Below are 49,580 nucleotides of genomic sequence, written 5' to 3'. Positions count from 1 at the left end.
TAGATTATATTATTGCTTAAAGATTAAGAAATAAAACCTAAAGAATAAAAAATAATCATATGCCGCACCATTATTCCTGCACTACGTTTGGAAAGGGTGCATGGCTAAAAAAAATCGACGCTCCACAGTCGCTTAGCGATTTTTTTATATATTATTTAATATTAAACATTATTATTATATTACAGTTAATAAATTTAAACTTAATTTTTTCACTTAACTCTTTAGCTCCTTAATCTCCTCAAATCTTATATACCCTTCTCATTTAGGAAATCCTTTAATAAATTAATACATACTCTTTTTCTATATTCTGCTGAAACTCTACCCCTTGTAGGAATAATTTTTTGTTTATATGCATTAATGAAATCTTCTTTTATCTTGCTTGCTTCTGGTAGTGTTTTACCTATCATCATTTTCTCTAATTCTTTAAACCTTAATACTGTACCTGATACTGCTCCAAAAGCAATTGCAATATCTTTTATTTTTTCTTCATCAATTTTTATTACTCCACCAAATGAAACACGAGATATAGCTAATGCATTTCTAGCTCCTACTTTTTTATAGTAATAATCTTCTAGTCCAATTTTAGGTAATAGAATTTCTATAATTAATTCATCTTTTTCTAAATCTAGCTCTTTTCTTCCCTTATAAAAATCCTCTATTTTAACTATTCTAGTTTTTGATGCAGATGCTAATACTAACTTTGCATCTGTAACATATTCAATTAATACAGAATCTGCCTTTGCTGAACCATTTCCTATATTACCCGCCATAGTTCCTGCATTTCTTATAGCAGGTGCAGCAATTTTTGAAACAGCTTGTTTCATAATTTCAGGAACAATATCAGATTCTAATACTTCAGTAAAAGTACATGAACCTCCTATTCTAATATACTCTTCATCTTCAACAATACATTTCATTTCAGGAACTTTATTTAAAAATAGATATTTAACATCTTTTTTTCCTTCAATCATTAAATCTGTTCCCCCACCATAAGGAACAACATCATAAGTAGAACGAATATCTAAAGCTTCTTTTAAAGATCCGGGCATAAAACCATTTACCATAACCCTTTTCCCTCCTCTGCTGAACTTTTAATTGCTTTTACAATAGCATTATATCCTGTACAACGACATAGATTTCCAGAAATCCCTTCCCTAATTTGTTCTAATGTAGGATTTGGATTCTTAGATAATATAGCTTCTGTTGCTAAGACCATTCCAGGAATACAATATCCACATTGTACTGCTGAAACATCTGCATAAGCTTTGTCAATTACTTTAAAACGCTCTGTTTCTCTAAAACCTTCTATAGTCGTAATTTCACTTCCTTCACATCGTCCCATGGCTACCATACAAGAATTAATTAGTTCACCATCCATAAGAATAGAACATGCTCCACATTCACCCTCTTTACAACCGCACTTTACACCTTTTAAGTGATAATAATCACGAAGCACATCTAATAATCTATCAGTAGCATTTCCATTATATACGACTTCTTTGCCGTTTAGTTTGAATGTTATCTTATTATTCATTTTACTTCTCCTCCATTAAAACTTTTATTGTATCCTCTGCTGTAAATGGTGCGTGATTAACTTTTGCTCCATGTCCAAGTGCCTGTTCAATAGCTTCAGCATAAGCCCCTGGTGCTCCAACTAAAGGTAACTCTCCTGCCCCCTTAGCTCCATAAGGTCCATAAGGATATTTTTCATCTACATACATATCTGCTTTAAGATTAGGTACATCAACTGCTGTTGGTATAATATAATCTGAGAAAGAATTGTTTCTGATACGACCCTTATCATCTGCTACCATATATTCTGTTGAAGCATATCCTATACCCTGTAAAAATCCACCTTCCATTTGACCAACAGCAATGTTATAGTCCATAGGTGTTCCTATATCAAAGCATCCATATGCTCCTAGTATCTTTGCAAGTCCTGTATAAGTATCAACTTCAACTTCTATTGCATTAACTGCCCAAGAATAAGTCGGATAAGCATCTCCTTGGAATTTATCAATATAAAATGGAATCATAAAATCTGGTTCCTTATAATGCTCTTCTATAATTTGATCTTCTCCTTCTATCCACTGATCACGAAGTTTTATAGCTGCACGACGTAAAAGTTCTCCAACAGTCATTAAACTACGAGAAGCAACTGTAGGACCTGAATCTGGCACTACATCAGTATCTGGATATTCATAAAATACCTTTTCTATAGGAAGATTTAGCTCTTTTGCTACTATTTTAGGAAAAGTTGTACGAAGTCCTTGTCCTATATCTGTATTTGAAGCAAGTATTTGAATTCTTCCATCAGGATATTTGTGCAATTTAGCTACTGCTTTAATAATGTCTCTTTCACCTGAGCCTGTAAAACCTGCTCCATGAAAATACATGGACATTCCTATACCCTTTCGATATCTTCCATTTTGATCTTTAGAATATTCTTTATGTTTTTTTCTAAAGTCGCAAGCTTTATCAACACGTTCAATCATATTTGGAATTGGTACTGGAAAATGATATTTACCAGAAGTTGATGTGCTATCTCCTTGTTTTACTAAATGCATTTCCTTAAATTCTAAAGAGTCTTTTCCTAAATCTTTTGCAATATGATTCATTATCATTTCCGCAGAGAAAAAAGTTTGTGGTGCTCCAAATCCTCTATATGCTCCACTAGGAGTTGTATTAGTTTTTACAGCTCTTCCACGTACTTTAAGATTTGGAATGTTATAAATTCCATTTGAGCATATTATTCCTCTTTGAAGAACAACAGCTGATAAAGTTGTATAAGCTCCTCCATTGAATTTTATATCTATATCCATAGCTGTAACTTTTCCATCCTTCACAGCTACTTTATAGGTATTTAACGAAGGATGTCTCTTTGATGTAAACTCTAAATCTTCTCTTCTATCAAAAATACATCGAACTTTTTTCCCAGCCTTTTTTGCAGCTACAGCAACTTGACAGGCTAAGATAGATGGAAATGCTTCTTTTCCTCCAAATCCTCCCCCTGTAGCATCTTGTGCTATTCTAACTTTATCTGGCCCAAGATTCATAGCTCGCATCACTGAACCTTTAACATAATATGGACATTGCATAGAACCATGTACGTAAACCTTTCCATTTTCTAGAACTTCAGCCATAAGTCCTTGAGTTTCTAAATATGTTTGATCTTGATAGCCTGTTTCAAATTCTTCTTCATATATTTTATCTGCTTCTGAAAATGCTTTTTCAACATCCCCTTTTCCAAAGCTATAATCAAAAAATACTGTATCAAAGTCTCTTATATTAATAATAGGTTTTAATTCTTCATAGATAACTTCAATTTCAGATAATATCTTATTCACAATTTCTTCATCTGGTCCACAAACCATACCTATAGGTTCCCCGATATATTCTACGGTATCTCTAGCATAAACAGGTGTATCATCCTTAACTATATTGACATTGTTATCACCTGGTACATCTGTTTTATCCACATAGCAATATCCATCTGGTAATTTAGGTACTTTTACATCAAGAATTTTTGCTTTTGCCTTTGTAGACCTTAGCATCTTACCCACTAAAATGTCATCGTTTTCATAGTCTCCTACATAAATAGCCTTTCCCGAAATTTTTGAATTATGGTCTCTTTTAACTACTGATTGACTAATCTTCTCCATATATACCTCTCCTTTGCCTTTTAATACCCTAACACCCTTGTCAATATATGTTAATTATATTGCAACAAAAAAATAGCATCAAATTCTTTTTCAAAAGAACTTGCTACTATTTCACAAAATGCTTATTTAAATTCTTCAAAAATATCATAAAAATGCTTAGAGGCATATTCTCTAATATCATCTTCATATCTTTGATATTTTTCCAAGAAGTTTTCTCCTTCTAAAGTTAAGTTTGTCTTTCCTCCTCTACTTCCTCCATGTCGTCTTTCCACAACATTATATCCTAGTGATTTCTCCATTCCATTTAACATATTCCAAGCCTTTCCATAAGAAAGTGCCATATGTTTACATGCTCTTTTTACCGAATGTGTTTCTTGAATCAAAAGCAACAACAACTTTGCTCTAGAATTAAAAAATAATGACTCTTTCTCAATACTAATACGTATAAAAGGATGCAATAATTTGTCATTGTAATATTGTAAAACTTCATCTAATTTTTCTATTTCATCCGCTTCCAAAATGATACCTTTATCTTCTACTTCTAAATATTCTTTTGTAATGCCTATGCTGTTAATAGCTCCGCGCATTCCCCTTTTTCCATTATATGAAACAAGCTTAGTAATTAAATCACTATTTATAAGTAATGGATGCCCCGCTCTTCCTTTGTAGGATGGAACTATTAATTGCTTATCTGTTTTTATAAGTTCACTCAAAGTATTTGAAGTATACATAGGAATTGTCGCTGATGTAAAAATAACCTGTTTACATTTATCTTTTAAAAAATTTAGTCCTATTTTAGCAGAATCAAATTTTTCAGTAGAATCATAATTATCATTCTTTAAAAATATAACTTCATAATCTGCTAAGTGCTGTTCAATCTCTAGTGACTGGTACCCTGTAATTACAACAATAGGAGATATTTTAGCTTGTTGAAATGTTAAAATAATGCGCTTTATAATCGAGATTGAACCTATTTGAAAAAGTGGAGATACTCCGCCATTATCATTTATTTTTCCTGCTGCCACAATGATTCCACCTGTATTATCCATCTTTCATCTTCCATCATCTCTTCTTTATATTTTATCTTTTCCAGTAGATAAAGTATCCTTCAATTAACCAACACCAAACCCACTTTATTTTTACTATTTTAACATAAAAAAGATACTTTTTTCAAATTTACCAATAATAATATTTTTATCATAAATATCTATTAATTAAAAAAAGACTAGCTTATCACTGCATATAAATAATATATTTTTATTAAATCTTAGTATTATTAATTCTAATTCAAAAAAATAATATGCTATAATTTTTAATATAATTATGTAGTCTATTTAAGATTTCACTGATGTACAAAAAGGATAGTAAATTAATTTTACTATCCTCTTTGTATTTATATATTTATTTTTATATCATTTTAACTTGCAACATATTAAAGTATATTTTTATATCATTTATACATTGATGACAAATTAAAATTTTGCCACCACACAATAAAACTTTATTGCATTATAAAGAAAACCTCTTTAAATTATTAAATACATTAAATAATGATTGTAACACCAGTATTATTGATCAATGACATAAATTCGGAATGTTAATAAAATTGAAACGAAATTATTTTGGAATTCTTGTCAAAATCGTACGATCAGTATTCCCTAAAAATAGTGGAATTTTTTCAACATAAACGTCACTAGTATCAAGCCCAAACCATTTTTCTGGTGAAACGGTAAATCTTTTTATAAATAATTTAGACCTAAGTATAAATGAATCCCAAAAACCTAGTCCTGATTCATATGAAAGTTCTTCTTGAGTTAAAATAAAACGAAAATCACCAACTTTTCGGTTAGGAATTGTAGTATAAGTTCTAGATTGAAGTTTTATTTCTCCGCTCTCAACTAATTCAGTTGAAATTTGACGCAAGAAAACATTTAATTTTTGTTCAACTCTGAAACCAAGTTTTAATCGAACTCTTACAATATTAGATGTTCCAAAAGTATCTACACTATACTCTGCTTGATAAGGTTCATCAGTAACAGAAATATGAACAAACCAGTAAACATCTGCTTTTTTAGGTCTTTTATCAAATATAGAGTACATTATCGATTTTTCAATTTGTTTAGGATCGTGAGTAGCAGTCAAACATACAAGGTTAGTTGTATATTTAGGACGATCAGGATCTTGGCATAATCTATTTAATTGATTTATATAATCTTCAATTTGAACATTATCTGTTAATTCCATTTTAATATTATAGCCTTTTATCCAAATATACATAATATATAATATTGCAAAAGCTATTAGGACAGCTATAAATCCTCCATGCATAAATTTAACAATATTTGCAATGAAGAAAGAAGATTCAAAAGTAGCAAAGAAAATAAGCATTATTAGAGCAACAATAAATGGAGTCTTTTGCTTTAATAAATAGTTAAATAACAGAATAGTTGTCATTAACATAGTAACTGTAATTGATAATCCGTAAGCTGCTTCCATATGTTCTGAATTTTTAAAGTAAAGAACAATTCCAATACAAACAATCCATAAAAATCTATTAACTGCTGGTATATAGAGTTGACCTTTAGAATAAGATGGATACATAGTATGTAATTTAGGAAATAAATTCAATTTAATTGCTTCAGATACAAGTGTAAAAGACCCTGAAATTAATGCCTGAGAAGCAATAATTGCAGCTAAAGTTGAAATTATTATACCAAATATCAAAAGACTATGTGGAATCATTTGAAAAAATGGGTTTAAGTCTTCCGAATTAACAAAGTTAGGATTGTTCTTGACTGCCAATATCCAAGCTCCTTGACCGAAATAATTTAATAATAAACATATTTTAACAAAGGGCCAACTGCCATAAATATTATTTTTACCAACGTGTCCAAGATCTGAATAAAGAGCTTCAGCACCTGTTGTTGATAAAAATATACTCCCAAGAATAAAAAATCCCAATTTATTTTCACCACTAAAAAGAATACTAATTCCATAGTGTGGAGATAATGCACGTAATAATGTCCAATCATGAGAGATATTAATAATTCCAAAGAATGCTAAACTACCAAACCAAATAAGCATAATTGGACCAAACATTTTCCCAATTAAATCAGTTCCAAAATGTTGAATAAAAAAGAGAGCACTTATAATTGCTATTACAATTGTAATAATACTATTTTGATGACTACCAAAAACAGTATTAAATTGTGGAATTAACTTTAACCCTTCAATTGCTGAAGTTACAGTTACAGCTGGTGTCAACATTCCATCAGCTAAAAGTGCAGATCCACCAATCATAGCAGGAATAATAAGCCACTTTGCACGATTACGAACTAAGGTAAAAAGAGAAAAAATACCACCTTCACCTTTATTGTCTGCTTTTAAAGTTATAAGAACATATTTTATTGTTGTTAAAATAGTAATTGTCCAAAAAACCAAAGATAAAGTTCCAAGAATAAAATTCTCTGATACATTTTCTAGACCACCATTACCATTCAGGACTGATTTCATAACATAAAGTGGTGAAGTTCCTATATCTCCATAAACTACACCTAATGTTACTAAAATCCCACCTAAGGTCAATTTAGAAATATTATTTTGTTTCATGTTTAATCTTCCTTTTCTGCATTTAAAATAGTAATATATAAGTTCTAATTGCACTTATATGTTTGAATTAATTTTCTTAAGTTACTCTTTAAACTTATCCTACATTGCAAGTGTGTATTATTAATTCAACATATCTAGTATTTGTCTATTGTTGAAATAATATTTATCATAGCACGCTAAAAAAATAAGTCAATCTATTTTTTTCACATTAATAAAATCAAATTATACATTAATTGGTATTAGTATAAATTTAAGGATAATACAAGTCGAACTAAGTAAAATAATGTTAATTAAAGAAGTATACATAATATCAATAATCATAAGAGATATACATGATAATAAAAAGATATGATCATAGATTTATTATATAATTCAGGAATGCTGGTAAAAAATCTATACAGCTAATATAATATTGTAAAATTAACTATGAATTTTTAGTTGATAAGAAAAAGTAAATAAAATATTTAAGCAAATTATTAAACAAATATATGATAAAAATAAAGATAGATATGGTTGATCAAAGATTCATTACTTAGATAAGCAAACAAAGTTGTATTTTAAGTAAAAAGAAGCTTATATAGTGATATTTACATGGAATCTGAAAGGAATGAAAAAATGCAAGCATTGCTACCAAATTATAATTTATAGTAGCAAATGCTTAAACATCTTAATATGAATAGAGACAGTAGATAATTTTGTTTTTTACACAAAATTATCTACTGTCCTGTTTCTTCTGCTGCTTTTACAATTAAATCTTCATCAATTAGTTAGATCTTATATCTTATTCTGCCAATGACTGAAACAATTCTTTCATTGCAGGATAAATCTTACGGAATTTCTTATACCGTTCATCATATTTTTTTACTAATATTGGTTCAGGTTTTACAGTATCAACTATCTTTACCAGTTTATCTGTGGCTTCTTCTACTGAAGAAAATTCACCACATCCAACTGCTGCAAGAATAGCACCCCCATAACCGGGACCTTCCTCACTTTTGACCACATCAACTGTTAAATTAAGCACATTTGCAATTATCTTTTTCCATAGTGGACTTTTTGCTCCACCACCACAAATTTTTGTACTTTCAATTTTAATCCCAAGACTTCTTGCCACTTCCAATGAATCTCGTAACCCAAATGCAACACCTTCTAATACTGCTTGTGTCATTTCCTCTCTATTAGTATCCATTGTCATTCCAACAAAAGTTGCCCTTGCATTTGAATCATTATGTGGTGAACGCTCTCCCATCAGATACGGCAAATAAAATACCTTATTTTCACCAAGTTTTAAAATCCTTTTCTGTTCTTCTTCATATTCCTTAGTATTAAGAATTTCATCCATCCACCATTTATTACAAGAAGCAGCACTCAGCATACATCCCATTAAATGATAATACCCATCAGCATTAACAAATGAATGTAGTGCATTATTATTATCCACACTAAAAGTTTTACTAGAAATAAAAATTGTTCCTGAAGTTCCTAATGAAACATTACACATGCCATCACCTACTGTTCCAGTTCCAACAGCAGCTGCTGCATTATCTCCAGCTCCTGCAATAATTTTTACATTTGATGAAAGCCCCAACTTTTCTGCAATATTATGTTTTAATTGTCCCACAACCTCATAGCTCTCATATAACTTAGGCAACTGATTTTCTGTCACACCACATATTTTCATCATTTCTTTTGACCAACATTTATTCTTCACATCAAGCAATAACATTCCAGAAGCATCTGAATAATCTGTACAATGAACACCACTTAGGCAATATGCTAGATAATCTTTTGGAAGCATAATTTTTGATATTCGTTCAAAATTTTCTGGCTCATGTTTCTTCATCCAAAGAATTTTTGGAGCAGTAAATCCTGCAAATGCAATATTTGCTGTATATTCAGAAAGTTTCTCCTTTCCTATAACTTTATTTAAATATTTTGTCTCACTTTGACTTCTTCCGTCATTCCATAAAATTGCGGGACAAATCACCTTATCATGCACATCTAAAACAACTAAACCATGCATTTGTCCTCCAAAGCTGATACCAGCAATTTCTTCCTTTTTACAATCCAAAATTAACTCTCTAATTCCTGCCAAAGTCTGTACATACCAATCCTCTGGATTCTGCTCTGACCAACCTGTATGTGGGAAATACAACGGATATTTCTTAGAAACAACATTATGTATTTTCCCTGTTTCATCCATTAATAATAATTTTACAGCTGATGTACCAAGATCAACTCCAATATATAACATATAATACCTCCAAAAATAAGAAACCAGGGATTTAGAATATAATTTCACTAAATTATTCTTAACCGATTTCCGTCTTTCTCTATAAAATTTCACTCCAAATCTTAATTTAGCAAGCACATTTACTAATTAATGTAAACTTTATATGTCTTTAATTTATATTATAATTCTATTTATAATCACAAATTAATTTACTTTTAGTTTACCGTAATCCTTTTCAAGAATTACCTCTGAAATTACCTCTGAAATCACCTCTGAAATTACCTCTGAAATTACCTCTGAAATTACCTCTGAAATTACCTCTGAAATTACCTCTGAAATTCTCATAAAGTCATTCCAAAGATGTTCTTAAAAAAATAAAATATTACTCCTACTCTCCTTCAGAAATACAAATAACTGCCTTTACAATATCCGATTTGTTATTTACACTATAATCCATTGCTTTTTTTGCTTCATCCAATGTGAATATATTTGTCACAATTCCTTTTAAATTTACTTTTCCAGCTGCAATTGCGTCAATTGCCATTGGATAAATATGACGATAACGGAATACAGTTTTAAATGTCAGTTCCTTATCCAATGCCAGACTCATTGGCAATGTCATTTCTCCTGTCTTACTATAACCTACAAGTACAATAGTCGCATCTTTCTTGGTCATGTGTATAGTCTGTATTGTTGTAGTCTGTGTTCCTGCTGTTTCAATTGCCAGATCACAACCTTTTCCATTAGTAAGTTTCATGATTTCTTCAACAGTATCCTTTTTACTTCCATTAATAATAGCATCGGCTCCTAATTCTAATGCTTTTTGAAGACGTTTTTCCATGATATCCACAACATATACCTTTGAAACTCCCATTGCCTTTAATGCCATCATTGTAACTAAACCTATACATCCAGCTCCCATAACTACCGCTATCTGTCCTGCTTTAGCATTTCCCTGCATAGCAGCATGGAATCCTACTGCCAAAGGTTCTATCAATGCACCTTCCATTGTGCTTACATTATCAGGTAACTTAAAACAAAGACTAGCATCATGAGCAACATATTCTTGAAAAACACCATCTATTGGTGGAGTAGCAAAGAATTCCACGTCTGGACAAAGATTATATCGTCCTGTTTTACAGAATTCACAATGTCCACATGTTTTTCCTGGTTCCAACGCTACCCTATCTCCAACCTTTAAATCCTTTACATTTTTTCCAATCTCTATCACAGTTCCACCTGGCTCATGTCCAAGAACAAATGGTGGTTTAACCACATAATCACCAATAGCACCAGTTTCATAATAATGCAAGTCACTTCCACAAATACCTACATATTCAAGTTTTACTAGAACCTCATTATCTTTTGCTTTAGGAATTTCACGTTCCTCAAATTTCATCTGACCAATTCCAGTCATAACTGCAACTTTCATTTTTCCTTCCATAACATTTCCCCCTGTTCTACTTTTTAAATCACTTTTTAAAACACTTTTATTATGTGTTTATATTTTATTATATACACACATATTTGTCAATATATAGAATTATAGAGGATTTTTTTATTATCCCACCTGACATACAGACACTTAATAAACTATTAAAATTTATTCTGAAAAATAAAAACTCAACTTTACAATATAACTTATTCTTAGTGAAAAGAAATTCTATACTTGGTCTAGACATAAAAAAAAGAGTTCTCTGTTACGAGACCCCTCTTTGAGCACATTTTAACATTATACCTGTTTAATAAATGCTTCTATTACTTTCAACGCAGCCCCAAAAGCTGCTGCACCAACTTTGTAATTACACGTTCTTACAAACATACCATCTTCTGAAAATGTATTTCTTTGTAACACTTTCTGTCTTATGTCATTAATATGATTTTCTAAATAACTTCCTACGTATCCTCCAAGAATAATATCACAATCTAAAACCATATGAATATTATTAATAGCTACTGATAGATAGGTGGTATACTTATCCCATATCTTAAGAATTCCTTTTTCTTCTCGTTCCAACGCTGTAAAGAAAAGTGACAATTTACCATCTGTAACATCAGATAGATTTTTTGCTGAGCAATATACATCTAAACAACCTAATTTTCCACAATAGCATGGTACTCCATCTGGAATAACCGTCATATGTCCAACCTCTCCACATCGGAAATTTTCCCCTTGGATTAGTTCATCACAATTAAAAATAGCGCCCCCTACTGTGTTGCTTAATGATAAATAAAAAAATCTTTTTTGAAATTCCTTATTAATCCCTTCAGCATATGCTCCTGCGTTAGCATCATTAAGAAAACAGCATGGATAAGAAAAGAATTGGCTTACTTCTGTGAATGATAATGCTTGTAACCCTAACATATGTGAATATGAAACAATCTCTTTCTCTAAGTTTACAATCCCAGGAAAAGAAATTCCAATTCCAAGAATTGTTTCCCTATCTCTAAGATTCTTCCCTAAAAACTCCTCTATCTTTTTGTCTATCTCACAATAATAGAGTTTTTCATTACTATATTGATAATCGAAACGTTCATATTTCAAAATTTCCCCTTTAAGATTTGTCAACAACAACCCAAAATGATTTTTTGTAATATCCAACCCAACTGCTAATCTAGAATCAGAAATAACAGAAAATGCTTTTGCTCTTCTTCCTCCAGTAGACTGAAACTCTCCTATTTCTTCAATCAAGCCACGCTCCATTAACTCTTTAGTATTCTGTGCTACTGTAGGCAAACTCATCTTAAGTTCATAAGCAATTTCAGAATTCGAAGTCTTATCACATTTACAAAGATATCGGAAGATACGATTTCTATTATTCTTTTTTACTTCCATATTATTAACTTGTTTTTTAATCATCACACACCTCTATACTTTATAAAAGTAGTTTCTTTAGTATAGCATTTCTGTCTTTAAAGTGCAATTTATATTAACTAATGTTCTTTTTTCCATATCATTTGAATTTTAAAGACTAAATAAACAATTTAAGAATTTTTTCCTGTAGTAATTTTCATCTCAATCTTGGCTATTCTTTTACACTTTAGACAAATCTATAGATGATCTTAGAATTTAGAATTTTTTAGAAAGATATTTTTTTACACTATTTATATCCTTGTTGTTTCCTGAATTATTTATTTCATTATCCAGATTAGTGTCAATAGCAAATGTTCCACCAAATTTTTGTAGGAAAACTGTAGCTATCTCTCCCCCATCACTACTTTCAACAATAACAATGACGTCTTTCAATGAGTCATTGTTAACATCCTCAAACGAAACAGCTTTAATATCCATTCCATATGGAAGAGTATTATCAAAGTAATAAAGAATATTTTCTTCATTATCAACTAAATAAAATTCAATAGGTATATGACTACCACCTATAAGTTTTCCTGATACAAATTTTACATTCCCCCATGAATTCAAACTCACTTTAAAAGATTGAGAATTAATAATGCTAAATCCTTTTACGTCATTAATAGTATATGGTTTATACTGAAAAGATCCCTCCTTAGGTCTTTCATCAGTATCTTGCAATTTGTCCGTAAGATTAATTGATACTTCAATTGCTTTATTTGATTTAAAAACTAATTTTATATTTCCTTTATTTCCGACATTATCACTAAACTGACATTCCGCTGTATCCTTATTAATTGTTCCATTAAACTGTCCAATTTCAAAACTTCCAGGTATAGTTATTGAATTTGAAGCAAATCTTCCTGTTATTTTTCCATCTGCAATTTTAGAAATACAGAAAGAAGCATTATTAGTACCATTTTTATCAACCCATGTTTTACTAACATATTGGCTATAATCAATTGAATCATTTGACTTATTTGTGTCTAAAGATTTTGAAGTGTTATTATCCTCTACATTCGATGATGACTGTTCACTTGATTTTCTTACATTACTTTGAGTTGCATTCCCACTACATCCACTCAAAAGAAGAAAAACTGTAATTACTGCTGAAAGAAATTTCTTATTCATTTTTACCTCCAAATTATTATATTTATATATACAGCATAAATATAATAGTGTAATTTTTTTACTCTCTAATTTTTACTTAAAACCTCTTAAAACTTCTTAAAGCCGTTTACCCTTGTATTTTTCTGTTGCGACTTAAATTGGCTTCCATCTATATTATTTTTCGATCCCACTTTATATACAAAGGTAATTTAGGTTGGGTCTTTGTTTCTATCTTCATCATAACCACCTACGATAACTTTTTCAACAATACTTTCAAAAACATAACGGTCAAATTCGGATAAGACTCCATTCTGCTCCAAAGTCTGTGTGTATTCATATTTATAACCAGAACATTCTATTTGTGAGTATAAACTATTTTTTAATGAGTAACAGAAATTAGGATATGAATGATAATAAAAAACGGACATGCCGATACCTCCTCGATATCGTCATGTCCTAAAAAATGTATGACTTTAATACATCCAATTAAATTTCCAATTTTAAAAAAGGGAAATAGCACTTTTAAATCAAGTCATATCATCCCGAAGCGCATCAATAATATTTTCTTTTTTTATCTTGCTAATGGCATACAGCATTGTAATGAACACGATAAAGAGCACACTAAACACACTGATTGCTATACTTCCCCACGGGAATACAAAATCGAAATTGTCTATCTTTTCTATGGTCACCAACCCTTTATAAATGATCCATGAAGAGATTGTGGCTATTGGAACCCCAACTAGCAACGTCCTCATGCCATAAAATGCACACTCAAAATTCATCATCTTTTGGAAATCACGTTCAGACATCCCAACAGAGCGGAGCATGGCAAGCTCCCGCCTGCGCAGTTTGATATTCGTGGAAATGGTGTTAAATACATTAGCAACTGCAATTAGCGAAATCATAATAACAAAAATATAGGTAAACACATCAATAACAAATGTCATACTGCGGTATTGTTCAACTGTTGCGTACACATTGTATAGTGTATACCCAGACGTAATTCCTGTGTCCTGAATAATTGTTTCCATTTTAGCCACAGATTGCGAAGGATTCTTTGATAGAAAGCTCATGCCTATACCTGCATGGGTATCAGGGGTTTCAAACTTATCTTTGAGAGAATAAGGGGCCACCACCATAAAAATGTATGAATTCTTTTTGGAAGATTGCTTTGAGAGCGGATCCACCGGATACGTATCGACAAACGTAATGTTTATGCTTTGCCCCTGTTCCATCTTCGGCTTGTCATTTATTTGAGGAGCCATACTAAAATTCATAGAACGACTTGCAAACATATCAAACACTTCGTTTGCCCCGTCTTTCTTGTCAATCCGCTGTTTGGCAACGGCAATCATTTTTGCGTCTTTACCAGTATATTCTTCTTCAGATAAACCCAATTTTTTGATAAAACACAGATATTCGCTGTCCTCAATAAACTGGATGTCCATTGGCAGATTAATTGTTTCGTCTGGTGCATTATAACCAGAATATTCCTGATAACGGTCTGAAAAATCACTTGCCTTAACTGGGCATGAATACGTGAAAATCGCCTGGTAGGAACTTTGGTAAATCCCATCTGCGGTTTTTAGTTTGTCATAAAGCGGAAATATTTCTCTGTCATCCATGTCTTGAGCGGTAAAAACGATATCATAGTCAAAGTCCATTATAGATTGTTCAGCAAGCCGTTTCAGAGTTGTTCCAAAAGCATTTCCTGATACAAACAGTACAATGCTTAATACAAGGGATAGCACAATGCTTCGATAGCGTTTTTTGTTTCTCTTAAAATTCTTTAGTGCAAGAGTTCCCTCCAAACCGTAAATACGCTGTGTGAGTTTTGACGTTTTCACAGCTTTTGATTCAATTTTGACCTCATTGGTCTGGCGAATATTTTCCATCACTGGAATCTTTGCTGCTTTCCTGGCCGGTATATAGGCTGAAATCAAAATGGTAATCAAACTGATCACAGCTGCGGCAACAATCGCAGGTATAGACACCGACAAAGTTAAAGGCACGGTGCTTGTGATAATGTTACTGAATTTCTCTGAAACAATAGGAATTATAAGCCCGATACTGCCTATACCGACTATAACTCCAATAGGTATGCCAATTGCACCAATGCAAAGTCCCTCAAACATCACTGAATTTCGCAGTTGCTTTGCTGTAGCTCCAATAGACGAAAGAATCCCAAACTGCCGTGTGCGTTCATTCAAAGATATGTTGAATGAGTTATAAATCAGAAAAATTGAGCCTATCATTATTATGGCAACCAAAATTCCTCCAACTGTGTACAGAAACGCATTGAACACTTTATTGTCTGAAACACCCATGAAGCGCAACACATTATCGTTAAAGATATAGGTATAGCTTCCAGCTGTGTTGCTTGCGTAAACCTGAACTCTGCTCGGTTTTTTAAGCGTGACAAATATGCTGAAGCTGTCAATGTGATCTTGAGTATCTGCTTTTGTTATCAAGGTATATCCTGGTGCGGAATGTTCCTCAAAACTGGGTCTTTCACAGATACCTACAACTGTGTAGGTTCTCTCGACTTTTGGCATAAAAGTTTCTTTAGCCGTCTCAGTCTCTCCACTGGAAATATAAGGGTCGTGTTGACCAAGATTTTTGTTTCCGTCCATTCGGCTTCCAACAGCAAGTGAAAGTGTGTCTCCTACCTTGAATCTAACGCCGCCTTTGCCTGCGACGTGGGATGGGACAAGAATCTCATTGCTATTTTCTGGCATTCTGCCTGAAATCAAAGTTATAGGTAAGGTATCAAAGGATTTCTCGTTAAATCCAGCAATAAAAAGATAAGGCTTTTCAGGGCTTTTCAGGCCGTCAAGCGTTGAATATCCGATATTTTCAAATGCTGCGGTGTTTGAAACTTCATTGTCGTGGGATCGCTCCTGCACAAAAGAGGAATCAACATCCAAAAACTCAACGTGCCAACCGCCGTATTTAACAATAGAACCGTTTACCAGAAAATTTAACAAAGAAGAACCTAAGGTAGCGACTGCTGTGATCATTGCGGCGGACAAGATAACTCCGATCACCGTTACAATTGTTCTGCTGCGGCTTTTTTTCATTCCTTGCAAGGCAACTTTGTTAAAAATGTTCATGAACATCTCACCTGCCTCTCATCACGCACTACTTTTCCATCTGCGATGCAGATAATACGGTCTGCCTGCAGGGCGATGTTTTCGTCATGTGTAACGATGATAAGAGTTTGGTGATATTTGTTATGACTTTCTTTCAGTAGTTGGATAATCTCATTTCCATTGCGGCTATCCAAACTACCAGTAGGTTCATCAGCGAGCATGACTGCTGGTGCATTCATCAATGCGCGACCTATTGCAACACGTTGCTGCTGGCCACCCGAAAGCTGATTGGGCAAATGTGTTCTTCGTTCTTTTAATCCAAGCAGCTCCAACAGGTCATTCAGTCTCTCCTTGTTGACCTTTCGCTTGTCCATCAATATAGGCAAAGTGATGTTTTCTACAACATTCAGAGTAGGAATGAGGTTGTGAAACTGGTAAATCAATCCTACCTGGCGTCTACGAAAAATAGCAAGTTTTTCATTACTCTGGGCATATACATCCTGACCCTCTAAGTATATCTTTCCACTCGTCGGCACGTCCACACCAGCTATGGCGTGCAACAGAGTTGATTTGCCAGAGCCAGATGAACCGATAATTGCGGTAAATTCACCCTTTTCGATTGTAAGTGAAACATGGTCAAGGGCAGTAACTTGGTTTTCACCCTTGCCGTAGACCTTACATAGATTTTCAATTTTTAAAAATTCCATTATGTAAGTCTCCTTTCTTATTGTTTATCTATATAATATAACCTTCAACTTACATCTGTGTGACTTTCAGGTGAGAGATTCGTCACTTTGGGAAACGAATGGAAAATATCGCACCACCATGCGGATGATTCTTTGCGGTAATCGTCCCGCCCTGTCGTGTTATAATCATCTTACAAAGAGCCAATCCAATCCCGTATCCTGTAGCATTTGAGACTTTCCCTCGATAAAATCTATCAAACAAGAAATGCAAATCTTCTTTTTCAAAACCCGCACCAGTGTCGTGGATGGCAATCTCAGTAAACAATGAATTGTCCGTGCACACAATCTCAATCTTCCCATTCTCTCCTACGCTTTCCATGCAATTTTTGAGAATGTTTTGAATTGCTTCCGAAAACCAAGCAAAATCGCCCTGAATAATTATCCTTTTTGGAACATCTATTTGCACAACAATATCGTGCAGCTCCATTCGGATTAAAAACGGACGAAGCGCGGCACTTATCAAGTTTTTTACATCTATCTGATCACTTTGGAACACCACAATGCCCGCATCCAGGCGAGATAATTTCAACAGTGAAGTAAGCAGCCAATCCATCTGCACAAACAATTCCTTTGTTTCCCGTATTAATGCTTTTCGTTCATTTTCGTCAGAGTTATTCTCTAACAATGACAGAATAAGGTTTACTGATGTAAGAGGAGTGCGAAGTTGATGAGCTATGTCAGCCAGCGAATCGGCAAGATGTTCTTTTTCTTTTTTCAGTGCGTCGTTTTGCTCCCGAATACGCATTGTCATTTTTGTTATCTCGCTTTGCAAAATAGAAAGTTCGCCCTCGTCTGATTCAGCAATATACAGATGGTCAGCGTTATGAAGCACAAGATCGATTTGATCTGAAATCTGTGCAATGCTTTTATATCTGGCTTTGGTAAAAGCAAAAAATACTGTTCCAAATGTAGTGGCAGAAACAATAGCAAGGATTCCAGCCTCCGTATTGATTTTAAATCCCAGCGTTACAGTGGTAGCAGCTATTAAAAAAAACAAAATGGCAAGATTTCGAAACTCTCTATTCCGAAGCATACCCGTCCCCCAATCTATATCCTGTCCCACGAACGGTTATAATGATTTGCGGGTTTGCTGGGTCATTCTCTATCTTCTCCCGCAAGCGTTTGATGTATACGGTCAATGTATTGTCATTGACAAACTCGCCCGCTGCGTCCCACAATTCGTCAAGCAGCCTGACCCTCGTGATAATACTTTTAGGGTTACTAATAAACACCAACAACAAACGATATTCTAAGGCTGAAAGAAAAACCTCGCTGCCGTCCTTTTTCACGACTCCACTTGCCATATTAACATGAAGCCCGCAAATTTCAAAAGCCGATGGAGAACGTCCGCTTTTTCGCAGGGCAGTTCTGATTCGTGCTATCAGTTCACGCGGACGAAAAGGCTTAGTGATATAGTCGTCTGCTCCAATGTTCAGCCCAGTAACAACACTTGATTCATCGCCGGAAGCTGTCAAAAAGATGACGGGGATATCTTGCTTTTCTTTGATTTCCGTACAAACTGTAAAGCCATTTCCATCAGGCAAAGAAATATCAATCAACGCCAAGTCAAATTTATTCCCAGCAAGCGTGGCAATGGCTTCACTACGCGTAGGGGCGTGAGTGACTATGAATCCCTCCGAGCGAAGCAGAAGCACAAGGTTTCTGGCAATTGCTTTATCGTCTTCAACTAAAAATATCCGTTTCATTTATTTTCACCATCCTTTACTTTACTAATCTTGTATCGTCCGTCAGCCGTTTTTTCAGCATCAATGGGAACAAGCCATGTATTTCCCATTTTTTTAGCTCCATTAATACCTCCAGCAGAGCAATGGTACATTACCATTCTGTCTGTGATTCCCCAATTTTTCGCTGCTTCTTTTGTCGTTATATAATCCGCGCATAACACCTCTATAATTTTATTATATTTCTTTCAATGGAAATATACAAACTGAGATATAAAAGACAGTATAAATTTATATTTTACACTTTCTATAAATACATATGATTTATAGATATTTAATTTATAAACAAACATTTTTTACCATAATTATTGTTTTTACAATTATTATGGTAATATGTATATTAATACAAAATAAAAAGGAGAACTCATTATGTTGGAAATTCAAAGTGACCCACATGGTGTTAGAGAACTATTGATAGATTTAGTTGAAAATTATAAATTTGAATTAAGTTTTTTAAGTAGGATTATAGGTGTTGATATAAATTCCTTAGAAAAGCTCTATACTGGTCAAACTGATTTGCTAGAATTAGCTTTACCTATTGAACAAATGTCTAAACTTACGAATACTATCTCAATGTTATCTACAGGCATATCAATGGTAGATGATAACGATAGAGTACAGGGAGTAATTAAATATCTAACAATTCAAGGACTTAATCTTAATTTAGAAACCATTGCTATTTACGCTGGAATTTCTATTGAAGATTTAGAAAGTTTCATGAAAGATACTAATTCAATTTCATATGAAAAAAGATATAAACTAGCGACCAAAAGTCTATTTCTACATTTTTTATTTAAGGAAGTATCTCAAGGTAAATAGCTTTTTATAACATAATAAATTATATGTTAACACCTAAAATTTAACTATAATCTTTGTGGCTACTGATAAAGTTTCAGTAGCTTATTTATTTGCTACATTCATAAAATGTACATATATTATCTGTATATCATTTATATACAATCTATACATAGCAATAAGCTATATAACGCAAGTTACCTTATGAATACAATACCAATAAATCAAGCTATTATGCCTTTAGCTCCAACTTAGAACATATAAGTCACTAGTGGTATATGCTCCATATCATCATCATATCAACTCTTAATTCTAGCCGCATTTTCTTGGAGAAATGGCTTTGTTGCCAACTTTTTTCTTAATCTTCAAGGCTTATTTGAATTGTATTAGATCCACTGCTAAATATTTCTTTCTTATCTCTCCAATCTTCCGGTTTTCTATTCTTTAACCAAAAGATCATTGATGTTGTATCTGCTGCCATTTCTTTAATTAGTTCTTTTGTTACTTCCTTATATTTATAGTCTAACGCCCTTTTTAAGAGTGCATTTTCTATCTCAAGATCAATTATTTTACTTCTTTCCCTCTCTTTAGGGCGTCTGAAAACTCTATATGTTCATTCTTGTATTTATAAATGGAAATAACCATTCCTAGGTTGACATTTATACTCTATTTCCTTCTTGTAATTTCAATTATTATAAGCAATTAACCCCCTTGAGTTTTCAAGGGGGTTAACTATATTATAATTAAAACAATCATTTTTTCAGCACTATTTTCCAAAATTAGGTCAACTTAAGAACTTACTGTTTCCTAACTCTGTTTTACGAAACATATATAATTTTTTCATTTGCTAAACCCAATAATTTCAACACATTAGCTATGTTTCCTTTGTAGCTTAACTACCGTCTCCACATGACTAGTTTGTGGAAACATATCTACAGGCTGTACTTCTACTGTTTTATAACCTTGTTGTTCCAAGATCTTCAAATCTCTAGCTAATGTACTTGGATCACATGATACATAAACTACTCTCTCAGGTTTTACTCTTCCTATTGATTGTAGTAATTTTATATCGCATCCTTTTCTAGGTGGGTCAACAACTATAACATCTGCCTTGATATTTTTATCTATAAGTTCAGGGATGATTTCTTCTGACTTACCCACAAAAAATTCTGCATTATCTACATTATTAAGTTTTGCATTTTCTCTTGCATTAATAATTGCTGGTTCTATTATTTCAACACCGTATACTTTTTTAGCTTTCTGAGATAAAAATAAAGTTATTGTTCCTGTTCCACAGTAAGCATCAAAAACAGTTTCACTTCCTGTTAAGTTTGCATATTCCAATGCCTTATTATAAAGTACTTCTGTTTGAATAGGATTAACTTGAAAAAATGATAATGGAGATATATTAAATTTAAAGTCTCCTATGTAATCTTGAATAGTATCTTCACCATATAATGTTATACACTTTTGTCCTAAAATCACATTTGTATTATTAGGATTTACATTTATTACTATACTTTTAATTCCAACAATATTTTCTAATATTATATTTTTAAACTCATCTAAATTAGGAATATTTGAAGTAGTAGCAACAAGTACCACCATTACTTCCCCTGTTTTAAATCCTCTTCTTATCATTAAATGTTTTAAAATTCCGTTAGAATTAAATTCACCATCAATTGTTGAAGGTTCAATGTTATTTCTCTTAATCCATTCTTTAGTAAGCTTTGCTACTTCATCTGCAACTTTATCTTGAATTAAACAATAATCTAAATCTATTATGTTATGGCTTCTTGGAGCATAAAATCCTAATACAATTTCTCCGTTTACTTTACCTATAGGAAGTTGAACTTTGTTTCTATACCTATATGGGTTAGATTCCATACCTATTGGATAATTCACTAATTCCTCTGATAAACCTCCAATTTTTGATATACAGTCCTTTACTCTCTCCCATTTAAACTCCAATTGTTTTTTATAATTCATATGTTGGATTGAGCATCCCCCACATCTCTTATAATTTGAACATTTAGGTTCAGCTCTCTCTTCAGACACATTTATTATTTCTTCAATTTTTCCATAAGCATAACTTTTTTTAACCTTTATAATTTTAGTTTTAACAGTTTCACCTTTTAAAGCACCTTGAATAAATATAGGATAACCATCTATTTTAGCTACGCCTTCACCTTCATATCCTTGTGATAATATATCTAAAACATATTCTTTATTCTTTTCTATCAACTTAAAATCCACCTTTTTTAATTATAACTTCTATAAATTATATCATAAATTTATTATGACAACATCAAGTGATTCTTATATTTAGACACATTTAAAACCTAAAATATTATCTTCATTATATATAATCTTAGGTGATTTTAACTATTAGAATTACATAAGTTCCAATAAAGTTTGTTCATTAATATAAATCTTAGAATGTTTATAAATAACATAATGCACCAATATAGTGAGGAACTTATATAGAAAATTTATAATATATATGTTTCTAACTATATATTGTTAATTAAAGATATAATTTTATATAAAAATTATACAAAAGGTTATAAATGTAATAACTTAATTAGAATATATATATTAAATATAGAAACTATTAAATTTTATTATTTTACAAAAGTTTTACATTTAGCTTTAAATGCTTCATTTGAATCTAAAGAAATTGAAATATTTCTTGCATGACAACTTCCATATAGATTATAAGAACAATTTGTTGCATGGCAATTAATTTCCGGATTCGTTCTTACTTCCTCCATCGAATAAAATGCCTGAGTTAAGCCACCTAAATAATTCATATTTCCCATTGATTCTGCCTGATTTTCTCCTGTATTTTGTAGATAATTTGCACAATAAGTTTGAGAAGTAGCTTGAGCTTCTTGACTTTCGATTAGAATATATCCTGCTTTACACATACCAGATTGATTATGTACACAATCCATAGCACTACAATTTAAGTTAGTCATAATTATCACCCTTTTCTATATTTTTCTTGAATATATTACTTATTCTGTTCAATATAGAAAAAAATTATACTTTAATAACAAAAGTGCTTGCACAACGTTTTAATTAATAATTTACATTTAAAAATAAAGAATTTTCATTATCATTTTATAAAAACTTCAAAATTAAGATTTATAAGATTTTACATTTAAAAGCCTCTATAATTTATTAATAATAAAAAAATCCATTTTGCAGACTATGAATTTTACTATACTATTAAGATTATTCACATATTGTCCAATAATATAATTTCCTAAAAAATAAAAAAAAGCACCCATTTGGGTGCAAATACAGAATCAGTTGCCAATTAATTCCTTATGTTAATTATTGTCCATTACAATAAATAATATACATTCTATCTTAACATAAGATATTTATTTTGTGAATTATTTATAAATAATTTATAAATTTAATTATTAACTTTATAATAACATGACATTTTTACATTATATTAAATAATTTCAATAAAATTTGTTTATTAAGATAAACTTTAATTTTTTTACAAATAGTATAACTTACCATTACAGTAAGGAACTTATATAGAAAGTTTATTATATATATTCTTTCAACTAGATATTGTTAATTAAAGTTATAATGTTCTATAAAAATTGTATTAAAGATTATAAATGCATTAACTTAATTAAAACATATATATAAAAAAACTCTCGATTAAAATCGAGAGTTTTTGTTAAGTACTATATTATTCGCCTACTACGCTTACTTTTAATAAGTTAGTTGTTCCAACTTTATCAACTGGAACTCCAGCAGCGATAACTACTGTATCACCATTTTCAACGTATTTATGTTCTTTAGCTATTTCAACTGATTTTACCATCATTTCATCTGTTGATGTCATTTTTTCAGCTACTATTGGGTATACTCCCCATGAGAATGCTAATTGTTTAGCTACTACTTCGCTTGGAGTAACAGCTATAATTGGACATTCTGGTCTGCATTGAGAAATTCTCTTAGCAGTTGCACCACTTTGAGTTGATGATATTATAGCAGCTGCATCTAATTCATTAGCTGCATTACAAGCTGCTCTTGAAATAACTCCTGACATTGCAGGTATGTGAGATTTTGCAGTTGAAACTGCTACTTTGTGAGTTAATTGCTTTTCAGTTTCTTCAGCAATTTTAGCCATAGTGCTTACAGCTTCTACTGGGTAAGTTCCGTTAGCACTTTCTCCTGATAACATTATTGCATCAGTACCATCTAAGATTGCATTAGCTACGTCTGAAACTTCTGCTCTAGTTGGTCTTGGGTTTCTTATCATTGAGTCTAACATTTGAGTTGCTGTAACAACTGGCTTTCCAGCAGCATTACATTTTTGAATAATCATTTTTTGAACTGCAGGTACTTGTTCTATTGGAATTTCAACACCTAGGTCTCCTCTAGCTACCATTATAGCATCTGAGATTTCTAAGATTGAATCGATGTTATCAACACCTTCTTGGTTTTCAATTTTAGGGCAGATTAAGATATTTTCTCCACCATTTTCATCAAGAACTTTTCTTATAGCTTTTACGTCTGCTGCTTTTCTTACGAATGAAGCTGCTATCATAGTAACACCCATTTTACATCCAAATACTAAGTCTGCTGTATCTTTTTCAGTTAAAGCTGGTAATTGAATTGCAACTCCTGGTACGTTAACTCCTTTATGAGTTCCAACTAATCCAGTGTTTTGAACTTCACATTTAACTGCGTTTCCTTCGATTGATTTAACAGTTAATCCTACTAAACCATCATCTATTAAGATTGTGTTTCCTGGCTTAACATCATTAGCTAATCCTTCGTAAGTAACTGCACATTTTGTAGTGTCTCCAACTACTGACATGTCTCCTGCATATACTGTAAATTCTGAACCTTTAACTAATTCAACTTTGTTTGGTTCGAATTTTCCTGTTCTGATTTCTGGTCCCTTTGTATCAAGAATAATAGCGATTTCTTTGTTAAGTTTCTTTGATAATTCTTTAACTTTTTCTATTCTTCCTCTATGTTCTTCGTGATCTCCATGTGAAAAATTATGTCTTGAAGCATTCATTCCTGCTAACATTACTTTTTCTAATATCTCTTTGTCTTCACTTGCTGGTCCAATAGTACAGATCATTTTAGTCTTTCTCATGCACTTAACACTCCTCTTTATTTTAATTGATTTATAAAAAATTTATATAAATAAAAAATTTATTAACGTGATAATATTTCTGCTACCTCATATAGCTTTGTGTCAAATTTACTTTCCATAGCTAAAGCTTCATCTATATCTTGATCTATAATCTTATTATCTCTGATTCCTATAACCTTTGAAGTTTCTCCTTCTAAAAGCACTTCTACAGCTCTTGAACCTAATCTTGAAGCTAAGACTCTATCTGAAGCTGATGGTGTTCCACCTCTTTGAATATGTCCTAATACAGTAGCTCTTGCTTCTATTCCTGTTAATTCTTGAACATATTTTGCTAAGTCAAAAGCTCCACCAATTCCTTCTGCAAGAATTACTATGCTATGCATTTTTCCATTGTTTTTTCCTTCTAATATTGTTCTGCAAAGAGCATCTTTATCGAAATCTCCCATTTCTGGAACTATAATAGCTTCTGCACCAGATGATAAACCTGCATGAAGAGCTAAATCTCCACAATCTCTTCCCATAACTTCTATTATTGAAACTCTTTCGTGTGAAGTTGATGTATCTCTAATTTTGTTTATTGCATCTACAATAGTATTTAATGCAGTATCAAATCCTATTGTAAAATCAGTATAAGCTAAATCATTATCAATAGTTCCTGGTAAACCTATTGTTTTAATTCCAAGTTTTGATAATAACTTTGCACCCATGAAAGATCCGTCTCCACCAATAACTACTAAAGCATCTACACCATAAGCATTTAATATTTTAGCAGCTCTTTTTCTAACTTCTTCTTCCTTGAATTCCGGACATCTGGCTGTTCTTAGTATTGTTCCACCTCTTTGAATTATATCTGATACTGAAGTTTTGTCCATTGCAAATAGTTCACCATTAAGTAGTCCACTATATCCTCTTTGAACTCCCATAACTTCAAGACCATTAGAAATTGCAGTTCTTACCACTGCTCTAATAGCAGCGTTCATTCCTGGTGCATCTCCACCGCTTGTTAAGACAGCTATTTTTTTCATAATATATTCCTCCTCAAACAACAACTAGGACACCAAAAGTCCTACTTGTGCAAAATTTATCCACATCTCATTAACCAATAATAATTGTACATAAAAATTTGATATTTATCAATCATATTTAGATAAGTTTTGATATTCCTCTATCAATATCATGAAAATTCATAAAATCTTTCTCAGGGTTTTAGACAATTTTCTAGTTAATATCTATATTTTTATAATTTATTATATAATAAATTATTTATGGTTTAATAGATATTAAATAATGCACAATATATATTATAACCAACTAACTTAAAAATCATATAAAGTTCTTATATTTTTATAATTTTAATTATTGTAATATTTTTCATTTACTTAATTAACATATAGTACTATGTATTCTTACAAAGATTATATGAAAATCTTAAATTTTCAACTTATAACTCAACTATTTTTACATTTTCATCTCCCAAATAATTTCTTAATATATTCATCACCTCACTTTCTAGTGATACCCACCTATCTCTAGGAACTCTAAATTGTTGCCTTTGTTCTGCAGCAAAAATATAGATTGGTGTATCTCCTTTATATTCCTTAACTAAACTTTTTAAATTATTGTTAAGTTCTCTAGCCTTGATTGTATTATCTACCTTTAGATATATTTTAGAACTATTTACTTTTTCTAAAGGTTCTATACTTTCACATATTAGTTTGGGCAATTCTTCAGCTTTTAAACTTATTCTTCCCTTAATTATAACTAAGCTATCTTCTATACATAAATTTCTAACTCTATCTAATGTTTTAGGAAATACTATTACTTCTATTGTTCCTGATAAGTCCTCCAACTTTAAAAATGCCATAATTGTATTATTTCTAGTTACTTTTTTATCCACTTGAGTAAGTATTCCACCTAAAATAACTCTATCATTATCTTTTATTCCTACTTCGTTATTTATTAAAATATCTTCATTCATATCTAGTTCAATTGGTGAATCTAAGCTTTCATGAATTGAGAATATTTTTCCAATTTCATTTGATGTTTGCATTTTAAGACTTTGAGCATAATCATCTAATGGATGACCTGATATATATAATCCTGTCATTTCTTTTTCCATTGTTAAAAGACTTCTTTTATCAAATTCATTTATATTGGGATATTGTATCTCTGGTTGTTTTAAATCATCTGATGCAAAAAGACTTATTTGTCCATCAATATTTCTCTTTCTATCATTTGAAACATTATCCATAACTTTTTCATATACTGCTAAAAGCTTTGATCTATAAATTTTGAAACTATCAAATGTGCCTGCTTTTATTAAGCTTTCTGTTGCACGTTTATTTATTGCTGATAAATCAATTTTATTTATAAAATCTACTAATGACTCAAACTTTCCTTTAGTTTCTCTTGTATTAACAACACTATTTATTAAGTTTACACCTACATTTTTTATAGCCGCTAATCCAAATCTTATAGTATTATCTTTAACAGTAAACTTTGAAAAACTCTCATTTATATCAGGTGGAAGTACTTGTATTCCTAATTCTTCTGCCTTAGAAATATAATATACAACTTTTTCACTAGTTCCCATGAATGAATTAAGCATTGCTGCAATCATTTCTACTGGATAATATCTCATTAAATACGCTGTTTGATATCCAACAACTGCATATGCTGCTGCATGTGATTTGTTAAATGCATAAGATGCAAAATCCATCATTGAGTCAAATATCTTATTTGCTGCCTCTTCACTTATTCCATTTCTTACGCAACCTGGTACTACTACCTCATCATTTTCAACAATTCCATAAATGAAATTTTTTCTTTCTTCTTCCATAACTTTATGTTTTTTCTTTGACATAGCTCTTCTAACTAAATCACTTCTACCCATAGAATATCCTGCTAGATCTCTAACTGTTTGCATAACTTGTTCTTGGTAAACTAAACAACCATAAGTTACTTTTAATATTGGTTCTAATTCCTTTGTAATATAAGTCACTTTTTCAGGATTTCTTTTTCCATCTATATATTTAGGTATTTCAGACATTGGGCCTGGTCTATATAAAGATATTCCTGCAATTATATCTTCTAATGAATCTGGCTTTAAATCCTTCATGAACGATACCATTCCTGGGGATTCTAATTGGAATACTCCTGCTGTCTTACCTTCACCGATCATCTTATAGACTTCTTTATCAGCAAAATCTATTTTATCTAAGTCTATATCTACGCCTCTATTTTCCTTGATTATCTTTATAGCTTCATTCATAACAGTTAATGTTCTAAGACCTAAGAAATCCATCTTAAGTAATCCAAGTTCTTCTAACTCTCCCATTACAAATTGTGTTACTATCATTTCATCATTTTTTTGAAGTGGCACATATTCAACCAATGGATTAGATGAAATAACGACTCCTGCTGCATGCGTTGAGGAATGCCTTGGAAGCCCTTCTAGATCCTTTGACATGTCTATTAATGCTTTTACCCTATCATCAGTATCATAGATCGCCTTAAGCTCTGGATTAAGCTCTAAAGCCTTTTCTATTGTAATGCCTAAAACTGTTGGTATCATTTTAGATATTTTATCAACTTCACTATAACTATAATTCATGGCTCTACCAACATCTCTTATACAAGCTCTAGCTGCCATCGTTCCAAATGTTATTATTTGAGATACATTATCTGCTCCATATTTTTCTACGACATAATCAATTACTTCTTGTCTTCTTTCATAGCAAAAATCACTATCAATATCAGGCATCGATACTCTTTCTGGATTTAAGAATCTTTCAAACAGTAAACTATATTTTATTGGATCTATTTTAGTAATTCCTAAAGTAAATGCAACTATTGAACCTGCTGCTGATCCTCTTCCTGGTCCTGTTGGTATTCCTTTTTCATTTGAAAATCTAATAAAATCCCAAACTATTAAGAAATAATCAACATATCCCATTTGCTTTATAATTTGTAATTCGTATTCTAATCTATCTACATAATTTTTTACATTTTCGTTTGATTCTTTTAAATTATTAAGTTTATCATAATCTAAAGGTTTTTCTCTAAACTCTTTAAACTCATCATATCTATCAATTAATCCTATATAACATGTGTCTCTAAGATATTCATATGGATCTTGACCTTCTTCTAATGGAAATTTAGGCAACTTAGACTTATGAAATTCATACTCATAATTACACTGATCTGCAATCTTTATAGTATTTTCTAACGCTTCTGGTATGTACGAGAACATATCCCACATTTCCTCAGGAGACTTTAAATAAAACTGATCTGATGGATATCTTCTCCTATTAGTATCATCTACAGTTTTTCCTGTTTGAATACACATTAATATATCATGAGATTTTGAATCCTCTTTTTTTATGTAATGAACATCATTTGTTGCAACTAATGGAATTCCAGTTTCTTGTGACATCTTTATATTCAGTTCATTTACTTTTCTTTGTTCATCCATTCCATGATTTTGAATTTCTAAATAAAAATTTTCCTTAAAGATATCTTTATATAATAATGCAACCTCTTTAGCTTTATCATAATTGCCTATAAGTTCATAATGTTGTACCTCTCCTCCAAGACAAGCACTTAAAGCAATTAAACCCTCGCTATGTTGTCTTAAATACTCATGATCAACTCTTGGCTTATAATAGAACCCTTCTATAGATGCTGCTGAGACAATTTTCATTAAATTTTCATATCCTGTTTCATTTTTAACTAATAAAACTAAATGATGTGTAGAATTATCTTTATCTGGTTGTTTTATTTTCATTGATTTAGCTGCAATATAAACCTCACAACCTAGTATTGGTTTTATATCATTTTCTACAGCCGCTTTATAAAAATCAACCAATCCATATAAAACTCCATGATCCGTGATTGCTATACTTTTCATGCCAAGTTCTTTTGCTTTTTTAATAATTTTTTCTACCTTACCAGAGCCATCTAGCAAACTATATTCAGTATGAAGATGAAGATGGCAAAATTCTTTTTTATTCAATGTGTCTCACCCCCCTAATCTAATTATAAGAATAGTGATAAAAATTCTTATAAAATTAAAAACCTAATTTTATAAATTATCCACAGAATTTTTAGGCACATTAAAGAAAATAACAAGTCCAAGATGCGATGTATATTTTGCGTCAGGCAAGGAAGCATAATGGTTTAATAGCGAGCTATTAGGCCATTATTCTGACGTAGCATGACACAAAATAGACTAGCATATTAATTTGTTATTTTTTTAAATGTGCCTTATCACCTCTAACATATGTGTTAATAATATGTGATTATAGCTTATATACTACTTCTAAATTTTTCTAAATAGTATTGATATTGACTTATTAAAAATCTAATGATTTACTACATTCTAAATATGGCGCTATAACTTTCTTAACCTTCTCTACATGAAATTCATTTACATCATATGCAAGACAATCTTCCTTTGAATCAAACCTTGTTATAATCCCAATATCAAAACTTCTTTCACTTCTTATTACATCTATTCCCACTTCTAATTCTTTTAATTCCGCTATGTTACCATTCATGCTTAATAAAGCTTGTTCTACAAATTTTATATTCTCATTTGTTGGTTCCTTAAGTTTAAAAAATACTATGTGTGTAAACATAATCCCATCTCCCTCTCTAGTTTCCTGTTCTTAATTCCTCTGCTATTTTTTCTATCTTTCTTAATCTATGATTTATCCCAGACTTTCCAACTGGAGGATCTAACATCTCACCTAATTCTTTTAAAGATTCTTCTGGATAATTAAGTCTTAATTCTGCAACCTCTCTAAGATTTTTAGGTAATCTTTGAAGTCCTATTTTATTTTGTATCAATCTTATACTTTCAACTTGTCTTACAGCTGCATTAACTGTTTTTGATAAATTAGCAGTTTCGCAATTAACAAGTCTATTCACATTATTTCTCATTTCTTTCATTATTCTTATATTTTCAAGTTCTAATAATGATGTATGCGCTCCTATTATATTAAGTAAATCTACAATTTGCTCGCCTTCCTTAATATATATTATAAAGCTACTTTTTCTTTGAATAACTTTAGAGTTTAAATTAAAAGTATTTATAAGATCTTTTAAATCAATTGCATATTCTTCACTATGAGTTACAAATTCTAAATGATATGTTCTTTCAGGATTGCTTATACTTCCACCACCAATAAAAGCACCTCTTATATAAGCTCTTTTCTCTTCTTCAGTTTTAACCATATCTTGATTAATTCTATAATCAAGGTTCATAACTCCATCAATTTCTTTTAATATACCTGTTTCATGTAATAGCTCTTTAACTCCCATATCTGCTGATATTACTACCATATAAATATTATTCTTCTTTAAAGAGTTACTTTTTTTAACCATCAATTTTGAATGAATATCAAAATGCTCTTTTAAAAGAGTAAATATAAGTCTTGCACTTGATGGATTTTCTGTGGTCATCTTAAAGCTCAATCCACTTCCACTAAAGGCTATTGTTCCACTTACTTTCATTATGGCGGATATTTCTGCTAATGCTTCCTCTTTTGACATATCTGAATATCTACATATCTCACCTTTAACTTTAGATGAAAATGACATCTTATTTCCCCTTATCTATAAATTTATTTTGGTGCTGTTGCTTGTTTACTATAATCTAAGTAAATTTTGATATTGCAGTATAAGGTTTGTACTACAATATCAATACTATTCATTTAATTTAAAACAGCACATTTTTTAAATCTTTGTTTCCATTCTATGTTTTTCTTCTCTAACTCTCTCACTTATACGTTGAGATAAATACATATATTCTATTATCTTCTTCTTGTCATATAAAAGTTTCTTTTCCATAATTGTTTCAACTAAAACTTGTGCCAATTTATCAGCATCATGTTTTATAAAACCATCTTTTATTTTTACTAAATTATCTCCAACAATTTTTACACCTAAACTATTAATGTTTTCTTCGTCTAATTTTACTAATTCAGCATCTTCTAATTGATACTTCTCTTTTAGTTTAGTAGGAATTTCTCCTATATTAGCAATGACATAGTTTACTATATCTTTACCGCCATATTTTGTTAAAACTTTTAAATGATCAGAAACATTGAACCCTGTTGTTTCACCAGGTTGGGTCATTATATTTGAAATATACATTTTAAGTGCATCACTTTTTCTTACTTCTTTTGATATATCTTTTACTAATAAGTTAGGTGTTATACTAGTATAAAGACTTCCCGGCCCCATAACTATAGCATCTGCTTCACGGATAGCCTGTATTGCCTCTTTTAAAGCTTTTGCATCTTCTGGTATTATTCTGAAATTTGCAATCTTAGAATTTTGTTTTATTGCTTCTTCCGGGATTTGAGATTCTCCTCTAACAACATTTCCATTTTCCAAAGTAGCCTCTAATTCCATATTATCTAAAGTTACAGGTACAACTTTTCCAGTAACAGCTAATACTGAACTCATTTTTTGTACTGCTTCTTCAAAATTATCTGATATTCCATCCATAGCTGCTAAAAATAAATTACCAAAACTTTGATTTTTTAATCTACCATCTTTAAATCTATATTGTAATAAATTTTCCATAATAGGTTCTGTGTCTGCTAATGCCAAAATACAATTTCTTATATCTCCAGGTGGTAACATCCCTAAATCTTCTCTTAAGTCTCCAGAACCTCCACCATCATCAGCAACTGTTACAATTGCTGTTATATTGGATGTATAATATTTTAATCCTCTAAGCATTGTGGAAAGTCCTGTCCCTCCACCAATTACTACAATTTTAGGTCCTTTTATAAGCAATCTTTTTTCTTCTATAAAACTTTCTATCTTTTTACTATCAAAAGATACTTTTATATATCCTCTATTTACTAATGCAATTATTGATTTCATACTTTCTGTAATCGCAATATATAATACAAATAAACCTGTAATATTTAAAAATATATAAAATACTTGATAATATAAATTATATACTCTGTGAGTCACTAATTCTGTAAAACCAAAAGCTATTAATAATATTCCAAATATACCAAACGCAAGCCATCTTTTAACTTTTATACCTGGTTTTATCCAATACTTAAGCTTCATAGTTTCTTTTCTCCTCTATGAAGATCTTCACCAACATCTCTATGCTCAATTTTAGCTTTATAGTTTTCATTATTTAACCTAGTATAAACTTCATTAGCAATAGCTACAGAGCGATGTCTTCCACCAGTGCATCCTATTGAAATTATAAGTTGTCTTTTTCCCTCTTTAATATAATTTGGAATTAAGTACTTAAGCATATCTTGTAGTTTATCTATAAAAGTAATAGTTTCATCTTGCTTTAAAACATAATCTTTTACAGATTTATCATTTCCTGAATATTGTTTAAGCTCTGGAATGTAAAATGGATTAGGAATAAATCTAACATCAAAAACCAAATCTGAATCTACTGGTATTCCATATTTAAATCCAAAACTTAATACAGTGATTGATAATTGCTTTTCAGCTTGAATATGTTCACCATAATTTTCATTAATTTTTTCTCTTAAATCTCTTATTGCATACTTTGATGTGTCTATTATTATATCAGCTCTATTTTTAACTTCTCTTAATCTACTTCTTTCTTGAATAATTCCATTTAAAACTCTTCCATCAGGAGATAATGGATGACTTCTTCTAGACTCTTTAAATCTTTTTATAAGAACTTCATCTGATGAGTCTAAAAATAAGATTTCGTATTTAAATTCATTCTCCTTTAAATAATTTAATGTCTCAAATAAATCATCAAAGAAAACTCCGCCTCTAATATCAATAACCAAGGCCACTTTTTCAATCTTTCCATCACTTTGAGAACACAACTCTGCAAATTTATTAATTAATTTTGGCGGAAGGTTATCCACACAAAAATATCCCAAATCTTCTAAACTTCTTGTTGCTTCTGTTTTACCTGCACCTGATAATCCTGTAACTATAACAAATCTCATATTACAAACCCTCCTTATTTAATTTATGTTTCTAATGAAAGTTAATATTTTTAGTATAAGGGCGAACTGGCATTGGAATTTGCTTTTTAGAACTCTTAAGTGAGAGTCCAAATTTTATATTTGGTTCTTCGAACTTTCACAGAGTGCAATTTTATATTTTGCTACTCGAACTTACTCAGCAAATGTACATGAGTCGAGTTTCCTTTTAGTATTACAATTATCTGCTTGTCATAATCTTTGATTAGGAGCATGCATTAATTGGACTAAACTTTATTTTAGAGTTCTTAAAGTAAATTCCCCTGTCCATGAGCTTTATCCGATAGCTAGCATCTGTAATTACATAACAGCTACACGCTCCTGGATAACAATTTCTAACCCTCAGACGAAAGCAAGTTTCACTGAGACTAAGAACTTTGTTTATACTATGATATTAACTGATATTTAGAAACACTGACTTTTATCTAAAATCTTTATTAAATTTCTATATTAATATCCAAATAACTTTATCTTAAAATTATAACATATTAACATTATATTTCAGCTTTAAATCCTATATTTTAATTTGAAAAATAAAAACCCAAAAGTTTAATTCTTTTGAGTTTTTTCAATATATAAAAAAATCGCTAAGCGACTGTGGAGCGTCGATTTTTTTTAGCCATGCACCCTTTCCAAACGTAGTTCAAGAATAATGGTGCGGCATATGATTATTTTTTAGGCACATGAAAGAAAATAATTATTTAGACATACAAGTATACTAATTTATTGTTTTTTGAATGTGCCTTATTCTATAATTGTTAGATTTAATCTTCTCCTATTATTCTTACTTCTGGATATAAATCTACATCAAATTGTCTTTTAACTTCTTCTTGAACATGCTTTATAACTGCTAAAATATCTTTAGCTGTTGCATTTGATTTATTTATTACAAAACCTGAATGTTTATCAGAAACAGCAGCTCCACCAATAGTAAATCCTTTTAACCCAGCATCTTCAATTAATTTTCCTGCAAAATGTCCTTCTGGTCTTTTAAATGTACTTCCAGCAGATGGATACTCTAAAGGCTGTCTTTCTTCTCTTTTTTGAGTTAAATCTGAAACTCTATTTTGAACTTTTTCTTTTTCTCCATCTTTAAGATCAAATGTTGCACTTAAAACAACATAACCTTTTTTCATAACTAGAGAAGTTCTATAACCCAATTCTAATTCATCTTTAGATAAAGTAATAATTTTGCCCTCATCATTAATAACTTCTGCTTCTTTAATCACAAAAGATATTTCACCATCATAAGCGCCTGCATTCATAAATACAGCACCACCTACACTACCTGGAATTCCACATGCAAATTCAAAACCTGTTAATGATGCATTTAATGCTTCATTTGAAACATCCTTAAGCAAAGCTCCACACTCAGCCTTTATTATATTATTGTTTCTTTCTATATTATTAAGATCACATAACTTTATAACAACGCCTCTAATTCCTGAATCTTTTACTAAAATATTAGATCCATTTCCTATAACGTAAAAAGGAATATTGTTAGACTTACATATTTTAATAGCTTCTACTATCTGTTCTTTAGTATTTGGAGTCAAAAGTATATCTACTGGTCCCCCAACTTTAAAATGTGTATGTTCACTCATTTTGGCATTCTCTTGTATCTGTGTCTCTTTGTATAAAGTGCTAAACAAACCCTTATATTTTTCATTTTGATCCATTTTAAAACTCCTCAAATACTGATATTAATTTTATTAAAATAGTATAATTATTTCGTCCTCTAAAACAAGTAATTATTATTTCCGTATTATTATAGCATAATTTATTTATTCTGTTCATTTTTTTTAAAATAAGATAAAATGCTATTTGCAGACTTATTATCTATAGATTCAATTTCTAAAAGTTCCTCTAATGTAGCCTTTTTTATATTATCAATACTTCCAAATTTCATAAGTAATGATCTTCTTCTTTTTTCTCCAATATATGGTATGTCTTCTAATACAGAATGAAGTGTTTTTTTGTCTCTTAGTGTTCTATGATATGTTATTGCAAATCTATGTACTTCATCTTGTATTCTTCTTATTAATTGCATAAGATTAGAACTTCTATTTATAATAATCTCTTCATTATTATAAATTATCCCTCTTGTTGCATGATGATTATCTTTTACTAGACCACATACTGGTATCTCTATTCCTAATTTATTTAGAATTTCTTTAGCTACATTAATTTGACCTTTTCCTCCATCCATCATAATTAAATCTGGGAAATTAGAGAATTTTCCATTAGAAAATTGTAAATTTCTATCTTGAATTTGTTTTATCTCCTCTAATCCTCGACGAAATCTTCTTTCTAATATTTCTCTCATACTATCATATTCATTTCCATTTTTTACTGATTTTATGCTAAATCTTCTATAATCACTATTTTTAGCCTTACCTTGTTCAAATACAATCATTGAACCTACAGAATCCACACCTTGTATGTTAGAAATATCATATGCTTCTATTCGCATTGGTATATCATCTAAAGATAATAAGTGTCGTATTTCTTCTAAACAAAGCTTGTTATTTTCTTCATCTTTTAAAATCTTTTCTTTAAATTGTTCTAATGTAACTTTAGCATTACTTTTTACTAATTCCAGCATTTCTTTTTTACTTCCTTTTACAGGAACTTTAACCCAAACCTTAGATCCTCTTTTTATTGTCAAAAACTCCTCTAAAATTTCAGTATCTTCAGTTTGTGGAATATAGATATTTTTAGGGACTTTAGGTGTTCCTCTATAAAATGAAATAATAAACTGTGATAAAATGCTTTCATCTTCTTGATATGTACTATTTTCAATTATAAAGTGTTCTCTTCCAGTTACTTTTCCATCTCTTAAAAAGAATACTTGAACACAACAATCTTTATCATCTTTATATAAATTGATAAAATCTTCATCACCTTCTTGAGATTTAAAAATCTTTTGCTTTTCAATTATATTATCTATAGCAATTATCTTATCTCTTAATGAAGCTGCTTTTTCAAATTCTAATTTAGATGAAAATTCATCCATTTCTTTTTTTAACTTACTAACAATGGTTTTATCTTTTCCACTTAAAACATCCATAACTTCATTTATCATATTTCTATATTCATCAATAGAGACATATCCAGCACAAGGTGCATTGCATTTTTTAATATGATAATTTAAACAAGGTCTTGTTGATACTCCCCCATCAGTTATAGCTTTTTTGCATGTCCTTATTGGAAATATTTTTTTTATTAAGTTCATTGTTTCATATACTGATGAAACGTTAGTATATGGTCCAAAATATTTATTTCCATCCTTAGCATATTTCCGTGTAATAAAAATTTTGGGAAAGTCTTCATTTACTGTTACTTTTATAAAAGGATAAAATTTATCATCTTTTAAAAGGATATTATATTTAGGACTATATTTCTTTATTAAATTACATTCTAAAATTAAAGCTTCCATCTCAGAATCTGTAACTATATACTCAAATTCCGAAATATTTTTTACCATTGTTTTAACTTTCTCAGAATGATTTTTAGAGTTTTGAAAGTATTGTCTAATTCTATTTTTTAATATCTTAGCTTTACCAACATATATAACTTCACCAAGTTCATTCTTCATTAAATATACACCTGGCTTTTCTGGTAAAATCTTTAATTGGTTTTTAAAATCAAAAATTTCAATCACCTCCAAAGTATATTAGGCACATCAAAGAAATTAATGGTTCAAAGATGTGCCTTAAATGTATTTTTAATCATTCTAAAGATGTGTTGTGAATTCTAACATATAATTAAAGTAACTAGTTATTTAGATAAAGCTGTCTTAATAACTCTTCCAGCAGTTTGAGCTGCTGCTCCTGCTCCAAAACCACCATTCTCTACTATAACTACAACTGCAACTTTTGGATCCTTTTCTGGTGCAAATCCTATAAACCATGAATGTGGAGTAGCATCTTGCCCATTAGAAAGTTTATAATCTGCTGTACCTGTTTTTCCACAAGTATTGGTTCCTTGGAAAATACCCCAACTACTATTAACCCTAGAATCCACTAAGTTTTTCATATACTCTGTTATTATTTCAGCATCCTTTGCAGACATAACTTGTTTATTTACTTTTGGATCTATAGTTTTAACAGTATTTCCATTTTGGTCAATTATTGCGTTTACTAATTTAGGTTGCATCATCTTTCCATCATTTGCAATAGTACTTGCTACCAATGCCATTTGCATTGGTGTTGATAAAATACTACTTTGACCTATTCCAGTTTGCGCTATACTACCAACTTCAGCTTTTTTCAATGTTGGGAATTGACTTTTTTGTATTGTAAACCCATTTGCTTCAATAGAGTTATTAAAACCAAATTTTTCTGCTGTTTCTTTTAATTTATCATTTCCTAATTCCATAGCCAAGCCACCAAAAACTACATTACTAGATACTCTAAAAGCTTCTTTAAGATCTAAAGATCCATAAGCTGCTCCACCTGCATTACTTAATGATTGCTTTTCATTAAAGACTAATTTACCATCATCTTGGAATGTTCTAGTTGTAATTCCTGCTATATTTTCTAAAGCACTTGTAAGTGTTACTGTCTTAAATGTTGATCCAGGAGGATATAATCCGTATGTAGCTCTATTAATTAATGGAGTATCCTCAGCTTTTCCTTCATTAGCTGCTTTCATAGATGCTTCTAAATCGTTAGGATTATATGTTGGTTTAGATACCATTGCTAATACTTCTCCTGTTTTAGGATTTAAAGCAACAACTGCACCTTTATTATTTCCTAATGCATCATATGCAACTTTTTGAATATCTGGATCCAAACTTGTTATTATACTATTACCAACTTTATTATTATCTTCGCTTCTATTTTTAAATAACTCTTTTAATTTATCAAAACTAAAATCTTTAGTTAAATTTATTAATTCACCATTAATAGAACTATCAGTTGTTAGTTCTTTTCCGTATGAAGCTTCAAGTCCTGCACTCTTATAAACTGGATCTACATATCCTAAAACATGAGTGTATAAATCTCCATAAACATATTCTCTCTTTTGTGTAAGAGCATCTTTTCTTTCGCTCTTAGTTAAAGCATTTTTACTTCTATCATATATAGTTCCTCTTAATACTTTATTTTGTTCAGCCCATATTCTCTTATTTCCTTGTTGCTCTGCAATACCTGGAGCTTTAAATACTTGAAAATAAGCAATATATGATATAAGACCTACAAAACAAAATAGAAAAACTACCATTACCTTTTTTACACTATTTGAAATATCATTCATTGCTTATCCCTCCTCTGATATCTTCTGAAGTATAGCAAGTGAAAAGAACATAGTTATAACTGATGAACCTCCATAACTAATTAGAGGTAATGTTATACCTGTTAAGGGTATTACTGCAAATACACCACCAATAATAACCAAAACTTGGCATGCTATCATTGAACTAAATCCTACTGTATTTAATTGAGAGAATCTATCTTTAATAATAAATGCTGATCTCATTCCTCTGTAAAACATTAAGAAATATATAATCATAACTCCAAGTCCAACAATTATTCCAAGTTCCTCACAAATTACTGCAAATATAAAATCTGAAGTATTAATTGGAACAAAACCTGGATAACCTTTTCCTAATCCACTTCCAAAAAGACCACCAGATGAAATAGCATACATTCCTTCTACTATTTGATATCCTTGGCCTGTTGGATCACTCCAAGGATCTCTCCATATTTGTACTCTTTGTCTTACATGACCAAATAAATTATAAGCAACAAAAGCACCTGCTAAAAATAAAACTAAGCTTATTATTACATATTTCTTTTTGCCCGTTCCAACATAAAGCATTGTAACTGCTATTCCAAAAAATATTAAAGCTGATCCTAAATCTTTTTGAAGAACCATACAACCTAATGAAAACATAACTACTAAAGCTGGTTCCCAAAGTTGTTTAAAATCTTCTATAACATTGTTTTTATCTTCATAGCTTTGAAGCGCTGAAGCAAGATAAAGTACAAATGCTATCTTACCAAATTCTGATGGTTGGAATCCTGTACCTGCAATAAGTATCCAGTTAGTCGAACCATTTACTTCTGTACCAAATACTAAAGCCAATGGCATAAAAACTAAAGTTATCCCCATGAATACCCACTTATATCTATTAAATTCCCGCATATCTGGTATGGTTAAAATAATAACCATATAAATAACAATACCTGCAGTTACCCAAACTAATTGTTTAACTGCAACGTCACTATCTAATCTATATAAAACAGCTATACCTATAACTGATAATATACATGAAAATATAAATAAAAACCTATCCCCATTAGGATAAAATTTTCCCATTAAAACTTTAGCTACAGTAATTAAAATACATATCATTAATCCCATATATATTGCACCTTTATCTACAGGATCTTTTAATATAGCTAAATTAACAAAAAGTGCCATACATAATAAGTAAGTTAATACCATTAACTTACTATCACCATTTTTCGTCCTCACGATTTCACCTCATCCGCCAATCTCTTTAGCTTAAAACTTTAAAGACAGAAGTTCCTATTCTTATTTCGTCTTTATTAGATAATTTCTGTTTGCCTCTTATTTTATTTCCATTTACATAAGTACCATTCGTACTATCTAAATCTTCTATTATCAATCCCATATTCCGTACAATTATTTTTGCATGATTTCCTGATACATGTTGATCGGATAATACAATTGAATTATTTTCTTTTCTTCCTATACTAATATCCATTCTTACTGGAATAACTGAGCCTTCTTTTAAGTCAGCATTAACACCACATCTTAATATTTCTAGTCCAAAACTTCCTCTAGAATTATTCATAGGTTTTCTTCTTCTTGCTCCACCTTTAATATCTTTATACATTATTTTTAGAGCATAATAAATAATTACATATAACACAATAATAAAAATTACTCCGAATATTCCAGCAGATACTTTTGAAAAATTCATAACTTCACCTCAATATCTATTTCCTATATCATAATAATGATTATACAACAAAAAGATTAATTATTACATTAAATAAAACTCTTAGTTATCTTAATCAGGCCTTATTTTACTTATAATATTCTTAATATGTCTATAAATTTATAATTTAAAATTTAATTTCTATTTAAAAATAATTTCAACTCTTGGTTTTATATTTTTAAGAATAAAGTGGCTATACCACGTTTTGTTGGTTAAAAGTGAAAAATGAGAATTGAAGGTTTTCGTTAAAAGTCTTAAATACTTTTTAAAATATATAAATTCTACGATGGACTTTATTCCTCTACTCTCAATTCTCAATTAAATATTTATCTAAAACTAGATTTTATTAGTCTTTTAAACTTTGAAAGTTTTATAATTTTTTATGCACTTAAAAATAAAATTATAATAGTTTTCTTAAGTATTTACCTGTGTATGATTCTTCTACTTTACATAATTCTTCAGGAGTACCCACTTTAATAATAGTACCACCTTTATCTCCACCTTCTGGGCCTAAATCTATCAAATAATCTGCACACTTTATCATATCTAAATTATGTTCAATTACAACAACCGTATTTCCTGACTCCACTAATCTTTGTAATATTTCAATTAATCTATTAACATCGTCCACATGAAGTCCTGTTGTAGGTTCATCTAAAATATATAAAGTCTTTCCTGTACTCCTTTTTGAAAGTTCTGTAGCTAGTTTTATTCTTTGGGCCTCTCCTCCTGATAGTTGAGTAGAAGGTTGACCTAATCTTATATAACCTAGCCCTACATCATTTAATGTTTTTAGCTTATTTTTAATTCTTGGTATATTTTCGAAAAATTCTAGTGCTTCTTCAACTGTCATGTTTAATACATCATCTATATTTTTGCCTTTATATTTAACTTCTAAAGTTTCTCTATTATATCTTTTTCCTTTACATACTTCACAAGGTACATAAACATCAGATAAAAATTGCATTTCAATTTTTATTATTCCATCTCCAGAACAAGCTTCACATCTTCCACCCTTAACATTAAAACTAAATCTTCCTTGTTTATATCCTCTCATTTTAGCTTCATTAGTTTGAGAGAAAAGTTCTCTTATTATATCAAATGTTCCAGTATATGTAGCGGGATTAGAACGTGGTGTTCTACCTATCGGACTTTGGTCTATATCTATTATTTTATCTATGTTTTCATATCCTTTTATTTCTTTGTACTTTCCTACCGGGTTTTTGCTCTTATTTATTATTCTATTTAATCCTTTATATAATATTTCATTAACAAAAGTACTCTTCCCTGATCCAGAAACACCTGTAACTATAGTAAAAGTTTCTAACGGAATAGATACATTTATATTCTTTAAATTATTTTCTTGTGCCCCAGTAACAGTTATTTGTTTTCCATTACCTTTTCTTCTTTCACTTGGTACATCAATAAATTTTTCTCCAGCCAAATATTGTCCTGTAATTGATTCTTTACATTTTTTAACCGTATCAACAGTTCCTACTACAACAACTTCTCCTCCATGTTCTCCAGCTCTAGGTCCAATATCAACAATGTAATCTGCTTCTCTTATAGTATCTTCATCATGTTCAACCACAATAACGGTATTACCTACATCTCTTAAGTTCTTTAAAGTCTTTATAAGTCTATCATTATCCCTTTGATGAAGTCCTATACTCGGTTCATCTAATATGTATAAAACCCCCATTAATGAAGACCCTATTTGAGTTGCTAATCTTATTCTTTGAGATTCTCCACCTGATAAAGTTCCTGATTTTCTTGATAAATTCAAATAATTAAGTCCTACATCAAGTAAAAATTGAAGTCTATTTCTAATTTCCTTTACAATTTGTTCACTAATTATCTTATTCTTCTCAGAAAATTCTATGCCATTTAAAAAATCTAATTCCTCATTTATTGGCAAATTGGTAAATTCATATATATTTTTCCCACCAACTTTAACTGCTAATGCTTCCTTTTTTAATCTTGCCCCTTTACATTTAGGACAAAAATTATCACTCATATATTGCTCAATTTCACCTTTTATATAATCTGAATTAGTTTCTCTATATCTTCTTTTTAGGGCATTTATTTCACCTTCAAATGCATAATTGTAAGTAGCTTTTACACCTTCTTTAGTATAAGTTACTTTAAGCTTCTTTCCATTAGTTCCATATAACAATAAATCAATTTCTTCTTTACTTAAATCCTTTATTGGTACATTTAAACGTAATCCGCACTCTTTTTCTAATGCTTTTAATATTGCATATGTCCAAGAATCTTCTTTTAGTCTTCCTGCTCCCCAACTTGCTACTGCACCATCCATTATAGTGAGATCTTTATTAGGAATAACTAATTTTTCATCAATCTCAAATAATGTTCCTAATCCATCACAACAATCACATTTTCCAAATGGTGAGTTAAACGAAAATAACCTAGGTGCAAGTTCATCTAAGCTTATTCCACAATCTGGGCAAGAAAATCTTTCACTAAATAAAACATCCTCTTTTCCTATAATATTAGCTATTACTAATCCTTCTCCAAGTTTTAAAGCAGACTCAATAGATTCTGATAATCTTCCTTCTATATCTTCTTTTATAACGATTCTATCTATAACTGCTTCTATATTATGTTTTTTAGTTTTTTCTAATACAACCTCTTCTTCAGTTAAATCATATATTTCTCCATCTATTCTAGCTCTAATAAAACCATTTTTCTTTATATTCTCTAATATCTTTTCATGGTTTCCTTTTCTTCCACGAACTACTGGTGCTAGTATTTGAATCTTAGTTTTATCCCCATAAGACATTATTTTATCCACTATTTGATCCACAGACTGTTGGGAAATTTCTTTGCCACACTTAGGACAATGTGGAACCCCAACTCTTGCATACAATAATCTTAAGTAGTCATAAATTTCTGTTATAGTTCCAACTGTAGATCTTGGATTTTTACTTGTAGTCTTTTGATCTATTGATATCGCTGGAGACAGTCCTTCTATGTATTCTACATCTGGCTTATCCATTTGGCCTAAAAATTGTCTCGCATAAGAAGATAATGACTCTACATAACGTCTTTGTCCTTCTGCATACAATGTATCAAAAGCTAAAGAAGATTTTCCTGAGCCTGATAGACCAGTAAATACAACTAACTTATCCCTAGGTATTTCTAAGCTTACATTCTTTAAATTATTAACCTTTGCACCCTTAATTACTATCTTATCGTTCATAATACCCCTCTTTTCTGATATGTTTCAAAATACATCTCACTCTTATATAGATGCAACGCTATTTTAAAACATAACCCTAATTTTAAATTCCAATTAACTCAATATAAAAATTTTTTAACTAAACACATTAAAAAATAAGGGAATTATTGTATACTAAACTTTATAATAAGGCACATTCAAAAAAATAATTTAGTAGTATATTTAATCTAGTACTTTCTTTCATATGCCTAAAGCCTCATCATTTAATGATACTGCAAATAATATAAATTATTATGAATATATTATTAAATTAATCTTACAACTGTATTCCCTATTTAGGCATATTCAAAAAATAATAAGTTAATCTCTTGGTCTATTTTGTGTCATACTTCATCAGCGAAATCTCGCAATAGCCCCACTATTCCGAGGTTTCACTTCCTTGTCTGACGCAAAATATCCTCAAAATCTTTGACTTATTATTTTATTTCATATGCCTTAATTATTTTTTTAAATTTTCTATTAAATCCCTTAATTCAGCTGCTCTTTCAAATTGTAAATTCTTTGCAGCTAATAACATTTCTGATGTATAATCCTTTATTAACTTATCTTTTTCTTTTTTAGTAAGCTTCTTATTTTCTTCAACTCTATATTCTTCAACATCCTCTGAAACCTTAGTAGCTTCTATGACATCTCTAACTTCCTTATTAATTGTTGTTGGAGTTATATTATGTTCTTCATTATATTTTATTTGTATTTCTCTTCTTCTTTTTGTCTCACTTATTGCTTTTTCCATAGATTTAGTAATATTGTCTGCATACATTATTACCTTACTCTCTGCATTTCTTGCTGCTCTTCCTATTGTTTGAATTAATGATGTTTCTGATCTTAAAAATCCTTCTTTATCTGCATCTAATATTGCTACAAGAGCAACTTCTGGAATATCTAGGCCTTCTCTTAAAAGGTTTATCCCAACCAAAACATCAAACTTCCCAAGTCTTAAATCTCTGATAATTTTCATTCTTTCAATTGTATCTATATCTGAATGCATATAAGTAGTTTTAATTCCTAATTCTATTAGATACTTAGTTAAATCCTCTGACATTCTTTTTGTTAATGTTGTTATTAAAATCCTAAAACCTTTTTCTGATGTTTCTTTAATTTGTGCATATAAATCATCTATTTGTCCTTTAACAGGTTTTATTATAATCTCCGGATCTAATAAACCTGTTGGTCTTATAACTTGCTCTGCTATTTCTTTTGAATGTTCCATTTCATATGCTGCTGGTGTAGCACTTACAAATACCACTTGCTTAATCTTCTTTTCAAATTCTTCAAACTTTAATGGTCTGTTATCATAAGCACATGGAAGCCTAAACCCGTAATCTACTAAAGTATTCTTTCTTGACCTATCACCTGCGTACATAGCTCTAACTTGAGGCAGCGTAACATGACTTTCATCTATAAACATTAAAAAATCATCTGGAAAATAATCTATTAAAGTCTTAGGTGGAGTTCCAGGACTTCTTCCATCTAAAATTCTAGAATAATTTTCTATACCACTGCAATAACCCATTTCCTTCATCATCTCAATATCAAAATTAGTTCTTTGTCTTAATCTTTGAGCTTCTAAAAGTTTTTCTTGTGAATTAAGTTCTCTTAGTCTATCTTCTAATTCATCTTCTATTTGCACAATAGCTTTATCTACTCTTTCCTTTGATGTTGCAAAGTGGGATGCTGGAAATATAGAAACATGATTTCTTTCACCAATTATTGTTCCTGTTAATACATCAAATTCTCTTATTCTATCTATTTCATCTCCAAAAAACTCAATTCTAATTCCCTTACTTGAAGTTGAAGATGGAATTATATCTAGCATATCCCCTCTTACTCTAAAAGTTCCTCTAGAAAAATCTATATCATTTCTTTCATATTGAATTTCTATAAGTTTCTTTATAATTTCATCTCTTTCCTTTTCCATACCTTTTCTCAAACTTATAGTTAATTTTTTATATTCATCCGGATTACCAAGACCATAAATACATGAGACAGATGCTACGATAATTACATCTCTTCTTTCGAAAAGAGCTGATGTAGCTGAGTGTCTAAGCTTATCTATTTCATCATTTATAGAAGCATCCTTTTCAATAAAAGTATCAGTTTGTGGTACATACGCCTCTGGTTGATAATAATCATAATAAGATACAAAATATTCAACTATATTCTCTGGAAAAAATTCCTTAAATTCAGAACATAATTGAGCTGCTAGTGTTTTATTATGTGCCAAAATTATTGTAGGCCTTTGAAGCCTTTCTATAATATTAGCCATAGTGAAAGTTTTACCTGAACCAGTAACTCCAAGTAATGTTTGCTCTCTATTCTTATTTTTTATAGACTCCACTAATTTATTTATTGCTTCTGGTTGATCACCTGTCGGCCTAAAATTTGAATGTATTTTAAAATTCCCCATATATAACACCTCATTTTTTGCGAACAAATATTCGTATGTATTGTATTTATATTTTACTTTTCATTATAAATTAAGTCAACAATTCATTAAAACTATTAAAAAATAATAACTCTTATTTATCATAATAACTATATTTAAAATTACTAAGAGATATTTTTAACTAACGCTATGTTTTAATTGAATGTTAATATTTTAAAACATAACCTTAACTAAATATTAATATTAAAAAATAAAATAATAGTTCAAATATATACATATTGATCCATTTCTTTTTGAACATACCTTATATAAAAATTTTCCTAATTATATTTTGTCTTAATTCTTCTATTATAAACATAAAATTCACTCTACCTCAGTCTTACCCCAGAGGTACCCCTAGGGTAAGACTGAGGTAAATAAAAAGAGATAAAACTTAAAAATTTTATCTCTTTAATCTCTTAATTCTTTTTATTATTTTGTTTATCAGATTCTTTTAGTTTATCTAGTATATGAGAAAAATCATTCTCTTTAATCATTACTTTATCTTTTGCTTCGACTGCTCTAGGTACTAAAAGCATACCCACATTTGTCCCTCTACTAATTCTTATTGGTAAACTATTTATTGTTCCATTCATATCTTTAATTTTCAAAGTAATATTATATAAATTTTCTTTTATAATAGATTGCATTTCCAATTGAGAATTTATTATTTTATCATTTACTGAAATCAGCTTACTTCCTGCTTTTATACCTAAATCATAAGCTATAGATTTAGGTAATACATCCAATATTACTAATCCTTCTTCATCACTCATAAACTTAGGTTCCAATATATCTTCTCTATTCTTTTGAATTCTTATCATTATTTCATGACCAAGTGGTGCAAATATTATTAATAATACTTCTCCCAAAATTCCAAATCTAGCTATTTGAGAAACCAACATCAATATTGCCCCATAAGCTATAATATATCTACCTGAAGATAAAGCTTTTTGTCTTTTACTTTTAGTAAAAGTAACACTTGAATAACCTAATACCGCGTAAAGTGGCATTATTGATATCATTGTAAAAGATAATAAACTTATATCCCCACTACCGTGAATAAAAGGCCAACTATTAGGAGTTTGTATAGTTGTAGTTATGTAATTACCTGCATCCTTATCTGCCATAACTGATATTAATATCGCTATAGATAACAGCCAATATCTATTAAGTGCAAAACCACCTATTATTTTTCCTCCTTTATTAGCAAATACTGGTATAGAACCTCTATCACCATCTATCATAACTAATAATCCTTCAATAATATGTAATACTCCTACAAAAGTCATAAGATACATTATATCAATCTTAAAAACCATATTCTCTTTTATTCCAGGTATAAAATTTCCTAATAAAGTTATACATACACTTATTAAACCTAATATAGCTCCTGAATATGAAAAACATATAAATCTAGGTTTTATAAACATTAAAACTATTGAAATTCCAAATAAGTAGAATATCCCTGAATTTTCTCCGAATCTTATTCCAAGCATACTATTAATTACACTTACCAATGTTCCTGCTAATATTCCTAAAACAATTTGTGATAGTGTAAGTTCTAGAGGAGTATTCACACTTTCCCCTAGAATCATTTTCTGCATTATTACTAATTTTCTATTTTTTAAATATAAAATTACTCCTAAAAGAATTAATATTAACATTAACGTAGGTTCAACTATTGCCTCTGCAATGCCTCTTAATGTATATAGTAATAAATCCATTATTAATCCCCCTGATTTATCTTTCCATTTATAACTTCTAGAGCTTTAGTAAGTTGTGGATCATTAGCTCTACTATAAACTTGTTCTGATAATTCTTTTGGTATTTTTACTTCATAATCTGGGGATATTCCCTTTTTATGAATATTCTCCCCATTTGGTGTATAATATTTTGAAACTGTAACCTTAAGTCCTCCAATATCATTTGAAAACTTAACTGGTTGTTGCACAATTCCTTTTCCAAATGTAGTAGTACCTATAATAGTTGCTACTTTATAGTCTCTTAGTGCTCCTGTAACAACTTCTGAAGCACTGGCACTTCCACCATCTACAAGCAATACCAAAGGTAACCCTTGTGCAATACCTCCAATTGATGGTGAATCAGCCCTATTATCGTATTTATCTATTGTGTATGTTATTGTTTTACCTTCAGGTATAAATTGAGATGCAACTCCAACTGCTTCTGAAAGAAGTCCTCCACCGTTTCCTCTTAAATCTAAAATTAACCCTTTCATTCCAGCATTCTTTAATTCTGTTAATTTACTTTTAAAATCATTTGTAAGATTCTCATCCATAAAAGAAGTTAATTGAATATATCCAACTGAAGAATTTATCATTTCTCCCTTTATAGACTCTACTTTTATAACATCTCTCATTATACTAACATCAAAAGGTGCATTACCCGCTCTTAAAATATTTAACTTAACCTCAACCTTTTCTTTTCCGCTAAGCATTGATACCGCTTGCTCAAGGTCATTTCCTTTTAATTCTACATCATTAACTTTTAAAATAACATCTCCTGCTTGTAAACCTGCTTTTTCAGCTGGTGATCCTTCCATTGGAGAGATTACTGTTATTTTTTCATCTTTTACCCCTACTTGAACTCCTATCCCCATAAAACTTCCAGTAGTTTGTTCCATAAATTTATCAAACTCTTTTTTGTTCATAAAAACAGTATAAGGATCCTCTAAAGAAGCAGTCATACCTTTCATTGCTCCTTCTAATAAAACATTATCGTCAATCTCTCCATCGAATCTAGATATTAAAGCATTACGTACTTCAAACAATGCTGAATATTTATCTATATCCTTAATTTGCTTTAGCTCACTTGAAACTTCTGTTGATGTTTTAGTTAATAAAATGCCTTTAGTAGCTAAATAATTTCCTATAAATAAAAATCCACCTGCTGTAAT

The 49,580-nt window shown here is 30.4% G+C and carries 36 protein-coding genes (1 of these 36 only partly in view); 1 reads left to right on the top strand and 35 read right to left on the bottom strand.

Annotation, left to right across the window (positions count from 1 at the left end; genetic code table 11):
• Nucleotides 1–245 precede the first annotated feature (245 nt).
• The 16 genes from ACYUET_RS16960 to ACYUET_RS16885 all read right to left on the bottom strand — a co-directional run bounded on the left by ACYUET_RS16960 (nt 246) and on the right by ACYUET_RS16885 (nt 19,215).
• Entirely contained in the window at nt 246–1,064 is an 819-nt protein-coding gene (locus tag ACYUET_RS16960) for an FAD binding domain-containing protein (protein WP_460281597.1), read from the bottom strand.
• Nucleotides 1,058–1,534 carry a (2Fe-2S)-binding protein gene (locus ACYUET_RS16955; RefSeq protein WP_460281596.1) on the bottom strand — a complete coding sequence of 159 codons (477 nt, stop codon included), beginning with the start codon at nt 1,532–1,534 and terminating at the stop codon, nt 1,058–1,060. Before ACYUET_RS16955 ends, ACYUET_RS16960 begins: the two co-directional genes overlap by 7 nt.
• Nucleotide 1,535: 1 nt before the next feature.
• Nucleotides 1,536–3,662: a xanthine dehydrogenase family protein molybdopterin-binding subunit gene (locus tag ACYUET_RS16950; protein WP_460281594.1), complete on the bottom strand. Its 2,127-nt coding sequence runs from the start codon at nt 3,660–3,662 to the stop codon at nt 1,536–1,538.
• 122 nt (nt 3,663–3,784) lie between these two features.
• Nucleotides 3,785–4,711 carry an NTP transferase domain-containing protein gene (locus tag ACYUET_RS16945; protein ID WP_460281593.1) on the bottom strand — a complete coding sequence of 309 codons (927 nt, stop codon included), beginning with the start codon at nt 4,709–4,711 and terminating at the stop codon, nt 3,785–3,787.
• A gap of 568 nt (nt 4,712–5,279) precedes the next feature.
• Nucleotides 5,280–7,271 (bottom strand): KUP/HAK/KT family potassium transporter, encoded by a 1,992-nt coding sequence (locus ACYUET_RS16940; protein WP_460281591.1) that lies wholly within the window; start codon nt 7,269–7,271, stop codon nt 5,280–5,282.
• Between the two features lie 781 nt (nt 7,272–8,052).
• The gene (gene xylB / locus ACYUET_RS16935) at nt 8,053–9,525 is read right to left on the bottom strand and encodes a xylulokinase (protein ID WP_460281589.1); all 1,473 of its coding nucleotides are present in this window, start codon (nt 9,523–9,525) and stop codon (nt 8,053–8,055) included.
• A 183-nt stretch (nt 9,526–9,708) separates the two neighbouring features.
• Nucleotides 9,709–9,849 carry a hypothetical protein gene (locus ACYUET_RS16930; protein WP_460281587.1) on the bottom strand — a complete coding sequence of 47 codons (141 nt, stop codon included), beginning with the start codon at nt 9,847–9,849 and terminating at the stop codon, nt 9,709–9,711.
• Nucleotides 9,850–9,892: 43 nt separating this feature from the next.
• Nucleotides 9,893–10,948 (bottom strand): NAD(P)-dependent alcohol dehydrogenase, encoded by a 1,056-nt coding sequence (locus ACYUET_RS16925; RefSeq protein WP_460281585.1) that lies wholly within the window; start codon nt 10,946–10,948, stop codon nt 9,893–9,895.
• A gap of 288 nt (nt 10,949–11,236) precedes the next feature.
• Nucleotides 11,237–12,364, bottom strand: a complete 1,128-nt coding sequence (locus ACYUET_RS16920; RefSeq protein WP_460281583.1) for an ROK family transcriptional regulator — start codon at nt 12,362–12,364, stop codon at nt 11,237–11,239.
• A gap of 210 nt (nt 12,365–12,574) precedes the next feature.
• Nucleotides 12,575–13,489, bottom strand: coding sequence for a hypothetical protein (locus ACYUET_RS16915; RefSeq protein ID WP_460281581.1), 915 nt, complete (start codon nt 13,487–13,489; stop codon nt 12,575–12,577).
• A 188-nt stretch (nt 13,490–13,677) separates the two neighbouring features.
• Complete coding sequence (locus tag ACYUET_RS16910) at nt 13,678–13,896, bottom strand: hypothetical protein (RefSeq protein ID WP_460281579.1); 219 nt, start codon at nt 13,894–13,896, stop codon at nt 13,678–13,680.
• 99 nt (nt 13,897–13,995) lie between these two features.
• Nucleotides 13,996–16,584: an ABC transporter permease gene (locus ACYUET_RS16905; protein WP_460281577.1), complete on the bottom strand. Its 2,589-nt coding sequence runs from the start codon at nt 16,582–16,584 to the stop codon at nt 13,996–13,998.
• Nucleotides 16,581–17,270 (bottom strand): ABC transporter ATP-binding protein, encoded by a 690-nt coding sequence (locus tag ACYUET_RS16900; protein ID WP_460281575.1) that lies wholly within the window; start codon nt 17,268–17,270, stop codon nt 16,581–16,583. The genes ACYUET_RS16905 and ACYUET_RS16900 overlap by 4 nt, the downstream gene beginning before the upstream one ends.
• Before the next feature lie 82 nt (nt 17,271–17,352).
• Complete coding sequence (locus ACYUET_RS16895; protein WP_460281573.1) at nt 17,353–18,342, bottom strand: sensor histidine kinase; 990 nt, start codon at nt 18,340–18,342, stop codon at nt 17,353–17,355.
• Nucleotides 18,329–19,015 carry a response regulator transcription factor gene (locus tag ACYUET_RS16890; RefSeq protein ID WP_460281571.1) on the bottom strand — a complete coding sequence of 229 codons (687 nt, stop codon included), beginning with the start codon at nt 19,013–19,015 and terminating at the stop codon, nt 18,329–18,331. Before ACYUET_RS16890 ends, ACYUET_RS16895 begins: the two co-directional genes overlap by 14 nt.
• Entirely contained in the window at nt 19,012–19,215 is a 204-nt protein-coding gene (locus tag ACYUET_RS16885; RefSeq protein WP_460281569.1) for a helix-turn-helix domain-containing protein, read from the bottom strand. The genes ACYUET_RS16890 and ACYUET_RS16885 overlap by 4 nt, the downstream gene beginning before the upstream one ends.
• A 205-nt stretch (nt 19,216–19,420) precedes the next feature.
• Here ACYUET_RS16885 and ACYUET_RS16880 point away from each other — a divergent pair, with 205 nt between their 5' ends.
• Nucleotides 19,421–19,870 (top strand): HTH domain-containing protein, encoded by a 450-nt coding sequence (locus tag ACYUET_RS16880; protein WP_460281567.1) that lies wholly within the window; start codon nt 19,421–19,423, stop codon nt 19,868–19,870.
• Between the two features lie 334 nt (nt 19,871–20,204).
• On the opposite strand, the gene ACYUET_RS16875 is transcribed toward ACYUET_RS16880, so the two are convergent.
• The 19 genes from ACYUET_RS16875 to ACYUET_RS16785 all read right to left on the bottom strand — a co-directional run.
• On the bottom strand, nt 20,205–20,327 hold the full coding sequence (locus ACYUET_RS16875; protein WP_460281565.1) for a hypothetical protein: 123 nt from the start codon (nt 20,325–20,327) through the stop codon (nt 20,205–20,207).
• Between the two features lie 389 nt (nt 20,328–20,716).
• Nucleotides 20,717–22,090: a 23S rRNA (uracil(1939)-C(5))-methyltransferase RlmD gene (gene rlmD, locus ACYUET_RS16870; RefSeq protein ID WP_460281563.1), complete on the bottom strand. Its 1,374-nt coding sequence runs from the start codon at nt 22,088–22,090 to the stop codon at nt 20,717–20,719.
• 380 nt (nt 22,091–22,470) lie between these two features.
• Nucleotides 22,471–22,827, bottom strand: coding sequence for a DUF1540 domain-containing protein (locus ACYUET_RS16865; protein ID WP_460281561.1), 357 nt, complete (start codon nt 22,825–22,827; stop codon nt 22,471–22,473).
• 737 nt (nt 22,828–23,564) lie between these two features.
• A complete protein-coding gene (pyk, locus tag ACYUET_RS16860; RefSeq protein ID WP_460281559.1) occupies nt 23,565–24,989 on the bottom strand; it encodes a pyruvate kinase in 1,425 nt (474 codons plus the stop codon).
• Nucleotides 24,990–25,051: 62 nt separating this feature from the next.
• Entirely contained in the window at nt 25,052–26,014 is a 963-nt protein-coding gene (gene pfkA / locus ACYUET_RS16855) for a 6-phosphofructokinase (protein ID WP_460281557.1), read from the bottom strand.
• A gap of 416 nt (nt 26,015–26,430) precedes the next feature.
• Nucleotides 26,431–30,003, bottom strand: coding sequence for a DNA polymerase III subunit alpha (locus tag ACYUET_RS16850; protein WP_460281555.1), 3,573 nt, complete (start codon nt 30,001–30,003; stop codon nt 26,431–26,433).
• A gap of 340 nt (nt 30,004–30,343) precedes the next feature.
• Nucleotides 30,344–30,628: a Dabb family protein gene (locus ACYUET_RS16845; RefSeq protein WP_460281553.1), complete on the bottom strand. Its 285-nt coding sequence runs from the start codon at nt 30,626–30,628 to the stop codon at nt 30,344–30,346.
• A 16-nt stretch (nt 30,629–30,644) separates the two neighbouring features.
• Complete coding sequence (whiA, locus tag ACYUET_RS16840) at nt 30,645–31,592, bottom strand: DNA-binding protein WhiA (RefSeq protein ID WP_460281551.1); 948 nt, start codon at nt 31,590–31,592, stop codon at nt 30,645–30,647.
• Between the two features lie 135 nt (nt 31,593–31,727).
• Nucleotides 31,728–33,086: a gluconeogenesis factor YvcK family protein gene (locus ACYUET_RS16835; RefSeq protein ID WP_460281549.1), complete on the bottom strand. Its 1,359-nt coding sequence runs from the start codon at nt 33,084–33,086 to the stop codon at nt 31,728–31,730.
• The gene (rapZ, locus tag ACYUET_RS16830) at nt 33,083–33,967 is read right to left on the bottom strand and encodes an RNase adapter RapZ (RefSeq protein ID WP_460281547.1); all 885 of its coding nucleotides are present in this window, start codon (nt 33,965–33,967) and stop codon (nt 33,083–33,085) included. The genes ACYUET_RS16835 and rapZ overlap by 4 nt, the downstream gene beginning before the upstream one ends.
• 800 nt (nt 33,968–34,767) lie before the next feature.
• Entirely contained in the window at nt 34,768–35,682 is a 915-nt protein-coding gene (murB, locus tag ACYUET_RS16825; protein ID WP_460281545.1) for a UDP-N-acetylmuramate dehydrogenase, read from the bottom strand.
• Between the two features lie 101 nt (nt 35,683–35,783).
• Nucleotides 35,784–37,658 (bottom strand): excinuclease ABC subunit UvrC, encoded by a 1,875-nt coding sequence (gene uvrC / locus ACYUET_RS16820; RefSeq protein ID WP_460281601.1) that lies wholly within the window; start codon nt 37,656–37,658, stop codon nt 35,784–35,786.
• A 125-nt stretch (nt 37,659–37,783) separates the two neighbouring features.
• A complete protein-coding gene (locus ACYUET_RS16815) occupies nt 37,784–39,262 on the bottom strand; it encodes a peptidoglycan D,D-transpeptidase FtsI family protein (RefSeq protein ID WP_460281543.1) in 1,479 nt (492 codons plus the stop codon).
• 3 nt (nt 39,263–39,265) lie between these two features.
• On the bottom strand, nt 39,266–40,456 hold the full coding sequence (locus ACYUET_RS16810) for an FtsW/RodA/SpoVE family cell cycle protein (protein WP_460281599.1): 1,191 nt from the start codon (nt 40,454–40,456) through the stop codon (nt 39,266–39,268).
• A gap of 55 nt (nt 40,457–40,511) precedes the next feature.
• Nucleotides 40,512–40,958 (bottom strand): FHA domain-containing protein, encoded by a 447-nt coding sequence (locus ACYUET_RS16805; RefSeq protein WP_460281541.1) that lies wholly within the window; start codon nt 40,956–40,958, stop codon nt 40,512–40,514.
• 418 nt (nt 40,959–41,376) lie between these two features.
• On the bottom strand, nt 41,377–44,199 hold the full coding sequence (gene uvrA / locus ACYUET_RS16800) for an excinuclease ABC subunit UvrA (RefSeq protein WP_460281539.1): 2,823 nt from the start codon (nt 44,197–44,199) through the stop codon (nt 41,377–41,379).
• 478 nt (nt 44,200–44,677) lie between these two features.
• Nucleotides 44,678–46,645, bottom strand: coding sequence for an excinuclease ABC subunit UvrB (gene uvrB, locus ACYUET_RS16795; protein ID WP_460281537.1), 1,968 nt, complete (start codon nt 46,643–46,645; stop codon nt 44,678–44,680).
• 437 nt (nt 46,646–47,082) lie between these two features.
• On the bottom strand, nt 47,083–48,390 hold the full coding sequence (locus ACYUET_RS16790; protein ID WP_460281535.1) for a signal protein PDZ: 1,308 nt from the start codon (nt 48,388–48,390) through the stop codon (nt 47,083–47,085).
• Nucleotides 48,391–48,392: 2 nt separating this feature from the next.
• On the bottom strand, nt 48,393–49,580 hold the 3' portion of the coding sequence (locus ACYUET_RS16785; protein ID WP_460281598.1) for a S41 family peptidase. It continues 45 nt past the right edge of the window; 1,188 of the gene's 1,233 nt are visible here — the last part of the coding sequence; its start codon lies off the right edge, out of view; the stop codon is at nt 48,393–48,395.

The sequence above is a fragment of the Clostridium sp. CTA-5 genome (assembly GCF_054768135.1).
The sequence above is the reverse complement of the archived record's forward strand: the minus strand, read 5'-3'. Positions and strand labels throughout refer to the sequence as shown.

What these genes read in the sequence shown, in the direction of transcription:
- pyk (WP_460281559.1), bottom strand. Translation starts at nt 24,989, where the DNA reads ATGAGAAAGACTAAAATGATCTGTACTATTGGACCAGCAAGTGAAGAC.
- whiA (WP_460281551.1), bottom strand. Translation starts at nt 31,592, where the DNA reads ATGTCATTTTCATCTAAAGTTAAAGGTGAGATATGTAGATATTCAGAT.
- ACYUET_RS16880 (WP_460281567.1), top strand. Translation starts at nt 19,421, where the DNA reads ATGTTGGAAATTCAAAGTGACCCACATGGTGTTAGAGAACTATTGATA.
- ACYUET_RS16910 (WP_460281579.1), bottom strand. Translation starts at nt 13,896, where the DNA reads ATGTCCGTTTTTTATTATCATTCATATCCTAATTTCTGTTACTCATTA.
- ACYUET_RS16920 (WP_460281583.1), bottom strand. Translation starts at nt 12,364, where the DNA reads ATGATTAAAAAACAAGTTAATAATATGGAAGTAAAAAAGAATAATAGA.
- ACYUET_RS16810 (WP_460281599.1), bottom strand. Translation starts at nt 40,456, where the DNA reads ATGGTATTAACTTACTTATTATGTATGGCACTTTTTGTTAATTTAGCT.
- ACYUET_RS16940 (WP_460281591.1), bottom strand. Translation starts at nt 7,271, where the DNA reads ATGAAACAAAATAATATTTCTAAATTGACCTTAGGTGGGATTTTAGTA.
- ACYUET_RS16945 (WP_460281593.1), bottom strand. Translation starts at nt 4,711, where the DNA reads ATGGATAATACAGGTGGAATCATTGTGGCAGCAGGAAAAATAAATGAT.
- ACYUET_RS16890 (WP_460281571.1), bottom strand. Translation starts at nt 19,015, where the DNA reads ATGAAACGGATATTTTTAGTTGAAGACGATAAAGCAATTGCCAGAAAC.
- ACYUET_RS16905 (WP_460281577.1), bottom strand. Translation starts at nt 16,584, where the DNA reads ATGAACATTTTTAACAAAGTTGCCTTGCAAGGAATGAAAAAAAGCCGC.
- ACYUET_RS16900 (WP_460281575.1), bottom strand. Translation starts at nt 17,270, where the DNA reads ATGGAATTTTTAAAAATTGAAAATCTATGTAAGGTCTACGGCAAGGGT.
- ACYUET_RS16805 (WP_460281541.1), bottom strand. Translation starts at nt 40,958, where the DNA reads ATGAATTTTTCAAAAGTATCTGCTGGAATATTCGGAGTAATTTTTATT.
- ACYUET_RS16960 (WP_460281597.1), bottom strand. Translation starts at nt 1,064, where the DNA reads ATGGTAAATGGTTTTATGCCCGGATCTTTAAAAGAAGCTTTAGATATT.
- murB (WP_460281545.1), bottom strand. Translation starts at nt 35,682, where the DNA reads ATGGATCAAAATGAAAAATATAAGGGTTTGTTTAGCACTTTATACAAA.
- ACYUET_RS16895 (WP_460281573.1), bottom strand. Translation starts at nt 18,342, where the DNA reads ATGCTTCGGAATAGAGAGTTTCGAAATCTTGCCATTTTGTTTTTTTTA.
- ACYUET_RS16915 (WP_460281581.1), bottom strand. Translation starts at nt 13,489, where the DNA reads ATGAATAAGAAATTTCTTTCAGCAGTAATTACAGTTTTTCTTCTTTTG.
- ACYUET_RS16930 (WP_460281587.1), bottom strand. Translation starts at nt 9,849, where the DNA reads ATGAGAATTTCAGAGGTAATTTCAGAGGTAATTTCAGAGGTAATTTCA.
- ACYUET_RS16815 (WP_460281543.1), bottom strand. Translation starts at nt 39,262, where the DNA reads ATGAATGATATTTCAAATAGTGTAAAAAAGGTAATGGTAGTTTTTCTA.
- ACYUET_RS16790 (WP_460281535.1), bottom strand. Translation starts at nt 48,390, where the DNA reads ATGGATTTATTACTATATACATTAAGAGGCATTGCAGAGGCAATAGTT.
- uvrA (WP_460281539.1), bottom strand. Translation starts at nt 44,199, where the DNA reads ATGAACGATAAGATAGTAATTAAGGGTGCAAAGGTTAATAATTTAAAG.
- uvrB (WP_460281537.1), bottom strand. Translation starts at nt 46,645, where the DNA reads ATGGGGAATTTTAAAATACATTCAAATTTTAGGCCGACAGGTGATCAA.
- ACYUET_RS16955 (WP_460281596.1), bottom strand. Translation starts at nt 1,534, where the DNA reads ATGAATAATAAGATAACATTCAAACTAAACGGCAAAGAAGTCGTATAT.
- ACYUET_RS16875 (WP_460281565.1), bottom strand. Translation starts at nt 20,327, where the DNA reads ATGGCAGCAGATACAACATCAATGATCTTTTGGTTAAAGAATAGAAAA.
- ACYUET_RS16835 (WP_460281549.1), bottom strand. Translation starts at nt 33,086, where the DNA reads ATGAAGCTTAAGTATTGGATAAAACCAGGTATAAAAGTTAAAAGATGG.
- ACYUET_RS16950 (WP_460281594.1), bottom strand. Translation starts at nt 3,662, where the DNA reads ATGGAGAAGATTAGTCAATCAGTAGTTAAAAGAGACCATAATTCAAAA.
- ACYUET_RS16925 (WP_460281585.1), bottom strand. Translation starts at nt 10,948, where the DNA reads ATGGAAGGAAAAATGAAAGTTGCAGTTATGACTGGAATTGGTCAGATG.
- rapZ (WP_460281547.1), bottom strand. Translation starts at nt 33,967, where the DNA reads ATGAGATTTGTTATAGTTACAGGATTATCAGGTGCAGGTAAAACAGAA.
- xylB (WP_460281589.1), bottom strand. Translation starts at nt 9,525, where the DNA reads ATGTTATATATTGGAGTTGATCTTGGTACATCAGCTGTAAAATTATTA.
- ACYUET_RS16845 (WP_460281553.1), bottom strand. Translation starts at nt 30,628, where the DNA reads ATGTTTACACACATAGTATTTTTTAAACTTAAGGAACCAACAAATGAG.
- ACYUET_RS16865 (WP_460281561.1), bottom strand. Translation starts at nt 22,827, where the DNA reads ATGACTAACTTAAATTGTAGTGCTATGGATTGTGTACATAATCAATCT.
- pfkA (WP_460281557.1), bottom strand. Translation starts at nt 26,014, where the DNA reads ATGAAAAAAATAGCTGTCTTAACAAGCGGTGGAGATGCACCAGGAATG.